This window comes from Deinococcus deserti VCD115 (genome assembly GCF_000020685.1).
Classification (GTDB): Bacteria; Deinococcota; Deinococci; order Deinococcales; family Deinococcaceae; genus Deinococcus; species Deinococcus deserti.
On sequence record NC_012526.1, the window covers coordinates 591637 to 649307 of the forward strand.

The window sequence follows — 57671 nt, forward strand, 5'->3', positions numbered from 1 at the left end:
AGCTGATGGCCTACGAGAGTGGCAATGACCCGGAAGGTGGGGGCGTGGGCACCGGTCAGCGCTGGCCCGTGCACTTCTACCTCGTGGCCATGCTGTTCATCGTTTTCGACATCGAGACTGCGTTTTTCTATCCGCTGGCGGTGGCCTACCAGAAGCTGATTCCCTTTGCATTTTTCGAGGCGCTCACTTTTGTGCTGCTGCTGCTGGTCGGGTACTACTACGTGCTGAAAAAGCGGGTTCTGGAATGGTCCTGAGAGCAAGTACTCCGACGTTGCATGCGGCAAGAAAGCTGAGGGGCCGCCCCCGAAGCGCCTGCTACCTGAGAGCAAGTACTCCGACGTTGCATGCGGCAAGAAAGCTGAGGGGCTGCCCCCGAAGCGCCGCCGCTGAGCTGGGTTCCCGGAAGGCAGGTTTGTCATTTCATCTTGCAGGGGCTGCGTGCCCGCCGCCTCTCACCTACATCGGCCTGCCCTGCGACGGTCGGGCCGGGAGAGCACCCTTATGGCACTGAAGGAACTGTTTGACCGCGACTGGCAGGAACTCGAATCTGAAGGCATCCTGTTTTCCAACCTGGAAAAGCTGGTGGCCTGGGGCCGCAGCAACTCGCTGTGGCCAGCAACCTTCGGGCTGGCGTGCTGCGCCATCGAGATGATGAGCAGCACCAACGCCCGCAACGACATGGCCCGCTTCGGCAGCGAGGTGTTCCGCGCCTCGCCCCGGCAGGCGGACGTGATGATCGTGGCCGGGCGCCTGAGCAAGAAGATGGCCCCGGTGATGCGCCGGGTCTATGACCAGATGCCCGACCCCAAGTGGGTGATCGCCATGGGCGCGTGCGCCAGCAGCGGGGGGATGTTCAACAACTACGCCATCGTGCAGAACGTCGACAGCGTGGTGCCGGTGGACATTTACGTTCCGGGCTGCCCGCCTCGCCCTGAAGCGCTGATCTACGCCGTGATGCAGCTGCAGAAGAAAGTGCGGGGCGAGGCTTTTGACCAGCTGGGTCATCAGCTGCCGATGGTGGACGCATGGACCCGCTGACTCCGGCTGTGACGACACCTTCGGCCGTAACCGACTCGACCCGTGACGTCACGGCGCTGCTGAGAGAACTGGGCCTGACCGAGGAGCACGCTGCCGAGCCCACCGCTGTAGTGCCGGCAGCTGATCTGCGGCAGGTGGCCCAGGCCCTCAAGGACCGCGGCTTCATGCTGATCGACACCGTGGGCATCGACTACCTGAAGTACCCCGAGGCCCGCCCGGCCCGCTTCTGTGTGCTGCACAACGTCTACCATCCATACGACCACCGCCGCGTGTTCCTGCGCGTGTGGCTGGATGACGGGCAGCCGCTGGATAGCCTGTACCCGGTGTGGCGCGCAGCCAACTACCTGGAGCGCGAGGTGTACGACCTGGTGGGCGTGGAGTTCACCGGGCATCCGGACCTGCGCAAGGTGCTGACGCCTGACGACCTCGAAGGCAACCCGCTACGCAAGGACTTTCCGCTGGGTGAGACACCCACGCTGTTCCGCGAGGGGCGCTTTCTGGACCCGGCGACGTTCCGCGCGGGCCTCAACGGGCAGCAGGGCGGCCTGACCGGCTACCGCGGCGAGTACCGCCGTGGCCAGAGCGGCGACCGCGAGCCGCCGGTGATGCCGGCAGGAGGGCCGAAATGACGAGCGTGCCCGCACGTCCCCAGGAGTCCGGCCCCGGCACCACCGGCAGTTCGGGCGGCACGCTGATGCACACCGAGGTGATGTCACTCAACGTCGGGCCGCAGCATCCCTCGACCCACGGGGTGCTGCGTCTGGTGGTGGACATGGACGGCGAGTACGTCCGGAAGGTCGTTCCCCACATGGGCTACCTGCACACCGGCTTCGAGAAGACCTTCGAGCACCGCACCTACCAGCAGGGCGTAACGTACGCGCCGCGCACGGATTACCTGCACTGCTTCGGGCATGAGCTGGCATACGTGCTGAGCGTGGAGAAGCTCATGCAGGCGCAGGTGCCCGACCGTGCCAGCATGATCCGCGTGATTCTGCACGAACTGGGCCGGATCCACAGCCATCTGGTCTTCGTGGGCACCGGCCTGCTTGACCTTGGTGCCCTGACTCCCTTCTTCTACGCCTTCCGCGAGAAGGAGTCGTGCGTGGACCTTTTTGAGGAGGCCACCGGCTACCGCATGAACCAGGGGTTCTTCCGGGTCGGCGGCCTGTCGCGCGACGTGCCCGAGGACTGGCCGGGGCACGTCGCTCAATTTCTCGATCAGATGGAGCGCGGGGTCGACGAGTACACCAACCTGTTTGCCAACAACCCCATCTTCCTGGACCGGGCGCGCGGCGTGGGCGTCATTCCCACCGACGTGGCGCTGGACCTGGGCCTGACCGGCCCGAACCTGCGCGCCAGCGGCGTGCCGCTCGATGTCCGCAAGGCCCATCCGTACTGCGGGTATGAGGCCTACGACTTCAACGTGATCAGCAGCACGGACGGCGACTCGCTGGCGCGCTTCACCATGCGGCTGCTGGAGTTCAGCGAAAGCATCAAAATTATCCGCCAGGCTCTCGCGCGCCTGAAGCCGGGTCTGATCAAGGATCCCAACCGAAAGATCAGCCTGCCGCCGCGCCACGAGCTGGAGACCAGCATGGAAGCGGTCATCCACCACTTCAAGCTGGTCACCGAGGGCTTTCATCCACCGACCGGCGAGGTCTACGTGCCGGTGGAAGGCGCACGTGGCGAGGTCGGGTATTACATCGTCTCGGACGGGGGCAGCGTGCCGTACCGCGTCAAGATCCGTGCGCCCAGCTTCGTCAATCTGCAGGCCCTGGAATACGCCTGTGTCGGCGCGCAGTTTGCCGATCTGATCACCATTCTCGCCACCATCGACCCTGTTCTGGGGGACGTGGACCGGTAAGGGAGCGTCACTTGAGTTATTTCGCAGACAAACAGGGCCTGGTCGCGGACATCATTCGCCGCTACCCGGATTCACCCCAGGGCCGCCGCTCGGCGCTGATGCCGCTGCTGCGTGAAGTCCAGAACGCCGAGGGCTTCATCAGTGAGGCGCGCATGGCCGAGATCGGCGCCTTGTGCGGCACCACCGCCACGGAAGTGCGCTCGGTCCTGAGCTTCTATTCCACCTACCACACGGTTCCCACCGGCCGGCACCACCTGCAGGTGTGCTCCACGCTGATGTGCGCGCTGGCCGGCAGCGACGAACTGTGGGATTACCTGGTCTCGGAGCTTGACGTGCAGCCCGGTGAGGTCACGCCCGACGGCGCGTTCAGCGTGCAGAAGGTCGAGTGCCTGGGTTCGTGCGGCACCGCGCCGATGATGCAGGTCAATGATCTGGGCTACTACGAGAACGTGACCCGGACCAAGTGTGACCGCCTGCTCTCGGCCATGCGCGCCGGGCAGACGCCCACGCCCGACAACCCGGTTCCCGTGACCGTGAATGCCGAAGGCCGCCAGGTTCTGGCTGGCGGTGACGCGGTGGGGACCAGCATCACCGGGCTGGCCAAGCTGCCCGGAGCCGATGGCCAGGGAGGACGCGCATGACTGTGGCTGAGCCGGCTCCCAAACCCATCACCAGTGCCAAAGACCCCCGCTTTGCGCCCACGCTGTATGCGCACGTGGGCCAGCCGGACAGCTGGACTCTGGCGTACTACCGCGACAACGGCGGTTACGAGGCAGTGCGCCGGGCCTTTGAGATGGGCCCCGACGCTGTCATCGACGAAGTCAAGAAGTCAGGCCTGCGCGGCCGCGGCGGCGCAGGGTTCGCGACCGGCCTGAAATGGTCGTTCATGCCGCTGAACGACGGCCGTAAGCACTACGTCATCTGCAATGCCGACGAGTCCGAGCCCGGTTCCTTCAAGGACCGCTACCTGCTGTCCGAGGATCCTCACCAGCTGATCGAGGGCATGCTCATCGCCGGGTACGCGATGCGTGCCACGGTCGGCTACATCTATATCCGCGGGGAATACGTGCATGCGGCCGAGCGTGTCTGGCAGGCCATTCACGAGGCGCGCGCGGCGGGTCTGCTGGGCCGCAACGTGCTGGGCAGCGGCTTCGACTTTGATCTGCAAGTGCACCGCGGCGCCGGAGCTTACATCTGCGGCGAGGAAACCGCACTCATGAACTCCCTGGAAGGTCTGCGCGCCAATCCACGGCTCAAGCCGCCATTTCCAGCCGCCGCCGGTCTGTACGGTCTGCCCACCACCATCAACAATGTGGAAACCTTCTGCGCCGCCACCCAGATCCTGAAGTTCGGGTCCGAGTGGCACGCGGGGATGGGCACCGAACGCAGCAAGGGCATGAAGCTGTTCCAGATTTCGGGCCCTGTAGCGCGGCCCGGGGTGTACGAGCTGCCACTGGGTACCACCTTCCGCGAGCTGATCTACGACTGGGCCGGCGGACCGCTGGAAGAGATGAAGGCCATCATCCCCGGTGGGTCCAGCTGCCCCATGCTGCCCTGGAGCGACAGGATCCTGGACACGCCCATGGATTACGAGGCCATCGCGGCGGCCGGCAGCATGCTCGGGACCGGGGGCGTGACCCTGATCCCGCGCGCCGACTGCATCGTGAATGCCACCTGGAACCTGGTGCGGTTCTACGCGCATGAGTCCTGCGGCAAGTGCACACCCTGCCGCGAGGGCATTTCGGGGTGGATGGTCAAGATGTACGAGAAGCTCGTGCGCGGCCACGGGCAGCCAGGCGACGTGCAGCTGATCCTGGACATGAGCGAGAACATCGGCGGGCGCAGTTTCTGCGCGCTGGCCGACGCCTGCCTGGGCCCGGTGCTGAGCTCGATCAGTCTTTTCCGTGACGAGTACGACCAGCTGGCCACCACGGGTCAGCCGGTGTACCCGGCAAGAAGCAGGTGGAAAGCCGAATGAAAGTGACTGTAGACGGAATCGAACTCGACCTCCCGGCTGGAACCAGCGCCATCGACGCGGTGTTTCAGGCCGGGCGGGATGTGCCGTACTTCTGTGCGCACAGCTACCTCTCGCCGGTCGGTGCGTGCCGCATGTGTCTGGTCGAGGCCGGAACGCCTCGCAAGAACCCCGACGGCAACTGGGCCTTGGACGAGGCCACCGGCCAGCCGAAAATCTTCTGGCTGCCCAAGCCCATGGCCTCGTGCACCATGCAGGCCACCGAGGGCATGCACGTGCGCACCGCCCGGACCTCCGAGGTGGTGGCCAAGGCGCAGGCCGGCATGATGGAATTCACGCTGCTCAACCACCCCCTCGACTGCCCCACCTGCGACAAGGGCGGCGCCTGCGAACTGCAGGACCGCGCCTTTGAGTACGGGTACGGGGCCAGCCGCTATGGTTTTGACCGGCGTCACGCCGAGAAGCATTACCCGCTGTCGGATTTCGTGGTGCTGGATCAGGAGCGCTGCATTCACTGCAAACGCTGCGTGCGCTACTTCGAGGAAGTGCCGGGCCAGGAAGTGCTGGACTTTATCGAGCGCGGTGGCCACACCTTCATCGACACCGAGGAAGGCGGGCTGCCGGTGGGTTTCCAGGGCAACATCACCGATATCTGCCCGGTGGGCGCGCTGCTGGACAACGTGGCGCGTTTCCGCGGGCGCAACTGGGAGTACGACCATACGCCGACCACCTGCACGCTGTGCCCGGTGGGCTGCTCGATCACGGTGGACGCCCGCAACGGGCGCATCGAGCGCATCGTGGCCGGCGAGAACCGCGAAGTGAACGAGATGTGGATCTGCGACGCGGGCCGTTTCGGGCACGTTTCAGCCTCCGACGGTCGCCTGTACACCCCGCTGGTCCGCGGTGACGACGGGCAGCTGAGGAACGCGACCTGGGACGAGGCCATCGAGCGGATGAACCGCGGCTTTGCCGCTGTGAACCTGGCTGAACTGGGCCTGTACCTCAGTGCCGACAGCACCCTGGAAGAAGGCGTGGCCCTGGAGGCCCTGGCCGGCACCCTGGGTGCGCGCAGTGTGGACCACTGGCCCCGCCAGCCCAGTGTCGGCGGCGCTCCCAGCCTGACGGAAGTCGCCACTGCCGACGCGGTCGTGATCGTGGGCGCGGACCTGATGAAGGAAGCGCCGGTCGTGCAGCTGCGGGTTCTGGAGATGCTGCGCGGCGGTCTGATTCCCCCCGAGTTCGCGCATGGCACCGCCATTGCCGATCTGCGTCTGGTCGAGCGCCCCGGCCGCAAGCCTGAAAAGCTCGCGGTCATTGGTGCCCAGGACACCGACCTGGCCCGGCAGGCGCGCATCAATTCGCCTACCCCCGGTCCGGAAGCCTTGCGTGGCCTGATTGGCCTGGAGTCCCCCCGCGACCCGCTGCTGGTTGCGGCCACCAACCTGCTGGCTGGAGCCGGAGCCAAAGGCATCCTGATTCTGGGTGCCGAAGCCCTGGCCGACATGGACGCGCCACTCCTGGCTGCTGTTCAGGCGTTCGCAGCCAGCCTGGGGACCCGGGTCCTGGCCCTGCCCGCCGGGCCCAACAGCCTGGGGCTGGGCGCACTGGGGCTCGTACCCCGCGATGGAGGCCGCAGCTACGCGCAGCTGGCCGAGGCTCCGGCGGCGTTCATCAGCCGTCTGGACCCGGCGGCCCAGGGACTGCCGGCCCGCGCACGCGGCTTCACCGTGGTGCACGACACCCACCTGACTGCCACCGCCCGTCAGGCAGACGTGGTGCTGCCGGCCGTGACCAACTACGAGAAGCGCGGCACCACCGTCAACCTCGAAGGTCGCCTGCTGCCACTGCACCAGGCTGCCGTGAGCAGCGGCGAGGCCGCCGACCTGATCCGCGCCCTGACGGCGCTGGCCGAAGCCCTGCGTGTCCGGACCACCGTGCGTGGCCAGCGCAGCGCCCAGGCACTGGTCGCGCAGCGGCTCGGTCAGCCGGTGGACAGCCTGCCACAGGGCGGCACGGTAGTGGCTGACCTGCCACGCGCGGCTGCCCCGGCGTCAGGACTGACTCATACGCCGAGGCTGTGGGAGATTCCTCTGACCCACCGTGAAAGCACCTCCGACTGGGCCGAGCACATTACTTCGCTGGTGGACAACCGCTGGGAGCTGCCCATGCACGGAACAAGCTCATCGGCCCCCAGAGCTGGAGGTGACGACTGATGCCCGACTGGCTTCTGACCCTGCTGATTACCGTGGTCAAGGCAGTGGCGGTCATCCTGGCGCTGCTGACCACCTTTGCGTATATGACCCTGGTGGAGCGCAAGCTGCTGGGCCGCTTTCAGATCCGGGTCGGCCCCAACCGGGTAGGTCCGATGGGGCTGCTGCAGCCCGCGGCCGACGCCATCAAGAGCATCTTCAAGGAAGACCTGCAGGTCACGCTGGCCGACAAGCTGGTCTACACCCTGGCACCAATCATTGCCATCGGTATGGCGCTGACCGCGTTCGGCGGCATTCCTGCCGGACCGGAAGGCAGCCTGTTCGGGGAAAACCCCTGGGTCTATAACCTGGACGCCGGGGTGCTGGCCCTGCTGGCACTGACCAGCATGGGGGTGTACGGCATCTTTCTGGGCGGCTGGGCCTCGGGCAGCAAATACCCCATGCTGGGCGGCCTGAGAAGCAGCGCCCAGATGATCAGCTATGAGCTGGGCATGGGCCTGAGCATCCTGGGCCTGCTGATGCTGGTGGGCAGCACGCGCTTTACCGACATTGTCCTGTGGCAGGGCGCCAACGGCTGGATGATCCTGTTCCAGTCGCTGGGCTTCGCGCTGTTTCTGATCAGCTCCTTTGCCGAGACCAACCGCACCCCCTTTGACCTGGTGGAAGCCGAGCAGGAACTGGTAGCCGGTTACCTGACCGAGTACTCCGCCATCAAGTGGGCGCTGTTCCAGATGGCGGAGTACGTCAACATGATCACCGCCTCAGCCCTGATGAGCACGCTGTTTTTCGGCGGTTGGCGCGGCCCGGGATTCCTGAACGGAATTATTCCCGGCATTGCCGACATTCCGATTCTGTGGCTGGTGGTCAAGATCGGCTTTTTCCTGTTCGTGTTTATCTGGGTGCGCGCCACGCTGCCCCGTCTCCGTTACGACCAGCTGATGCGTTTCGGCTGGAAGCTGCTGCTGCCGCTGGCCCTGTTCAATACCATGCTGGTGGCCGGCTACATCGCGTTTTTCAGTTCATGGGGCTGGTGGCCGCTGGCGCTGCTCAGCCTGCTGGGGTTGACGGCACTGCTGGCGCTGAGCGACACCGTCCGGCAGCTGTGGAACGCGCCCATGACCCGGCGTGAGACCGAACTTCCCCCCGTTCCCACCCGCTCTGCTGGAGGCGACTGATGCGCCTTCCTTTCAGCTCCGCACAAGGAGGCCCCCATGGGTGTGCTTGAAATCGCCAAGGGCATGGGCCTGACCCTCGGCAAGCTGTTCCAGAAGCCCGTCACCGTCAGTTATCCGGAAGAACGCGCCACGCTGAAGCCACGCTTTCGTGGGCGGCACGTCCTGACCCGGCACCCCGGCACCGGGCTCGAAAAATGCATCGGCTGTTCGCTGTGCGCTGCGGCCTGCCCGGCCTACGCGATCTACGTGGAGGCCGGCGAGAACGACCCCCATGATCCCGTGAGCCCCGGCGAGCGTTACGCCAAGGTGTACGAGATCAACATGCTGCGCTGCATCTTCTGCGGCATGTGCGAAGAAGCCTGCCCCACCGGAGCGGTGGTGCTGGGTAACGAGTTCGAGATGGCCGACTACCGCTACAACGACATCATCTACGGCAAGGAAGACATGCTGGTGGGTGTGGAGGGCAGCCGCGCGCAGCGGCGCGACGCGGCCAATGCCGGCAAACCCGTCCGGGTGGGCTTCCGGGTGGACGGCGGCGCCCGCGACGAACTGGAGGGGGTGACGTACCCGCAATGATGCTGGCCTTCATTCTGCTGGGCGCACTGGCCCTGGTGGGCGGCGTGATTACCATCGCCGCACGCAACGCGGTGCACGCTTCCCTTGGCCTGGTCGGCACGCTGCTGTGCGTCGCCGGGTTGTTCGCCACCATGAACGCCTCGTTTCTGGCGGCCATTCAGGTCATCGTGTACGCCGGCGCGATCATGGTGCTGTTCTTGTTCGTGATCATGATGCTCAACGCCAACGCGCCGGTCACCGGCCGCGACCCCGTGCCTTTCGTGCGGGAACTCGCCAGCATTGGCGGGGTGCTGCTGGCAGGCGCTTTCGTGGTGCTGGCCTTTACCTACCGTGACCCACGTCCCCTCGCCGAAGGCGCCGAAGCGCTGCGCGGCGGGGGCGCCGGGCCGGTGGGGGAGACCCTGCTGACCCGCTTCCTGCTGCCGTTCGAGGCGGTGAGCATTCTGCTGCTGGTGGCCATCGTCGGGGCTGTCGCTCTGGTGCAGCGGCCTGAGCCCCAGACGGACGGCCTGCCCGACAGCGACGCCGAGACCCTGCCGGTCACCCCGCAGCCTCATTCGCAGGCCCAGTCACAGACCCAGGAGGTGCGTGCCTGATGGTTCCAACCACCTATTACCTGGCGCTCTCGGGGCTGCTGTTCGCCCTGGGCATGATCGGCGTCCTCACGAGGCGCACCGCGATCATGGTGTTTCTCAGTGTGGAGCTGATGCTGAATGCCGCGAACCTCAGCCTGGTGGCCTTCGCCCGTGCGTGGGGCGACCTGACCGGGCAGACGGCCGTGTTCATCGTTATGACGCTGGCTGCCGCCGAGGTTGCAATCGGCCTGGCCATCATCGTCGCCATCTTCCGCAAGCGCGAGACCACCAACGTGGATGATCTCGCGGGACTGAAAGGCTGAGTGGCTTCCCTGATGCCCCTGTATCTGCTTCCGTTGTTTCCGCTGATCGGCTTTGCCGCGCTGATGCTCTTCCCCCGCGCCTTCCCCGGCAAGACCGGTGGGTGGGTCGCGTCCGGCGCCGTGCTGGCCTCGTTCCTGGTGGCGGTACTCCGCTTTCTGGGACAGACCGACACGCCCTCCCACGAAGTGCTCTGGACCTGGCTGCCCAACATGGCCCTCAATGCCAACCTGGCAGTGGGCTTCTGGTTTGACCAGCTCTCCGCCCTGATGGCTCTGATCATTACCGGCGTGGGCTTCCTGATTCACCTGTATTCCATCTCGTACATGGGCCACGACCGGCAGTTCACGCGCTTTTTCGCGTTCTTGAACTTCTTCGTGGCCATGATGCTGATCCTGGTGCTGGCCGACTCCTACCCGCTGATGTTCGTGGGCTGGGAGGGCGTGGGCATGGCCTCGTATCTGCTGATCGGCTTCTGGTTCTCCGGACGCAACAGCGAAGCCGATGATCAGGACCTGCGTGAGGCCGGCCACCGCGAGGGCGTGTCCAACAGCAACGCCGCGCGCAAAGCCTTCATCATGAACCGCATCGGGGACCTGGGCTTCATGCTGGGCATGTTCCTGCTGTACAAGCTTTACGGCACCCTGTCCATTCCTGAGCTGGCCGAGCGGGTCGAGGGCGCGAATGTTGCGCGCGCCGGCATCGAACTGGCCTGCCTGTTCCTGCTGGTGGGCGCCGTGGGCAAGAGCGGCCAGCTGCCGCTGACCACCTGGTTGCCCGACGCCATGGCCGGCCCCACTCCGGTCTCGGCGCTCATTCACGCGGCCACCATGGTCACGGCCGGCGTGTATCTGGTGGCGCGCAGCCACTTCCTGTACGACCTGGCGCCCAGCGCCAGCCTGTGGGTCGCCTGGGTGGGCGGCCTGACTGCGCTGTACGGCGCGCTGTCAGCCCTGAACCAGCACGACATTAAGAAGATCCTGGCGTACTCCACGGTCTCGCAGCTGGGGTACATGTTCATGGCCGTGGGCCTGCACGCCTACTCGGCTGGTGTGTTCCACCTGCTGACCCACGCGTTTTTCAAGGCCCTGCTGTTCCTTTCGGCCGGGGCTGTCATCCACGCCCTGCACGAAGAGCAGGATGTGCGGGCCATGGGAGGCATGCGCCGCTTCATGCCCTTTACCCACATCGTGGCGCTGATGGGCGTGCTGGCCATTGCCGGCATTCCGATCTGGAGCGGGTTTTTCTCCAAAGACGCCATTCTGGCTTCCGCTTACGAGGCCAACCCCCTGCTGTACGTGATCGGGCTGGGCGTCGCGCTGCTGACGGCCTTCTACATGGGCCGCTGGTACTTCCTGGTGTGGCGCGGCGAGTACCGTGGCCACGCCTCGCACCCGCATGAGGCCGACACCCTGATGAAAGTGCCGCTGGGCATCCTGGCAGCCCTGGCCACACTGGGCGGCCTGCTCAACATTCCCACCTTCCTGGGTGGTTCGCACGCCTTCGATACGTACCTGGGCCGCGCGGTGCCGGTTCACGCGCACCACATCGCGCATTCGACCGAGATTCTGCTGACGGTCCTGGCGGTCGCGGCCGGACTGGGCGGCCTGGCCTGGGCCTGGGCGGAGCACAAACGCCGCAGCCTGTTCGACGGGCCTCTGGGAGAGGCGAGCACCCGCGCCCTGTACCTGGATGACGTTTACAACAGCGTGGTCGGTACGCCAAGCCGCGTGCTGGCGGCCAGCCTGGACACAGTAGACCGCGGTGTGGACAGCACCATCGGTGGCGTCGCCAGCACGGCCAGTTCGCCGGGCAGCCTCTTTAGCTGGTGGCAGAGCGGCTTCGTACGCTCCTACGCGGTCAGCATGCTGCTGGGCACCGCGCTGATCATCGGGTACTGGGCCATCAAGACCATCGGCATGGGAGGCGGCGCGTGAGACAGCTTCCATCTGTTCCGTCCTCCACTCGGCACAGCACCGGAAGGAGTGCTCCACGACCGGAAGCTGACTTTCTCCTTCTCCTTTCAGCCGGATTGCAAGGCATGTGCCATGCCTTTTCATCGGAGCTTCCATGATTCACCTGATGATTTTCCTTCCGGTGCTGGGCTCGCTGCTGCTGATGGCCACACCCCGGCGCTGGCGCGAGGAGGTCGCGGGGTTCATCGCGGCCCTCACGCTGGGCCTGGGCCTGCTGATCTGGCGCGCGGGCGGCACCGAACTGTTCAGCATTCCCTGGATCGATGCGCTGGGGGTCACCTACAGCGTCCAGCTGGACGGCGTGAGTCTCGCCCTGGCGCTGGTCACAGCGTTCATGTCCTTCATTGCCTGCCTGTACACGGCGCGGCGCATTCCGAACCCCGGCACCATGCTGGCGCTGATTCTGGGTATGGAGACCGGCCTGCTGGGTATCTTTGCCGCGCGGGACCTGATCCTGTTCTACGTCTTCTTCGAAGACGCCCTGATTCCGGCCCTGCTGATGCTGGCCATCTACGGCAAGGACCGCCGCATGAAGGCCCTGGTCAAGTTCGCGGCCTATACGCTGTTTGGCAGTCTGCTGATGCTGGTCAGCTTTATCGGCATCAAGTACCTGGGTGGCAGCCCCACCTTCGCCCTGGCCGATCTGCGCGCCAATCCGGTTCAGGGCGCCATGCAGACCTGGCTGTACATCGGCTTCCTGCTGGCCATGGCGGTCAAGCTTCCGCTGTGGCCGCTGCACGCGTGGCTGCCCGACTTCCACGAGCAGAACCACGAGAGCGGCATTCCCGATGTCATGGGCACCCTGTACAAGGTCGGCGGGTACGGCATCTTCCAGTTCGGTATCACCCTGTTTCCCGACGCCAGCCTGGAACTGCGGCCCATCCTGATGGGACTGGCAGCGTTTACTGCGCTGTATGCCGCCTGGATCGCCTTTCACCAGACCGACTGGAAACGCCTGCTGGCCTACGCGGGGCTCTCGCACATGGGTTTCGTGGCCCTGGGTGTCTTTTCCCTGAACGAAACAGCCGTGATCGGCGCCATGTATCTGCTGGCCTTCCAGAACCTGTATACCGGCGCGCTGTTCCTGTCGGTGGGCATGCTGCAGGAGCGCATCGGCAGCCTCGACACCCGGGTGGGCGGTGTGATGACCCAGGCAGGCGCCCTGGGTGGGCTCACCATGGCCCTGTGGTTTGCCAGCATCGCGGTGCCGGGGATGGCCGGCTTTATCGGTGAGTTCAGCATCCTGCTGGGTGCGTACCAGATCTCGCCGTGGCTGACCTTTATTGCCGGAATCACGACTATCGCTGCTGCCGCTTATGCCCTGACCGCCTTCCAGACCACCTTCTGGCAGGCCCGGCCGCTGGGAGGCGTGCGGGTGGCTGACCTGCAGCACGTCGAGTGGCTGGTGCTGGGATTGCCGCTGGCTGTGGCGATCTTCTTCGGCATCTACAGCGCTCCGGCCCTCAACCTCATGCAGCCGGCGGTCAAGGCCGTGCTGAGTGCCCTGGGAGGCCAATAAATGCTCCCCACCCCTGAAGTCGCCCTGGCGCCGATCCTGCCAATCCTGATTGTTCTGGCGGGCGCCCTGGCCAGCACCATCCTGGGGTTTCACCTGCCCCGGCGGAACCTGACCATTATCAATCTCGTGCTGGTGGTGCTCTCGGGCATCAGCATGGGCACGCTGTGGAACAGCGGCGCACGCTCCTTCAACGGCGGGCTACAGGCTGACAACGCCGCGCTGCTGTTGGGACTGATCATTCTGGTCGGTACCTTCATGACCCTGCTGGTGTCGCTGGACACGGCCTGGCGCGCCCGGGTGTCGTTTCCCGAACTCGATGCCATGCTGATGTATGCGGTGACCGGCTGCCTGCTGATCGCCTTTTCCGGTGACCTGATCGTCATGCTGATCGGGCTGGAAATCATGAGCCTCGCCGGGTACGTGCTGGCCACCCTGCAGGACTCACGCCGTTCCGAGGAATCCGGCCTGAAGTACTTCCTGCTGGGCTCGGTGGGCAGCGCCATCCTGATCTACGGCATGGCGCTGGTGTACGGCGCGACCGGCAGCTTCAACTACGCCGAGATCGCCCTGCGGGTCGGCACGGTCAGCAACCTCGCGCCGGCCAACGTGGGCATCCTGGTCGGCGGCGCGCTGCTGCTGCTGGCTGGCTTTGCGTTCAAGGTGGCGCTGGCGCCCTTTCATCAGTGGACGCCGGACGTGTACAGTGGCGCGCCCACCAGCATCAGCCTGTTCCTGAGCACCGTGGTGAAAGTCGCAGCTTTTGCCGGCATGCTGCGTGTCTTTGGCGGCGCCCTGGCCGACGCTCCCGGCTGGTCCAGCACCCTGCAGGTCCTGACGGCCGCGACCCTGATCATCGGGAACATGGCCGCGCTGCTGCAGACCAACTTCAAGCGGCTGCTGGCCTACTCTGCTGTGGCCCATACCGGCTTCCTGGCCATGGCCCTGCTGGGAACGCCGCAGATGGGCGGCGCTGCCCTGGGTTACTACCTGCTGATCTATACCCTGACCACTGCCGCTGCGCTGGCCATCGTGGCAGCGCTGCAGCGCAGCGAAGCCGGCATGGAGATCAGTGACCTGCGCGGCCTGTACTACCGGCACCCGGCATATGCCGTCGCGCTGGCAGTGTGTCTGGCGTCGCTGGCGGGCCTGCCTCCCTTTGCCGGTTTCTTTGGAAAATATCTGGCGTTCCAGGCGGCCTTCCAGAACGGCTACATGTGGCTCAGCGTGCTGGCTGCGCTGACCAGTGTGGCCGCCCTGGTGTACTACCTGCGTCCGGCCATGCTGATGTTCATGCCTGACCGCACTCCCGCGCGCGAGTACGCTCATGGTCAGCGTCCCCCCACCACCTTCACGGTGGGGCTGGGCGTGGCCGGCGTGATTCTGCTGGGCATCCTGCCTAACCTGTGGTACGGCTGGGTGGCCAATCCGGCCATCTGGCAGCAGCTCGCGGGTCAATAGTCAGAGCAGGCTTTCAGTCCAGAGCGGGGACCCGGCGACAGCCACGGCGGGTCCCCGCCTCCTTTGTGCAGTAAAGCCGCCTGACACTGGCCCGCTCCGGTCAGGCTGCGGCAACGATGAACACCTTCCATGACCTGCGGGGGTACGGGCTGTGGCTATGGAGCCTGCTGCTGTGTTCAGCAGGGAGCAATGCGAACAGCCTGGGCGGGTTCACACGACCTGCGCTCAACTCCGCCGGTTGTCTGTCAGCCGGGTCCGGTGGCGGTCACGGTGCGCTGCTTCGACCAGCTGCGTTGCCGAGTCCATTTCAGGCGTGCTCAGCGCCGACGCGACACTCACCTGTACGGGAACCTGCCGGTAGGTCAGCCCGCTCAATGCCGTCTGCAGCCGCTCGCGCTGATGCTGGAGTTCCTGCTCGGTTACGTTGTCCAGCAGCACCGCGAATTCTTCAGGACCCCAGCGAAACAGCATGTCGCGGCGGCCCCGGGCCTGCCCGAGACGGCCGCTCACCTCACGCAGCACCTCGTGTCCTGCCTTCCACCCGTACAGATCGTTCACCTGCTGGAGCCCACTGATTTCGAGCAGCACCAGCCCCAGAGGACGCTGCGGCTGCACTTGCCAGCGTTGCTCGGCGGCGCGCATGAAGGCCGCCCGGTTGCCGCAGCCGGTCGATGGATCGCGGAAATCCAGCTGCCGCAGTGTCCAGATGCGCTCTACAGCCACCAGCGCCGCGCCGAGGACTGCACATAGCGACAGCGTGACGGCCGGAAGCAGGACCCCCAGCAGCCACAGCGGCACACTCAGTGCCAGCAGTGCAAAAGCCAGCCCGTACCCCCACAGCCCACGCAGACGTATGGCCGCAACCATCACCAGGACGCCCAGCAACGCCCGCAGCCACCGTGGAAAGGTCACGAAAGGAGCCATGAGCTGGCTGGTGACCAGCCGCGCCTGCATGTGCACGCTGGGAATCAGGAGGTGGTAGGGCCCGCGCACCTCAGGACGGCCGCGGCCGGTCAGGCCGACCAGGACCACGCGGCCTTGCAGTTCCCTGCGCGGCACCTCACCGTTCACGATGTTGCGGAAAGGAATGGCAGGCAGCCGTCCCGGGTCAGGACGTGTCAGCCGGATCAGGCGGCGGGTGGTGTTCAGCGGCACTTCGGCACCCCCCGCCCGTGCCAGTTGCCAGGCGAAGGTGGGCTGCAGGCGGTCGCCGTCCTGGAAGGCTGTCGTGTAGCTGCGCACAATGTCGTCCTGGCTGCGGATCAGCGTGCCAACCCCTGTGTTGACCTGCCCGGCCGACGCGACCGGTTCACCGGGTGCAGTGGCCAGTACGACCTTCTCCCGTCCATGCGCGGCACGGAGCAGCGCAGGAGCGGCTGCCGGATCATTGAACGGCAGATCGAGGCCTATCGCCCGCGCTCCAGCTGCTTCAAGCGTATTCAGTGCCTGGGAGAACAGGCCCGGGGGCCAGCTGCTGACAGGACCGTAATCGGCCAGCGACGCGTCATCGATGCCGACCACCACCACCTGCTGCCTTGCAGATGTGGGCAGGGTGCGGTTCAGCGCGTCCCACAACCGGCCATTGCCCAGCGGAGGAAGCAGCAGCGAGACCACCAGGGCCAGGACGATTCCTGCAGGCAGCGTGAACGACTGTGGCGTTCGTCCGGATCGCCAGCTACTGAGCGTCATGTGCCTCGCGGGCAACGGGGGCCGAGGAGCGACATCGTGAACGCACGGGGATGCCCGGGACCTGATCCAGCCTCAGGCGAGGAACGCCGGGCGAGCGAACTACCATGCTGTCAGTGTATGGCCAGGATATGAAAGACCGTACCGGTATTCTGGCCGGAGGCACCCTATACTGCGGGGCGTGCTTGTTGCCGTTCAGGACGCCATCAAAGATTACGGCCCGCTGACGGTGCTGAGTGACGTGACCTTCGCCGTGCAGCCGGGCGACCGCGTGGGTCTGGTAGGCCGCAACGGGGCCGGGAAAAGCACGCTGCTGAAGCTGCTGACCGGTGAGATCGTGCCGGATGGCGGCGTGGTCAAGCGGGGTCCAGGTGTGCGGGTGCGGAACCTGCAGCAGGACCCGGTGTTTCCCGAAGGGGCCAGCATCGACAGCGTGCTGAATGCAGCCTTCAAGGACCTGGACGAGCTGGAAGCCGAACTGCAGCAGGCTGCCGAGGCCATGGCCAGCGGAACCCCGGAAAGCGTTCTGCGCCATGAGGAAGTCCTGGAACACTACGTTCGCCGGGGCGGATTCGAACGCCGCAGCCGCAAGGATGCGGTATTGCTGGCCTTCGGATTCCGGGGTCGGGAACATGATCTGGCGTCCAGTCTCAGTGGCGGGGAGCGCACTCGTCTGGGTCTGGCCGCGCTGCTGGTTGAAAACCCTGACGTGCTGCTGCTTGATGAGCCGACCAACCACCTGGACATCGTGATGGTCGAATGGCTGGAGAGCTTTCTCAGCCGCTATCCCGGCGCGGTGCTGGTCATCAGTCACGACCGGACCTTCCTGGACAACGTGACGAACGAGACTGCGTATATCCGCGGGGGGACCTTACGCGTCTATGCGGGGAACTACAGCAAGTTCCGTGAACTGCTGGAGCAGGAGCAGGAACAGCAGGCGGCGCGCCACGCCATAGAAAGCAAGCAGATTGCCTCGCTGCAGTCCAGTGCCGACCGCATGAAGATCTGGGGTCTGGGCATGAGCAAGCTCGCCCGCCGGGCCAAGGCCATGCAGGCCCGGGTAGACCGCATGCAGGCCCGTGCTACGGCTGCTCCACCGGCCGAGGAGCGCACCACCCGCATTACCTTCCACGCACCGGAAAGCGGCGAAATTGTGCTGGACGCCCGGCACCTCACCCGCCGCCTGGGAGACCGGACCCTGTTTGCCGACGTCAACGTGCAGGTCCGCCGCGGCGAGCGGATTGCCATCATCGGGCGCAACGGAGCAGGAAAGACCACCCTGCTGCGTACGCTGCTGGGCCTGGACCCCAGTGACGAGGCCCGCGCCCGGGTGCTGACCGGCGCCCGCGTCACGGTGGGCTACTACGATCAGGCGCTGCGCGGGGTCGAACCTCAGCAGACGCTGTACGACGTGGCCCGCGAGTACGTGCAGAAGGACCACGAAGCCCATGACCTGCTGGGCACCTTCATGTTTCCCTACGACCAGCATGACAAGCCTGCCCGCATTCTGTCGGGTGGGGAGCGTGCGCGGCTGGCGCTGCTGAAGCTGGCTCAGGAAGACCACAACCTGCTGGTACTGGACGAACCGACCAACCACCTGGACATGGAGATGGTCGAGGCTCTGGAAGAGGCCCTGACCGCCTTTACCGGTACGCTGATCATGGTCAGTCACGACCGCGCCTTTATCGAGGGTCTGGCAGACCGCATCTGGCTGGTCGAGGACGGGCAGTTCTATGAGTATCCAGGCTGGGCGGACTATCAGGACAAGCATCCGCTCTTCCTGGCAGCGCAGGCCGAACGGAGCGCTCCGAAACCAGAGACCCGCCCGGCACCGGCGCCTGCCCCCAAAGGCAAGGGCCTGTGGCACCTCAAGCGTGAGGTCGAGGCCCTCGAGGCCGATATCGCACGGCTGGAGCAGCAGCTGGAAATGGCCCAGGCCGCTTTAGCCAGCGCAGCTGCCGACGCTGATTTCGTCACGTTGGGTCAGGCTGCTCACGATCTCGAAGTCCAGCTTGAAGAGAAGATGGAAGCGTGGAGCGCCAGACAGGCGGAGGTTGAAGCAAAGGGCGGGTAAGTTCAGCTCCTTCGGCGCTGTCCAGCCATCGCGATCTTCGTCTCGCTGCTCCTGTCCTGGAGACTGTGACGCGCAGGACGGTGCAGCCCTCCAATCACACGCTTGTCCGGCCCACGGGTCTGGACAGCAGGCCGTATGTACTCAGCCGGGAGGTTATCCTGAGCGAGGAAGTCAGGATTATGACGAGCCCCCACATACATTCCCCCATCGGCCACGCGCCCACAGATCTTCACACCCGCTCGCTGCATCTCGCGGCTGAGGCTTACCTTGCGCATATGCATCCCAGAGCGCCCCTGCGTCTGGAGCGTGTGCGCCTGCATGACAACGGCGGTGTGGAGTACCGCTCTGAACCTGAGGCGGCTGCGCTGCGTCTGAACCGCGCGCTGGCTGAAGAAGTGGTGCTGGTGGCCCTGGCAGCGGGGGAGGCGGCACATTTGAGCGCCACGTCTCCACGGCCGCCGCAACGTGACGCCCGGCAGCTGCTGGCAACGGCGCTGAGCGACCCGGATGAACTGGCCACACTTGACGCCTATCTGGATGTTCTGCGTGGGCGGGCCCGCGCCCGCCTTCGCCGCGCCTGGACCGAGGTAGAGGTCCTGGCCGCTGGCCTGCGCGAACATGGCGAACTGGACGCATCGCAGGTCGCGCACCGCGTGGCCTGCGCCCAGGGCATCCGCTCATCCCTGCTGAACTGAACCCTGACAAGGCCGGATGAGTATCGTCTGAGGCCTGGTTGCAGCTCAGGTCACTTGTCTGACTATTTTTATATCGCTCTATGCAGCTTTTCCAGACCATTTCACAGAAATTCGCCTGACTTACTCTGGTTTTGGAGCCTCCGTTTACCTTGGATGCCCGGTCACTATGAGCTTTCAGCGGCGGGTGCAGGCTGCAGGCACGGAGGTTCCTATGAACGATACCGAGCACCAGAGCATGGTTGGACGCTGTGACGCTACGAACTGCCGGTTCAACGACGATATGGAATGCACTGCCGGGCAGATCGAGGTTCAGATGAGTGGGCAGATGGCCCAGTGCATTACTTACACGCCCACTGACGGCATGGGTGAGTCCTACGGGGCGACCGCAGACAACCGCTGAATTCAAGACTGGAAGGCTGGTCACCGGATTAAATTTCGGTGACCAGCCTCTACTTTGGAGGGAAAAAGGCTGCCTAATGTCCATCAAACTCAGCGGAGCACATGGCTGACCGTTGCCATTTTCTGTGGAGAACGGTTTGTCTGACTGTGCGTTGTTCAGGTGAGTGGTGCCAGGTACGGAGCCTCAGGACTGGCCCAAGGACATTTCCCGCAGGGCCTCGTCTTGTACAGGAGAGCCCATCAGCGATCCTGTACTGTCCATCCCATCCATGACAACCCGCAGCACCGGGTGAACTGTCCGGCACACAAACGCCGGTTCAGTTCACCCAGGACCCGACGGCGCAGAATCAGATTTTCAGGTCACCCTGTGCAGTCACGTTGAGGTCCTGTGCCAGCTCACGTGAAGCCTGCTGCCGCTCTCGGTCCAGATAGGTCTGGGCCTGCGAGACCTCCCGGTCAAGCACCTGCATGGTCTCGCGGAAACGGTCGAGCGCCTGCGAGCGGTAGGCGCTGATGGAATCCAGGGCGCTGTATACATCGCGGAAGGCAGCCTGAATAATTTGCGGGTCCACCGTGGCGCTGCCTGCCTGACGCTGGATCTCGGTACTCTGGTGCTTGAGCAGGCTGGCGGTCGAGCCGATCATCTTGCCGGTAGTGTCGTTCAGGGCCGTGACCTGCCTCAGCACAGCCTGCTGGGTGCCCAGGGCCTGCGAGACCATCAGGGCAGTTTTCAGGGCACTCACTGTCGTGGTGGTGGCGCGGTCCACACCCTTGATGAGTTCCAGGTTGTTGCGCCGGACCAGATCCAGCGCCAGGTACCCCTGGATGCTGACGGCCAGCTGCGTCAGCAGATCAGTGACGCGCTGACGGACAGCAAACAGCAGTTCCTCGCTGACCATGCGGGCCTTTTCCGGATCGGTGGTCTGCAGCTCGGCAAGCCGCTCTGTGAGGGCCTGGTCCACCGCCTTGCCCACATGGGCGTACTGGCGCAGTTTCTGCATGGTGTCCCACAGGTGAACCTTCTCGGTCTCGATGGTCGCGTTGTCACGCCGCAGCTCATCCTGGCCCCGGTAGAGTGCTTCCAGAATGCCGTTCAGGTGGCTCTGGGCGCTCTGGTAGCGGTCCAGATGATTCTGCACCTTCTTGGCTCCGGGCAGCATGCCGAACAGCCGCCGGGGCGTCGGGGTGCGGCTGGGGTCCAGGTCCTCTACCGTGCGGCGCAGGTCCGTCAGACCGCGCAGGATATCGCTGCCTTCAGCCAGGGCGCCCGTGCGGGTGGCGCGCAGGGGCCGTTCCAGCATGCGGTTGCTGCTCTGGGCTGCCGCACGTTGCTCGGGCATTCCCAGCTCATGCACGGCGGTCAGCTTGCGCTTGAATTCAGGAGTGTGCGCGCCGGCTTTCAGGACATCCTGCGCAAACGCGCGGGCCATCTCGTCCAGCCGGGCGCGGTCCTCGGGGGACAGCGGCACCATTTCCGGCGCTTCCTGGGCCTGCACCGGGGTCACGGCCTCGGGCGCCTTCAGCAGGGATTCGGGCGGGGTCAGTGGGGCTCGCTCATCGCTCATGCCTTCTATTACGCTTCAGCCTCACGAAGGGTTGCATCCGGCAAAAGGCAGAGGGTGCCTTCAGTCAGGCACCCTCTGCTTGTATAACGCTGCTCAGACCACCGAAAGTTGCCCGGCGGCCGCCTGCGCTGCGCCCCGGCCGGCGTTGACACAGTCTGGCAGGCCCACGCCGGTGTAGCTCGCTCCGGCCACCTGAATGTTGGCCGGCAAAGACGCACGAATCTGCTGCAGGTGCTCCAGGTGTCCAACCTGATACGCCGGATTTTTTCCGCGCCAGTCCGCGCAGAGGTGCCAGAGGGGTTCTCCCTGAGCGCCGAAGAGCCGCTGGACCTCGCGCTGGGCTTCCTCAAGGGCAAAGCCAGGGTCCAGGTCCTTGAAAAACACCCGGAGTAGCACGTGGCCTTCAGGCGCGCGACCATGCAGTTTGGCCGAGTGGACGGTGACGGCCTTCAGGTGGATGCCCTCGGAGGCGTCGACCTGAAGGCCGTGAAGTTGCATGTCTCCCGGAAACTGGTCAGCGCGGTAGGCCAGCACCACGGCCACCGAGCCGTTGGCCTTAAGGGCACCGATCAGGCCGGCTGCCCGCCCGAAGTGCTGCTCGAACATCGGTGCGGCAGACCCCGCCGGAGTTGTGACAATCACGCCACTGCCGCGCAGGTGCTGGCCATCTTCAAGTAGAACTCCGTCTGACTGCACCTGTTGAACCCGGGTATTCAGGCGAACTTCTCCTGTCAGCCGGTCGGCAATCGCCTGTGCCAGGGCGGCCATACCACCCTGGAACGAAGCGAACACCGGACCCGGCGCACGCACGGTGGCGCGGCTGCCAAGAATCACGCTGCCGTATTTCTGTTCCAGGGCCAGAAACTGCGGAAAAGCGGCTTTCATGCTCAGTTCAAAGGGGTTGGCGACATAAATGCCTGCGGCCAGGGGCACGATGAAATTCAGCGCCGCTTCTCCGAACCGCCGGGTAATAAACGCGGCCAGAGACTCGTCCTCGTCCGTGGTAGGTTTCGCAGGGACATTGACCTCATCCAGAAAGCGCCGGGCACCCTCGGGAGAAAGAACACCACTGCGCAGGAAAGCCTCGTCATCCAGCGGAACAAACATTTTCATGTTCTGCGGGAAGTCGATCAGCTGACCTCCTTTCAGGAAGTACAGCCGTTTGGTGTCTTCCCTGGGATGAATGATGTCCGGCTCCAGCCCAACTTCCCGGGCCAGCTGCGCGGCGTAGGGCTTGCCGAGAATAAAGGCGTCGGCGGCATGCTCCACCAGAAAGCCGTCGTCAGTGTGCTCGGTCTGCACCTTGCCGCCCAGGCGGTCACTGGCTTCCAGCAGGACGTAGGGTGCACCGCGCTGCTGCAGTTCCCAGGCGGCGCTCAGGCCCGTGATGCCGCCGCCCACGACAATGACCGGAAGCGCCCCTGAGCTCACAGCGAGGCGACCTTCCGTTCAATCACGCTGGCCAGCGTGCCGATAAACAGCGGGTCGGTGTTCAGGGCCGGCGGTCGCACCAGGGTCATGCCGAGTTCGCGGGCCACTTCCTGCGCCGCAATGTCTATGTCGAACAGAATCTCGACGTGATCGGACACGAAGCCGACCGGTACGCTGACGACCTTTTTGACGCCCTTCTCGGCCAGCGCCTGGAGATGCTCATCGAGTTGTGGTCCCAGCCACGGCTCGGGGCTGCGGCCCGCCGACTGGAAGCTCCAGCTCCACTGCTCCTCGTTCAGGCCAGCCTGTTGCGCCACCAGCCGGGCTGATTCGAGCAGCTGGTCAGCGTACGGGTCACCTTCCCGCGTAATGCGCACCGGCAGGCTGTGCGCGCTGAGCACCACGTGGACGTCGCTCTGCTCGGACTCGGGAAAGCTCTGGATGCCTTCGCGAACCCGCTGTGCCAGAGCCGTGATGTATCCGGGCTCGGTGTGGTACTGGTTGACGAACTCAAAGTCGATGTGGCCGTGATGCATCTCCAGGCCGGCTTTGATCTTCTTCTGGTACTTCGCCACGCTCATGCTCGAAAAGTGCGGTGCCAGCACAATCGCCACGGCTTTCTGAATGCCGTCGTCGAGCATCTGGCGCACCGTGTCCTCAATCCACGGCGTCCAGTGACGCATGCCGATATAGGCCTTCAATGGACGGCCGGTAGCCTCCAGGGCCTGCATGGTCGCGTCCACCTGGGCGCGGGTAAATTCGGGCAGGGGGCTCCGGCCGCCAATCTGCCGGTAGTTGTTGGTGATCTCTTCCAGCACGGCGCTGGGCGTCACACGTCCGGCACGGATGTCTGCGAGGTAGCCGGGCATGTCATCCAGCGTTTCAGGGCCGCCGTAGGCCATGAACAGGACGCCGACCGTATCGGGCGAAACTGTGGGGGTGGTCATCTGCTCTCCTTACAGCTCAGCGCTGGGTCTGCTCATGAACGTAGTCGGTCAGGCGGTGCACCATCGCCTGGGGCGTTTCGGGCAGGATGCCGTGCCCGACATTAAAGACGTGCCCGGGACGCCCGGCGGCCTCGCCCAGAATGCGGTCCGTCTGGTGCCGGAGTTCACGCCAGGGAGCCTGCAGCAGCAGCGGGTCGAGGTTGCCCTGAATTCCCTGTCCGCTTTCAAGGAGATCCCAGGCCTGATCCAGGGGCAGGCGCCAGTCGGCTCCCACAATGTTGGTGCCCAGCGAGGCCATGTCCGGCAGCAGGTGTGTGGTCCCGGTTCCGAAATAGATCACCGGGACCCCCAGCTTCTTCACGCGCTCGATCAGGCGGCTGGTCGCCGGTTTGACGAAGGTCCGGTAGTCGTAGATGCTCAGGGCGCCGACCCACGAATCGAAGATCTGCACGGCGCTTGCTCCGGCCTTGACCTGCTCGGTCAGGTAGTCGGCCAGGATCGCCTCGAACTTGCCCATCAGGCGCTCCCAGGCGGCAGGCTCGGCGTACATGAAGCGTTTGGTGCGCTCGTAGTTGCGTGAGCCTTTGCCTTCGATGGCATAGCTGGCCAGTGTAAAGGGCGCTCCCACAAACCCGATCAGCGGGATGCCGCGTGCGTTCAGTTCCGGGACCAGCAGCCGGATGCTCTCGGCGGTGTAGGGCATCGTTTCGGCAGTTGAGGGCACGCCAAGACGGTCCACGTCTGCTGTGGTGCTTACCGGATTGGCAATCTGCGGGCCCACGCCGCCGACAAAGTCCAGGTCCAGGCCCATGGTCGGAAGCGGCGTCAGGATGTCATTAAACAGAATTGCGGCGTCCAGCGGCATGGCCTTGATGGGCTGCAGGGTAATCTCGGCAGCCAGCTCAGGGGTGCGGATACAGTCCAGCATGGACCGTCCGGCTCGCAGCGCCCGGTACTCGGGCATATAGCGCCCGGCCTGCCGCATAAACCACACCGGTGTATGGGAGGCAGGCTCGCCGCGCAGGGCCTTCAGGAAGGCAGAATCGTGGACAGCAGGATTGATGGGACGTTCGGCGGCAGGGCGGGGGGATTGGGGTTGGGTCACGGCAGCTCCTAGGAAAGAAACAAAAAATCGCTCTTCCGTTACCCTATCGTGCAGACCCGCACCGGAAAGTCCCGTACCGAACGGTAAGAAAGGTGCAGCAAAGTCACACGTCAAAACCAAAAACCGCCCGGTCATGCGGGCGGTGAGGGCAGGCAGATAGCCTTAACGAACGGTGACCTTCAGTTCCTGAGCACGGATCAGCACTGGACCGTCAAACACTGCGCGGATGGTATAGGTGCCTGCAGGAACCGGCTGCCCCTGAGCATTTTTGCCTTCCCACCGAATCTTCTGGACCTCGCGCGTCTGTCCGGGGGCCACGTTGGTTAGGACCAGCTGCATGGTGCAGACCGTGTCTTTAGGATCGGGACGCACGATTTCGCCAGCAGCATTCAAAACCTCGAAGCGCACGTCACAGGCCCCATGCTGCAGGTTGATGGCCTGTGTGCCGGTGTTGGTCAGGTTGAACGACCAGGTGTTGGGCTGACCAGCAGTGACGCTGGCTGGTCCGGTCAGGACGGCGCGGTGCGGCAGGCTCAGCGGCCGGGCCCGGGCTGGCAGTGTCGAAACACTGGGCCGTGCTGGGGTGGCGACTGGAGGAGTGGCAGGGGAGGCCGGGGCTGTCGGCGTCTGAGTGGTGGGAGGTTGGGTTACCGTACCAGTGCTTCCGCCACCCGGAGCACTCCCGGAGGCCGAGGTGGTAAAGGTCACGACACCCGCAGGCAGGCCCGCGATTCGCAGCCGCCGGAGCAGCTCCAGGCGGTCAACGGCATTGAGCCCGCTGACTACAACCCGGCCCTGCTGCTCGTCAATTCGGCTTCCCTGCAGAGTGGTCAGGCCCTGAAGCAGCGGCTCAACCGCCTGCAACTGCGAAAGTCGATATCCAGAGACAAAAAGCCGGTCAGTGGTCGCGGGCGCGGTCGTCCCTGGTGGGAGGGCCGGGATATTGGTCTGCGCAGAGCCCAGTCCTGCTCCTAGAAGGGCAGCGGTCAGGAACAGTCGTTTTGTCATACCCCTAGCCTGAAGCGCCGCAGCTGACGACGGGTGAGGACAGTTAAAGTCACTGTCATTTACGCATACGTCTAGATCAGCTTCTGATCAGATGCGCCGTAATGATTACGTCAGACTGAGTTTTACTTAATAAGTTCGGGGGGCCGATACCACATTAACCTCGCGTGAGTGCAATCTGGCATTCAAGCAGAGACAATGACCAGCACAAGTGCGCGAGTGTTACGCATTTGGAACCAAACACAACTTGGTAGGCTAAGAAACTCGTCCTGTAACAGGTCACCTGGGGCGAGTAGAGCTAGTGGTGATTCTACCCCAGGTTAAGGAGAGCTTCATGCGTCGGGTCGTCTATTTTCACCACCTTTTATTTTCCTCTGAGCTTCAGGAAATACCCTGCTGTACCGCTCAGTTGTTCATGTGCGCCTGGCAGGGGCACTGCAGCCGGAGGCAGCGATGATGGTTGCGCTGACCGTGGTGATTGTCCTGCTGCTGACCAAGGCTGTCCTAACGGTAACAATCGCGGTGGCTCACCGGAGCCGGATCCGGCGGCAGCATCGCGAACTGCCTGCTACGCCCCTAGGGGTTACGGTCATGATTGCGGCCTACAACGAAGAAATAGGGATCGGCGGCACGCTGACCTCGGTGCTTTCAGAACCGCTCGAAGAGTTGCAGGTGGTGGTCGTCGACGATGGTTCCAGCGATGGCACCGCTGCAGCTGTCGAACGCTTTGCTCAGCTTGACCCCCGGGTTCAGCTGATCCGGCAGGAGAATACCGGCAAGGCGGGCGCGCTGAATCACGCCCTGAAATATGTGCGTTACCCCGTGGCCGTCAGCGTGGACGCCGACTCGGCCATTTCGCCAGGCACCCTGGCTGCCCTGGCCCGCCATTTTCATGATCCCCGGGTGGGAGCTGTGGCCGGTGACGTGCGCGTAGCGGGGGAAGCCAAGTTACTCACGCATATGCAGGACATGGAGTACACCATCGGGCAGCACATGGAAAAGCGAGCGCAGTGCTTCTTGGGCACAGTATCGGTGGTCCCTGGGGCGGCTGGAGCCTATCGTACGGAGCTTCTGAGGGAACTGGGCGGCTACAGCCATGACACCCTGACCGAAGACATGGACCTGACCATCGCCGTTGCTGCAGCCGGCTATCGGGTGCGTTTTGAACCCCTGGCGCTGAGCTTCACTGAGCCGCCACAGATGCTGAAGCACCTCTGGCGTCAGCGACTGCGCTGGATGTACGGCACGTTCCAGGTGATGGGTAAATATCGCCACCTGATCTTCAACCCTCGCGCCGGGAGGCTTGGTCTGCTGACTCTGCCCTATGTACTGCTCTACGGTCTGGTGCTGGGTGGTCTGAGCCCCCTGATCGAGATCCTCGCCATAACCATTCTGGTGCAATATACGGTCGTCGAGAACCTGTGGCCGATCCTCATGCAAATTCTGGCGGAGGTTGTGGTGATCGGCGCTGCTCTGGCACTTGGCGGAGCCTCATGGCGCATGCTGCTCTATACCCCAACCCAGCGCTTCTTTCTGCGTCCCTTTGTCTCTATTGTAGTGCTGATGACCTGCTGGACCTTTCTGCGTCGCCGTAACGTGCATTGGAATAAACTGCCGCGCGTGGGTCTGAATATGGCTATGACCAACCCGGCCTCCAGAACCCCTGCTGCGGCCCCAGTGCCTGTTCCTGCAACCGTACCGCTGCCTATGCCTATCAGTGGCAGCACTGAAGAGCGCGCGTCTTGATCGGGAGTCAGGTTTGAGGTGGAAACGATTCTGCGCCACGCTGGGAGTCGGGGCCCTGGTCGGCACGGCGCAGGCAGCTTCCTGCGGCATGTTCGGCCTGACGGTAAATACTCCGTTCGTGCTGGGCGCTGTGGAAAAGAAAGTAGGCTGCAGCTTTACTGCCACCCGCTGGTTTGTTGACTGGAAACGGCCCTTTCCAGCCTATGCAGCGCTACAGTTCTTCAAAACGCCTGGCCGTCAGCTTGAGCTGTCCTGGCAGCCACGGATTCGTCTGGGAGACGAGAAATACAAGGGCGTGACCTACCGCTCCATTGCAGGAGGGAACCACGACGCTTATATCCGTGCGTTCGCGCGCAGTGTCCGGGCGACCGGACGCACAGTATCTATTACCTTCGCTCCTGAAATGAACGGCGACTGGGGCGAATATCAGCTGAGTGCGAAGAACACACCAAAGGACTTTAAGCGTGCCTGGGTGCATCTACACCGCATTTTCCGCGAGGAGAAAGCCAGAGTGCGCTGGGTCTGGAGTCCAAACATTATTTACCCCACCATGAAGTCGAGCTACCGGGAACTGTATCCGGGTGACGCCTATGTCGATGAGGTCGGTCTGGATGGATACAACTGGGGCACGACCAATCCCTGGAACCGTTGGAAAACCTTCGCCCAGACGTTTGACCAGTCCTACCGCGAGGTCAAGAAGATCACCGGTAAGCCGATGCAGCTGGGCGAACTGTCCAGCGTAGAAAAAGGCGGTAACAAGGCGGCCTGGATCCGCGATATGTGCCGGCTTCTGCCCAAATACTCCCGGATACGCAGGGTATTCTGGTTTCATATCACTGACCGCAATGTAGACTGGCGCCTTACGACGAGCCAGGGTGCCCTGGACGCCTTCAAGGACTGTGTCCGCAAACGATCCTGAGAATTGGAAAGTTCTCATGACCGCCTTTAATGACGGTTTTTTACTTGGTGCCTGTGATTTGCAATCAGTCGGAAACGGGTGGCACCACATTCGGTGGCCAGCAATTTCCTGTCAAGAAGAAATCACCGGGTTGCCTGTGACACTGCTGAGATTCATTCAGCTCTCCAGACCTGAAGCCGTAGGCTGAAAGTGACGTCCACTACGGAGGTAGCTCTGGGTCTACAGTGCCAGTCTCGCGTTGTTAGGCTGCCGCAGGGTGATCTCGAAGTATATGAGGCATGTGACGGCCCGCCTCCCGCATTTCTGCGTGGCGCTTTTACCGACTACACGGTCTGGGCCATCACGTCGGCCCCTCTGGTGCCTCTTGGATACCGCGGTGTGGTTCCTGCCCTTCCGCTCGGTTCACACCGGCTGCCGATGCCAAGGCGCGCCGATCTTTCGCCTCCTGGTCTGAGGGATCTGGTGGCAGAGCTGATCATGGCGCTGGAACTGGCACCGGCGACCATTGTCAGCAACGACACGGGAACAGCAATCATGCAGCTTGTACTGACGCGGCGCCCCGACACGGTTGCTGCTGCAGTGCTGACCAGTGGCGACGCGTATGAGCACTTTCTGCTGCCCACCCTGGCCACCCTCAAGGCGCTGCCTTACATCCCTGGAGGATTGCAGATTCTGAGCCGGGTAATGCGCCACCCCACATGAGGGCGTCAGCGCTGGGCCTTCGGACGCCTGAGTCCCACTGGCATCAGCAGAGAGCAGGTTGAACACTGGAGCGCCGGCCTGATCGGGGACCGGGGGGGCGCCGCGGCGTCCGCACCATGATCAGGGGCTTTCACCGCCGTCATACCCTGGGGGCTGCAGCGCTGTTCGGCACAGTCGACGTGCCGGTTCGAATTGTCTGGGGACGTGATGATCAGATTTTTCCCGTCAGGCAGGTCCTGCTTCAATCGCGACCCCAGCCTCACGCTGACCTGCACATACTGAATTACCCCAGAACCTGTCTCCAGCTGGACGCCGCTCCGGGACTTTCGGAGCTGATTCATCCGTTTGTCCAGGAGGTTGACCGGCCCACGCTGCCGCAAGCGGTTGTCAACGCCTGAGCGCCTCTTACCCGCAGGTTTCGGCAGGCCCTAAAACCTGTGCGCAGCACAGCCCTATACTCCGGGGCATGATTGACGCGGCCCAGTTGGACCACCTCGCGCAGCTTGCGCGGCTGCACCTCAAACCAGAAGAGCGCGAGGCGATGACCGCCGACCTGAACAGCATCCTGGGATACTTCGAACAACTTCGGGAAGTGAATACTGACGGCGTTGAGGAGATGCAGCGTCCGGTGAACCTGGTGAATGTCCTGCGTGACGACGTGCCCGGTGAGGTGTTTGCGCCGGAAGTGGTCGAGGCCCTGGCACCTGAGATGCATGGCGGGCAGATTCGCGTGCCGCGCACAGTCGAGGCCGACTGATGCTTGATCTGCGCTTTATCCGTGAAAATGCAGGCGTCGTCCGCCGCGCCATTGAGGTCAAGGGCGTGAATCTGGACCTGGACGAGCTGCTGGCCCTGGACCGCGAACTGACCGCCCAGAAGCAGCGGGTCGAGGCCATGCAGGCCGAACGCAATGCCAATGCCAAGCTGGTGCCTAAAGCCACTCCCGCAGAGCGCCCTGCCCTGATTCAGAAGGGCAAGGACCTGGGCGATGAGCTGAAGGCCCAGGAGCCGGCCCTGCGCGCTCAGGAGGAGCAGCTGCGTCAGCTGCTGCTGCGCGTGCCGAATATTCCTCACCCCGGCGTGCCGGTCGGGAAGGACGACACCGACAACGTGGAACTGCGCCGCGAAGGTCAGGTGCCGGTCTTCAGCACTCCACCGCTCGATCACGTCGAGCTGCTGGAAAAGCAGGGCTGGAGCGACCCCGAGCGCGTCGCGCGGGTTTCGGGCAGCCGCAGCTACCTGTTGAAAGGGGAGGCGGTCATGCTGGAAATGGCCGTGCTCACCTTTGCGCTGGACTTCCTGAGTGCGCGCGGCTTTACGCCCCTGTCCACGACGGCTCTGGCACGCCCGGAGACCTTTGTCGGCAGTGGCCACTTCCCGGGTGGGGAAGATCAGGTGTACAAGATCGACGGTGACGAGCTGATGCTGGCAGGCACGGCCGAGGTGCCGGTCAACAGCCTGTATGCCGGAGAGCAGCTGCCTCTGGACGCTCTGCCGGTGACCTACGCCGCCATCAGCGCCGCCTTCCGTAGCGAGGCGGGCAGTGCCGGGCGCGATGTTCGCGGGCTGATCCGTGTCCACGAGTTCCGCAAGGTCGAGCAGTACGTGATGTGCCGCGCAGACGAAGCCGAAGCGCTGCAGTGGTTCGAAACCCTGCTGGCCAATGCCGAGGGTCTGCTGCAGGCGCTGGAACTGCCCTACCGCGTGGTCCAGAACTGCACTGGTGACATGGGCGCCGGTAAGGTTCTTATGTACGACATCGAAACCTGGGTCCCCAGTGAGGAGAAATACCGCGAAACACACTCCTGCTCGTATCTGGGTGACTGGCAGGCCCGCCGCACCGGCCTGCGCTACCGCGACGAGGAGGGCCGGCTGGTGTACGCCCACACCCTGAACAACACGGGAATTGCTGCCCCGCGCATTCTGGTGCCGCTGCTCGAAAACCATCAGCTGGCTGACGGCCGTATCCGGATTCCGCAGGCGCTGCGCCCCTACCTGGGGGGCAAAGAGGTGATCGGTCAAGCGGTGCGCTGAGCCGGGCCGGCACCCTCAGTTCTCTGTTGCGCTGGACACTGAGACAGAGAGCTGAAGCTGGCTGGTATCACGCGGGCCAGGGTCAACTGATCCTGGCCTTTCGCTGATCATCTGGATACGGAAGACAACCCCGTCCGGGCAGGAACGGGGTGCTTCTGCCTCTGCCGGGTACCGCGTACACTGCCGTTATGACCCAATCCCTGCAAGACCCGGCGGTGCTGTTGGCTATGGGCCGCACCCCCGATGAGGTGCGCGCACGCCTGGCAGCTGAACTGGACGCCTTCGAGAATGAACTGCGTGCCCGGCAGGCCGATTGGTCGCGTCCTCAGGCGGGGCGCGAATGGAGTCCGGCCCAGGAGGCCGAACACGTTCTGCTGATCAACGAGGGCATTACCCGTCTGGTGGGCCTGCTGATGTCTGAGCGGGAACTGCGGCCCCTGCCCCAGACGCCCGGCGTCCTGAAAGACGGCAAGCGCCAGGCACCAGCCCACACCTTGCCCAGTGCCGAGGGACTGGCCTGGGATGAACTCGATAGCCGCTGGACACAGCACCGCACGCGCCTGGAAGCAGCGGCGGCGCAGGTCAGGGATGTCCCGGAGCGCACCATGTGGCATCCCTTTTACGGTGAACTCGACGCCCTGAACTGGCTGCGGATGGTGGCCGGCCACCTGGACAGCCACCGCCGACTGCTGAAACGGAGTGCGGGAGCGTGACCCGTCCGGACGAGGGACCCGCGCAGACCAGAACCGACAAAGGTGTGCGCGGCTTCGAGCTCGACGTGCACGTGACCTTCACCCGGCCACTGCCTGAAGCCGAAGCCCTGTCTGCCCTGCTGGCCCTCGAAGGCTTCCGGGTTGATCTGTACCGTCCGCATCCGGCCCCCACGCGCCCGGCCCACGAGGCTCCACCCGTACAGGTACCTGCCGCCCAGATCCCTTCGGCCCGGCTGAACGGCCCGCTCCGAGACCCTGAAGCGGTCCGGGCCGGGCTCACAGCGCTGCTTCAGGGCCCAGCCCGGTATATCGAGGTTGGTGTCCGGGGATTCCTGCGCAGTGCCACCGGACACACCGAATGGATGCCGTGGCGGCGCAATGCCGTGCTGTCACGCACCATGGTTGCGCAGGTCACTTTTGAAGAAGGCGTGCGCTTCGTCCTGGAGTAAAGCGCTGTCCAGGTGGCACTCAGGCATGTGTGCCCAGGAGCTTCCTGGCTGACAGCCCAGGATCACCACCTGAACCGACGCTTCTGGGTGCAGCAGGTAGCACAAGAATTCCCCGTGAAGAGCGCGCAGGGCATGTGGCGCCTGCCCGCAGGGGGCGTCCCGCAGCACCAGCAATGCCTGCTGACCCGAATGGTCGGCCCATACGTCGGTGGTCGCGAGCTGGTCGCGTCCCTGACTGTTGCGGTATTCAAACCGGTGGGCCTGCCTGAGCACCTGCATACCTGACCTCCTCAACCAGACCGTATGAAGCGTCTTCCAACCCACGGCGGGTTGATCGCCGGGGTGGCTGTCGCCTGCTGACGTTCTGGCCACAGTTCCATGCCTGTGTTAAACCGGCGTGAACAGTACTGCAGAGCGAATTACAATTCCGGCATGGCTTTGGAATGGTGGACAGCGCTGGCCCGGACGTTGTTGCCGCGCTCCTGCCCGGGATGCGGGCAGCAACTGGGCCCGGAAGCCGGACTGTGTTCCGGGTGTCGCGCCGCCCTGAAACCTCAGGTTCAGTCTCATAGCCCCCTTAGCAGCCGCGCCGAGCCGCATCTGGTCACGCTGGGGGCCTACCGGGGCCCGCTGCGACGGTCGGTGAGGGCGCTCAAGTACAGTGGCGCCCGCGATCTGGCGGGCATACTCGGGGGTGCACTGGCACGGGGCGTGCCACCAGAGTGGCGAGTGGAGGCGGTAATTCCGGTCCCCTTACACGTGTCACGGCAGCGTGAGCGGGGCTTTAACCAGTCCGAGCTGCTGGCCTGCAGGCTGGCACATGAACTGGGTGCGGTCTGTGTCCCCAAAGCGCTCATGCGCGGCCGTCAGGGCCTGTCTCAGGCGCGTCAGCAGGGAGCGCAGCGGCAGAACCTTCACGGGCACTTTCAGGCCGATCTCCGGAACCTGCCTTCAGGCCCGGTTCTGCTGCTTGATGACGTGCTGACAAGTGGGCGCACTCTACTGGCCTGCCGTGACGCTCTGCAGGAAGCTGGAGTGGGTGAGCTGTACTACGCCGTGGTGGCGCGCTGAGGGATCAGGCGGCAGGCGTGGGCAGCTTTTCCCCGGCCCGGACAGCTTCAGGCAGCACGTTCTCCTGGGGAGGCAACGGGCAGGTCCAGCCGTCGCCATAGGCGCAGTAGGGATGGTAGGCCAGATTGAAGTCCACGTTGACCAGCAGACCACCCTCAGCGCTGCGGGCTACAGGGGCGTCCAGATAGCGGCCTGCCCCATACGTTTCCTGGCCGCTGGTGGCATCCCGGAACGGAATAAAGACCCGGGCCGGGGTCTCCTCGCCCAGGGGTGTGAACACGCTGAGGCTGTGCTCGCCGCCTGGAAGCGGCACCCGGACGCGGCCGTAACGGGCCATGGTCCGGGGTTCACCGGTATTGGTCTGCAGGACGAACTCTGCGCTCGCGTCTTGCGGGAGGGTTTCGAGAAGCACGGTGAAAGTCCACGCGGCATCGGGCGCGTAATACGACAGACCGGAGAACTCCGCCAGCACGTCCGCCGACAGCGGACCCTGTCCGGCTTTGAAGTGGGCGTCCTTGCGGCGGCGGAACTCCTGCACCGCCTGGCTGTACGGGTCGGCGTTGGTGCTCACCAGTCCACCTTCAGGCGGTGTCCGGCATATTCCACGATGTCTCCGCGGCGAAGCTTCTTGCGGCGGCGGGTCTCGACTTCACCGTTCAGCCGGACCTCGCCGCCCTGGACGCGGAATTTTGCTTCGCCCCCGGTCTCGACCAGCCCGCGCAATTTCAGGAAGTCCTGAAGGTCTATGGTGTCCTGAGTACGGTTGTCGGTCATGCGGGCAGTTTACGCCCCTGATCCGGAGGCGGTAAGCCCGGCACCAGGTCAGGGGCGGTTCAGGAGCAGCCGCCCGGGGTCAGCTGCTCACGGACGGTACTGGCTGCTGAAGAGCCTCAGGTCGGCGTCATCCACCTTGCGGTCCTGGTTCAGATCTCCAACGGTGGTATCGGTCTTGCCATAGTTGTTCATCAGCAGGGCCAGATCAGTCAGGTCAATTTTGCCGTCGCCGTTGAGATCCGCTCCGCTCAGGCGGGTCCGGGCCGCAGCGGAGGTCCACTCGGTCAGGCCCAGCTCGCGGGTCAATTCTGCCCGCAGCGCATCGGCCAGCGGCAGGGGTCCCTGAGGATTGAACTCGATCCGCCGGTCACTGCCCACCACCACGACCCGCGCTGCGACATCAGGATTAAATGGGGCCGAAGTGCTGCCCAGGGTCAGAATGGGGCCACTGGCGGTGTCCAGCGTGACGGGCAGGTCCTTGGTGTTCAGCGTGGCGACCGCTGCCTGGAGCAGCCGAAGCATCTCGGCCCCCTGCGGACGGAATTTGAGGGTCGCCGCGTTCGCCGGAGCAGAGGCGCACAGCAGCGTTGCAAGCAGCATCAGCCGGCGCCCGGCTGGACCCACCGGTTTCACTGGCCCTCCCGCGCAGCCCGGATAGCGTCCCGCAGTTTCACGGGATCGGTGATGTCCCCAGCGTTGACCTTGCCGTCGGTCACGGCATAGAGCCCCTGGTTAAAGCCCACCAGAGGACTGTCGAGACGGCGGGCATACAGCAGCGCGATCACCTCCTGGCCGGTTTTGAGCGCCGGCAGGTCCTGCAGGCCCTGCAAAAACATGAGCGCCGGGCGGCCCTCATGTTGCGGTAGCCGCGCGGCGTCGCCCAGGACCGTTTCCGTGATGTTCAGCGGATAGGCGATATACGTGACCTCTCCGTCGTTGACGGTCACAGGCGCTCCCAGCGTGGCGCGCACGATGACCTCGGCTTTTTTGGCCTGCTGGGCCAGGGTCAGGGTCGGGGCAGTGGTGGCTGCCGCCAGGCCCCCGGTCAGCAGGAGACTGGCCAGACACAGGTATGGCAACGTGAATCTCATCGTGTTCCTCCGGTGCCTGGAGTGGTTGGCGGAGTCGGATTGGTGGGTGACGCCGGCTCAGGCGGGGTCGTGGGTTGTGTGGGAGCAGGTGGGGTCGGCGCAGGTACGGAAGGAGACACGGGGGCCGGGGCAGACGCGGGGGTCTGGGGCCGCGCAGGATCCGTGGTCTGAGGGGCAGCCGGAGTGGTGGAGTCTTTGGGGGCGCCTGCCGGAGCAGTGGCAGGCGCCTCAGTTGCGGGTGCGGGGGTCAGGAGTTTGCCCTGGCCGTCGCGGGCCTCGTAGGTCATCTTGGCTTCCAGCGCCACTGCGCGGGCTGGTTTGACCGTGATCAGCGCCACCCGGGCGCCGTTGCGTGGAATGGTCTTGAACCCGACATCCACGGTGACGGTCTGACCCTGCACGCGCCAGAACAGTACGCCGCCGGTCTCCATCGGCTGCACGCCGGTCACGGCTGCGCCTGCTGGCAGGGTCCAGTTCAGCCGGACTGCACGCACCGAGCGCGGCGCCGTGATGGTCACCGGAATCCGGGTCTCCCCCCGGATCTGTCCGGCGGGCAGCACCGGCTGCAACGACAGAGGCGGCAGCTGGTTGACATTCAGGGTGTATTCCTTGGTCTTGGTGCTCAGGGTGGAGTCCGTGACTTCCACAGTGAACTTGTAGGTGCCGGTTTTGGTGGGGGTGCCGCTCAGTGTCTGACCGCTGAGTTTGAGGCCGGGAGGCAGGGTCCCGCTGGCGACCCGTAGGGTGTAGGGGCCTGCGCCGCCAAGGACCGTGAGGTTGCCCGTGTAGGCCTCGTTGGCGTAGATCGGGGGCAGACCGGCAGCGCTGTCGGCAAAGTACAGGGCGTCCCGCCCCGAGGTGGTCGAGGTACCGGTGACCTCCTGCCCGCAGCCGATGAGCGCTACTGCGCCCAACAGTGCAAGAGACAGAAAGGCTGCCCGCGCCGGACGGCGGTCGCTGGGTTTGCTTGACATGCTCTGAAGTGTACCCGCCGCCCTTCACCTGACGGTGAGCGACGCATGATTCGTGCCTGTGGACAGGGAATTCCTGGCGCTTCACGCTAGACTTCAGGGCGTGACCACAAACACACTGCCTGCCCAGCTGGCCGCCGGGGACCGGCTTGGCCAATATCTCGTGGAACGTGTCGAAGCTCTGCCGGAGATGCAGGGCCAGCTGATCCTGTTGCGTCATGACAACGGCGCGCGGCATGCCCATGTGGTTCGGGATGACGACAACGCCGCCTTCGGCGTGACCTTTCCTACCGTCCCGAAGGACAGCACCGGCGTGGCGCACATCCTGGAGCACATCGTGCTGATGGGCAGCCAGCGCTACCCGGTGCCGGACCCCTTTTTCAGCATGCTGCCGCGCAGCCTGAACACGTTCATGAACGCCATGACCAGCAACGACTGGACAACCTACCCCTTTTCCACCCGCAATGAAAAGGATTTTTTCAACCTGCTGGGTGTCTACCTGGACGCGACCTTCTTCCCGCTGATGCGTTACGAGAGCTTCCGCCAGGACGGTCACCGTTTCGAGTTCGCGACGCCTGACGACCCCACCAGCGAACTGAAGTTGCAGGGCGTGGTGTACAACGAGATGAAAGGGGCCATGGCCTCGCCGGGATCGGTGATCTGGCGGGCTTTTGGTAAGGCGCTGTTCCCGGACCTGACCTATGCCAACAACAGTGGCGGCTCTCCCGAGAACATCCCGAGCCTGACCTATGAGAACCTGCGGGCCTTCCATGCCGCGCATTACCACCCCAGCAACGCTTTTTTCTTTACCTACGGCAAGCTGCCGCTCGAGCGCATTCTGGAGGTCATCGAGGAACACGTCATGTCGCACTTCACGCGGCAGGACCTCGACGTCAGCATCCCGGACCAGACGCCGTTTCCCGAGCCCCGCACCGAGCGGGTCACCTATCCGGGCAGTGACGTGGAGCGCGGCGCACAGGTTCTGGTGGGCTGGAAGCTGGGCCTGACCAGTCACGCCGACAGCAATCTGCGCTGGAGCGTGCTGAGCGACGTGCTGCTGGGTAACCCGGCCGCGCCGCTGACCCGCCCGCTGATCGACTCCGGCCTGGGCAGCGCCCTGGCAGACCTGAGCGGCTACCGCGATTCGTTCCGCGAAGGCGCCTTTGCCGCTGGCCTCAAGGGGCTGCCCGCCGGTAAGGCTCAGGAGGTCGAGACCCTGGTCCTGGACACCCTGCGCGGCATCGTGAACGATGGCATCGACCCGGAGCTGATTGAGAGCAGCCTGCACCAGTTCGAGATCGGGCAGAAGGAGGTCAGCAATGCGGGCTACCCCTACGGCCTGCAGGTGATGTTCCGGCTGCTGGGCCCCTGGCTGTACGGCGGTGATCCCGTGACCGGGCTGCGCCTGGACGCCGAACTCGAGCGCCTGCGTGGGGACCTGCAGCGTGGCCGGGTGTTCGAGCCCATGATCGAAGAGCAACTGCTGAACAATCCCCACCGGGTCACGCTGGAGGTGGCCCCTGATCCGGAACTGGCGACCCGCGCCGAGGCTGACGAACAAGCCCTGGTCCAGCGCCTGAGCGCCGGCTTTACCGACGAGGACCGCCAGCGCGTGGTGGCCGAGAGCCTGCGCCTCAAAGAAGTGCAGGCCCTGGAAAGCGACCCTACGATCCTGCCGACGCTGGCCCTGAGCGACGTGCCGACCGAGGTGCCTCGCGTCACGTACCGCGTGGAGGAAGCGGGAAGCGCCACCGTGGGCCGCGTGCCGCTTCCGACGGGAGGGCTCAGCTACCTGGACGTCCAGGTGCGTCTGCCTGATGTTCCCGAAGACCTGCTGGATACGCTGCCGCTGTACGCCTTTGCCGTCACGCGCAGCGGCGCGGCCGGACAGGATTATCTGGCGCTGTCCCGCCGGCTGGAAGCGGTCACCGGCGGCGTCACGGCCAGCGTGAACGTCGGCAGCCGTCCCGACAACCTCGAAGCGCTGCGGCTGACCCTCAGCTTCAGTGGCAAGGCCCTGTCGCGCAATGCCCCAGCACTGGTAGAAATCATGCGCGATCTGCTCGTGGCTCCTGAATTTACCCAGGACCGCCTGGAGCAGCTGCTCAAGCAGCGCCTTGCAGGCATGAAAGCCAGTGTGGTCCAGAGCGGCAACATGTATGCCGAGCGGCTGGCACTGGCCCAGGTCAGCCGGGCCGGGGTGCTGCATGAGCGCTTCAGCGGACTGTCGGCCCTGGCGGCTCTGAAGACCATCGTGGAGGAGGGCGGGCTCGACGAGCTGCTGGCCCGCTTTGAACGGATCCGGGAACTGTTGACCCGCGGTACGCCGCTGCTGTGCCTGACGGCCACGCCGGATGAAATCGGTCTGGACCTCAGCCCATTGACCGGCACCTTTGGAACACCGGACCCGGTGGGTCACCCTGCACCGGCCCTCTTTGCTGGTGGTCCGCAGGCCCGCGTGACCGATTCGCCGGTGGCCTTCAACGCCGTGGCTTTCCAGACGGTGCCTTTTACTCACGCCGACAGCCCGGCGCTGCTGGTGCTGTCGCGGCTGCTGCGCAGCGAGTACCTGCTTTCAGAGATCCGCGAGAAAGGCGGCGCCTACGGTGGTGGCGCAAGCTTTGAGCCGCAGCAGGGTCTGTTTTCCATGAGCAGCTACCGCGACCCGCATATCTCACGCACCCTGCAGGTGTTCCGCGACGCCCGCGCGTTTCTGGACACCGAACTGGGCGAACGTGAACTGACCGAGGCGATCCTGGCCTCCAGCAAGCTGCTTGATCCCCTGACGAGCCCGGACACGGCCGGTCGCCTGCGCTTTTTCGGTGATCAGGCCGGCTACACGCCTGAGGTGCAGGAAGCCTACAAGGACCGCCTGCTGCAGGTGGCGCTCGCTGACCTGAGAAGGGTTATGGACACCTACCTGACGCCCGAACGAGCGGCCTACGGTCTGGTTGCCGGCCGCGATCCGAACGAGGATGTAAAGGAACTGGGCCTGAGCTTCACCGTGCAGACCATCTGAAGATTTACCTGAGCAGGACGTGGGGAGAGGCAGCGCTGCCTCTCCCCATCTTGTTGTGCAGTTCCCAATTTTGTGTCGTTTTCAGACGGTTCGGCTCAGCAGAGGAAGCACGCCGGTCAGTACGACAGCCAGCGGTGCCCAGGGCGTGGCGCCCAGATGGACACACAGAAAGCCCGAGAGGCGCTGGCCGGAGACTCAGATGCAGGGGAGGGTGCCACGCCACCACAGTGAGGCGAACAGACCATGGTCGCGCAGGCGGAGATCCCACATGATGGCTTCGCCGTTGCCTGTGTCGTTATTTACCTACGCAGAAATTCCGGAAAACCGCGTCCACCACGTCTTCCTGGACATCCCGCCCGGTCAGGTCCGACAGGGCACGCAGCGCTTCTTCCAGTTCCCAGCTCGCAAGGTCATCGGGCAGAGTACGGGCGGCCTGGACATGACCCAGCGCGCGCCGGGCGGCGTCCGCCTGACGTTCTGTGGTCAGCCAGGCCTCACTGCGGGCCGCGTCTCCCAGCAGCGCCGCATGAATAGCTTCACGCAGCTCGGGCAGACCCTCTCCGGTGACGGCACTCACGCGCAGGGCCCCGGGGTCGTTCCAGGCAGGTTCCAGGTCGGCTTTGGTCTGCACCCGGATCACCCGCGCGCCTTCCGGCAGTTCAGTGGGTAAGGGTTCACGGGGCTGCTGTCCATCTTCGAGAGCCAGCACCAGATCCGCCGCCCCAGCCAGCGCCACGGCCTGCCGCACGCCAGCAGCCTCCACCTGATCGGTGGTGTGCCGGATGCCGGCAGTGTCCACCAGCGTGACCGGCACACCGGCCAGCTCCACGCCAGCTTCCAGATAGTCCCGTGTGGTGCCTGGAATGGGGGTCACGATGCTGCGCTCATACCCCAGCAGGGCATTGAGCAGGCTGCTTTTCCCGACGTTGGGCCGCCCGATCAATGCCAGCCGGGCCCCCCGGGTGGCGACCTGACCGGCGCGGGCACTCTGGACGAGCTCGCTCAAGTCCTGCTCGGCGGCCTGAAGGGGAAGCTCCCGGTCTTCTTCGGGCACGCCCTCTTCGGGGTAGTCGAGCATGGCCTGTACGGCCGCCAGTGTGCGGGTAATGTTGGCACCGATCCTTGCGACGCGCGTGCCAAGCGCGCCGGACAGTCCCAGACTGGCCTGCCGGCGCGCCGCATCGGTCTGCGCCTCGACCAGACCCAGCACGGCCTCAGCCTGAGCCAGGTCCAGGCGCCCTGACAGATAGGCCCGCAGGGTGAACTCGCCGGGCCGCGCCAGGCGCGCTCCCAGTTCCAGGACTCTCGACAGGACCCGCCCAAGTACCGCCGGGCTGCCGTGCGTCTGCAACTCGGCCACATCCTCGCCGGTATAGCTGTGGGGTCTCCGGAAGACCAGACACAGGCCTTCATCCAGGACCTCGCCGTCCGCTGCAATCAGCTGACCAAAGACAAACCGGCCGCCCCGAATCCTTGAGGGCGTGCGCCTTCCTGAAAAGATGCCATCAGCGACGGTCAGGGCTTCCGGGCCACTAACCCGCACGATGCCCACGCCAGCGCTGCCAGGAGCGGTGGCAATAGCGGCAATGGTGTCGGTCAGTCCGGATCGGGTCACGGCCGCAGGGTAGCAGGCCCGCAGCCTGCAGACAGATGTGAAGTTTTATACATCCACTCCTTCCCCTGTAGGATAGACATGAAAAGCAATTGTGACAATTTGAACAAATCCTACCCAGCCGGAGGTTCCTTTGAGACGAACTGCTGTTTTCCCATTTCTGCTCGCTGCCCTGATAGGGAGCCACAGCGAAGCCCGCACGCTCGCGGAGATCCGTAACAGCGGCACTCTGCGCATCGCCACCAGCGCCGATTTCGCTCCCTACAGCTTTATGCAGGCTGGTATGTTCACCGGCTTTGACATCGACCTGGGCAACGAACTGGCCCTGCGCATGGGCCTGCACGTCGAGTGGGTGACGCTGCCGTATGACGGCCTGCTGGGCAAGCTCAACACCAGTGACGAGGTGGATGTCGTCTTTGCCACGGCGAGCACCACGCAGAGCCAGAATGTGGTGGCCTCAGTTCCTTACGGCTGCACCAACACCGTGCTGCTGACCCGCAAGGGTGGCCCTACGTCCCAGAAGGCCCTCTCCGGCAAGACTCTGGGTGCTGAAGAAGGTCGCCCCTACCTGGCCTACCTCAAGAAGATGCCCTTCCAGAAGATCGTGCAGGTCTACCCCAGTTCTACCGATGCCATCCTGGCGGCAGCCACTGGGCGGGTAGCCGCGGTGGCCACTGACCAGCACGCGGCCCTCAGCGCCATGAAAACCTACCCGAAAGCCGGCCTCGTCATAGGGGAGACTCTGGCACGTGAGCAGCTTGTCCTGGCGGTGGGCCGCAAGAACACGGCCCTGCGTGACGCCCTCAACGCTGCTCTGAAAGACATGCAGCGCGAAGGCAGCATCAACGCGCTGGGGCAGTCCTACTTCGGCAGGAAGATCAGCTGCTGATCCTAGCCCGGAAGCTGAAAGTGGAAGGCCGCGGCCTTAGATTCGGACGTCACGATGACCAGATTTATCGGCGCAGAGCTGATCAGGCCACGGTGCGCGTGATCAGCTCTGCGCCTGGGTGCATCCCTCAACCTCTGCTCTGAAGTCCTGACATGCCGAAACTCAGGCGCTTTTCTTCCACTTGCCCTTGCTGCGGTATCCCACCCGGTTGCCGGCCTGCGCAGTGCGCACGCGGATGCGCTCGTCGTCGTAACGGAGCATCACAGCCAGACGCGCCCGGCTGATGATGTGGTAGGGGTGCTTGGGCACGAAGGCAGTCACGATATCCACATGGCCGTCGCGGTAGTGCTGCACCACCACATGGAGGGGAAGCGATATCCCGCAGGCTTCGAAGGCTCCGCACACCAGCCAGCGCTGGTCATCGGGGTACACCGCACGTACCCGGCCGGACAGCAGCACATTCATGATGTCATGCTCCAGAAAGCCCTCGGCCCGGGCGTGCCCGATGGCGTGCGGACAGACGTGATACCGTCCGTCATACACAGCGTCGCGCAAGCGGGCATGGGCGCGTGACAGGCTGAAATCATCGGTGGCAATCCCGGCGAGTTCTATTTCCCGCTGAGGATTGATCGGGGTTGGGCGTGCCGGACGGGGCGCCGGAGGCGGCGTGGGAGCCCGCCGTGCGGCTTTTTCGGCGCGGGAGAGCTGGGCGCGCAGGGCCAGCAGGTCGGTTCCGGTCTGCAGTGATGCCTGCAGGGAAGCAGGCCGCTGCTCAGTGGGCGCCGACGAGCCCCGGCGTGTTTTGCTGGACGGTTTGGTCACGGCGAAAGCACCTCCCGGAAAAGTCCTCCGCCCGGCTGCTCTTTTCCTGTGCGGGCTGACAGTCAGCCCCAAAATAGAAAAGGCCCCTCAAACACGCGGTGGTGTTCGTGGGGAGGCGGCTGACGTACCCTGATTCAGGGCATGCGCGAAGAATAGCACGCCGGTACCTGTTCGCGGCGTGACGTGGTAGGCAGACACAGGAGGAGCCCTCCTCCTACCCTGAAGGCACACTGGTTCACCGCTTTATTTCTTGCTTTCGCTGGAGGTTCACCCATGATCCGTCCGATGCAGGCCACCGACGCTCCAGACGTTCTCGCCCTCCTGAACTGGATGGACGACGCCCCGGAACGCGAGGTGTTCGCCCCGGACTCCCGCGACGCCCGCGAACTTCAGCTTGAATGCGAGGACAACACCTGTTTTGTGCTTGACGGCGAAGAGGGCGTGGTTGCCTACTGCGCCATTGGACCGTTTCGTGACGGCATGGTGCTTGAAGGCCCTATCAGCGAACCGGAAGCGGCGGGTGCCTTAACGACTCTGGTAACCCGCGCCATTGAGGAAGCCGAGGGCCTGCCCGTGTATGCCTTCTGCGCCCGCGACAATCTGGCAGTACGTGACGCGCTTGAACGGGCCGGTCTGAACCCGCTGCACACCACCGACTTTTACTCTGCGCCGCTGGAAAAACTGACCTCCCGAGCCCGGGTGCCGGATGGTCACTCCCTGGCCCGCCGCCTGCCTATCGAGGAATACCGCGCGCTGTACCGCGACTCGGAGGACGCCTGGGCTGGCCGGCTGGACTGGGGCCCTGAGCAGTACGACGCCCACTTTGCGCGGGACGATGTGCGCCTGGTGGTGTTGCGCCGGGAGGACCGTACCATCGGCTTTGCAGAACTTGAACTGCATCCTGATGATGCGCGGGCCGACCTGACCTATCTGGCGGTTCATCCGGCCGAGCGTGGCCAGGGCTACGGGCGGGTGCTGCTGGCCCTGGCCGCTGCAGAAGCCGACACACATCCGGAGATCCGTACCATGCGGGTGCGCGCCCATGACCACATGCGCGCCGCGCGTGCACTGTACGCCCACGCGGGCCTGACCCACTGCCGCTCGGTGATGACCTACCTGAAAGAGGGCGACGAGGAAGCCTAGCCGGCAATCCGTTCCGGCAGCCCGTTCGGGGCACAGTTGCCTGGCGGCCGGCACGCTACCGTCCTCCACATGGGCAAGAAAGACCGCCACACGCCCCGCACCGCCTTCGTGACGCTGCGTGATCTGCCCGGAACCCGCGTAATGTTCTGGCTGGTGACCGACTGTCCTTACTGCGGGGGTCAGCACCTGCATCCGGCGGGCAACCTGCGGAGTGCTGATCCCGGTGACACGCTCGGAGAACACGCGGCTTCCTGCAACCCGGAGAGGCGCTATGTGCTGACGCTGCCCCCACGGCCATCACGAAAACGGGGCAAGGAGGCCCGGCGTAAGGAGCGCCGGGCCGGACGGATGTCAGATCTGGACGAGTGAAGCCGCGCTGCCAGCAGCCTTCAGTGCTGATGCCCGGATGGAGCTTGATCTGTCCTGGGTTCAGGTGGGGCCTGGGTTCCACGGGCGCGGAGCATGTCTGCCATGACCTTGATCTCTGCGGCCTGAGTCGCCTGAATCTGCCGGGCCAGGGCCTGCACCTCGGGCCGGATGCTCTTCTTCAGGGCAGGCTCGACCATGGCCAGGGCACCGTCGTGGTGTCGGATCATCAGGGTCAGAAAGTGCCTGTCGGCCTGCTGAGGGGGCAGCGTGTCCAGCGCCGCCACCTGGGCTGGGGTGGCCATTCCCATCATCCGGGCGTGTTCGGCGCTCATGCCGGCTCCACCCCACGGCCGCCCCCACAGGGTCAGCCAGCCATGCATCTGCCCGATCTGTTCCTGTTGCGACAGCAGGATGTCCAGTGCCAGGGAGCGCACGGTGCGGTCCTGACTGCGCTCGCGCACGCGAATGGACATATCCACAGCCTGCGTGTGGTGCTGAATCATCTCGCGGACGAACCGGACTTCGGTGCTGGACTCGCCCGGCATACGTGGCCAGAGTCCGTAGCCCAGGGCAGCTCCGATCAGGGTCAGCAGAAGCGGCACGACAAATCGGGAGCGGGCAAAGCGAAGCATCCACGGCAGTGTAGGGGCTTCCTATACTGCCCGGCGTGACCACGGCGCCGCGCATCACCCCAACGAAGCTCCGTTCCGTGCTGAAAGGAGCCGCTCTGGGCTGTGCGCTGGGCATCCTGGCCGCTTTTCTGGGCGAGGTGCGAAGTCCGGCGGCTCTGGTGCTGCTGCTGATTATCGCCGGCGCAGTGGCCGCGTGGTTCCCGCTGACCCGCCGCGTGATGCAGGCAGGCTGTGTGGTGCTTGCTGGGGTGCTGGCCGTATGCCTGCTGACTCCGGTGCTGCGCGCCCCCCTTCAGGCCCTGACCCTGGCCGGGTCGCCGGTGCCGGCAGACGTGATCGTGGTGCTGGGCGGGGGCGTGCAGTGTGGCACGCGCGCCCAGGCACCCAGCAGCGCTGCGCGTCTGGTTCGCGGTCTGGAGCTGTGGCGTGCCGGATACGCACCGGCCATGACGGTGTCCGAACCCTCAGGCCTGATCGGGCCGGCAGACTGCCCCAGGCTCAGTGTGTTGCAACGCGGTCAGATCACGTCCCTGTACCCACGCGGCGGTCCAGAAGTCCTGACGTTGTCCCGCGTCACCACCACCCGTGACGAGGCGGCCCGCGTGCGGCAGCTGGCCCAGTCACGCGGCTGGGAACAGGTACTGCTGGTGACGTCCCCCAGCCACTCGCGCCGGGCTGCCCGTCTGTTCCAGGCCTATGGCCTGAGCGTGGTCAGCGTGCCCGCGGATGAAACGCTGTTCGACACCACGCTGCCCCTGCCCTCAGACCGGCTGTATGCCGTGCGGGTGCTGCTGTACGAGGGGCTTTCGCGGGTTAAGGCCAGCCTTGGTGGGACCCCGGAACGCTGAGACCACAAACCGGGAGACGGCCTTCGCCTACACTGGCTGTCTGATGAGTGGGACGGACGCAGCAATTACGGTAATCGGAGCGGGGCTGGCAGGGTCGGAGGCGGCGCTGGCGGCCGCCAGATTGGGCGTCCGGGTCCGCCTGCACGAGATGCGCCCCACGCGCATGACCCCGGCGCACCGCAGCGCCAACTTTGCGGAGCTGGTGTGCAGCAACTCGCTGGGCGGTGAAGGGGAAAAGCAGAGTAAGGGCCTGCTCCAGGCTGAACTGCGCAGCGTGGGTGGCGCGGTGGTCACGGCCGCCGACGCCTCACGCCTGCCGGCAGGCAACGCGCTTGCCGTGGAACGCGACGAGTTCAGCGCCCGGGTGACCCGCACCATTCGCGAGCACCCCCTGATCGAAGTGATTGAAGGCGAGGTCGCAGCTGTTCCCGCAGGCATCGCCGTGATCGCCTCAGGACCACTGACCTCCGACGCTCTGGCGGCCGACGTTGCGCGGCTGACCGGCAGTGACCGCCTGAGCTTTTACGACGCTGCTGCCCCTGTGATCGACGCCTCGACCATCAACATGGACGTTGCCTGGCGTGCCGGACGCTACGACCAGAGCGCTGATTACCTCAACTGCCCATTTACGAAAGAGGAGTATCTGGCGTTTTTTGAGGCGCTGGAACAGGCCCGCTCGCATACCCCACACGACTGGGAAAAGCTGGAATTCTTCGAGGGGTGCATGCCTATTGAAGAGATTGCCCGGCGGGGCGTAGACACGCCGCGCTTCGGACCCATGTCGCCCAAGGGCCTGGACAACCCACGCACCGGGCGCTGGCCGTACGCAGTCGCCCAGTTGCGCCAGGAGGACAGGGAAGGGCGTCTGTGGTCGTTGGTCGGCTTCCAGACGGGCCTGAAATGGGGTGACCAGAAAGCTGTCGTGAGCCTCATCCCAGGGCTGGAGAACGCCGAGATCGTCCGCTACGGCGTGATGCACCGCAACACCTACCTCAATGCTCCTGAAGTCCTGAACGCGACCCTTCAGCTGCGTGCTGACCCCACCAAGCTGGTGGCGGGCGTTCTGGCCGGCACTGAGGGTTACCTGGAAAGCGCGGGGACCGGCTGGCTGGCCGGCACCAACGCGGCCCGGCTGGCGCTGGGTCTGGCGCCGCTGATCCCACCGGCTGAGAGCATGCTGGGCGGCCTGACCCGCTACCTGGCCAGCGCCAATCCCAAGGGCTTCCAGCCCATGAACGTCAACTGGGCACTGGTGCCCGAACTGCCCGTTCCGGAAGGGAAACGCAAATGGGGCAAGCATGAAAAGCGTCCCATCCTGTTCCGCCGTGGCCTGGACGCCTTCATGACCTGGGCACGCGACGAGGCCGGGTTGCAGGTGACCCCGCCCCCGGTGCCAGCCGCCGAGCCGGAAGCCGTGACCTGCGCCCGCTGAATCCCTGACTCGGCCTTGACTGCCGAACCTTGATGGCCCTTTTCAGAGGGTTCTGCACAGGCACTCTGACACTGGACCAGACACTTTTCCCTGAATAGGAAATTACCCCTGTAATTCCATATCGAAAGATGCACTGACTCCAAGCGCAGCGCACTTAGCTGTGTAAGCCAGCAATCCCTTATGGTGTGCGTGTGAACGCAGTGGGCGGGATGTTGATCTACGGTCTGGGACGCAGTGGACGGGGTGTGATGCGCTTCCTGGCGCGCGAGGGGGTCAGTGCCGAATGGGTGGATGCCCGCCCTACCTCCGACGATGAAGCGCTGGCGGCGGAACTGGGGTTCGGGCGTGGTGACGTGAGCCGCACCTACCAGACGGTGGTGGCTGCCCCCGGTGTGCCCATAGATCATCCGGACCTGCTGACCTTGCGGGCCAAGGGCGCCGAGGTGATCGGCGAGGTGGTGCTGGCAGCCCGTTCCCGCCCGCACCTGCCGATGGTTGGGGTCACCGGCACAGCCGGCAAAGGCAGCACCACCGTCCTGATTGCCCAGTTGCTGCGCGAATGCGGGTTGAATGCCCAGGAGGGCGGCAACATCGACCCGCCCCTGCTGGACGTGGTGGATCACGCTGAGGTCGCTGTGGTGGAACTGTCGAGCTTCCAGCTGGAGCGTGTTCCTGGACTGCGCCTGCCGGTCGCCGTGATCACGAACCTGGGCGTGGACCACCTGGACCGGCACCGGACCGTCGAGGCTTATCATGATGCCAAACGGCACATCACGGCCGGGCAGCAGCCTGAAGATGTGCTGGTGCTTCCAGCAGGCATGGAACTGCCCACCCGGGCGGAGGTCCGCAGCTTTACCGCGGGTCACCTGGGCCTGCGCAGCGGAGCAGAGGTGCTGCCCATCAGTGAGCTGCCCGAAGGGATCCACCCGGCAAACGCCGCCGCCGCACTGCTGGCGACCGAGGCCCTTCTGGACCACCTGGGGCGCCAGGTGGATGTCAGCGTGCTGGCCGCAGGACTGCGCCGCGCCCGTCCGGTCGGCGGTCGCTTTGAAACGGTGGCCCGGTTGGGAGAAGTCCGCTTTATTGAAGACAGCATCGCCACGCGCACGCTCGCTGTACAGGCCGCGCTCGAACGTGCCCAGCCGCCGATTGCCTGGCTGGTCGGCGGGCGTGACAAGGGCGCTGAACTTGAACCCCTGCGTGCCGCTGCGGCCGGCCGGGTGACCCGCGTGATTGCCTTTGGTGAGGACGGCGAGGCGCTGGCCCGGGGCCTGGGCCTGCCCTACGACACGGTGGTGGGTCATGACGGCGACGATGTGATGCTTCGTGCGGCGCAGGCAGGCTTGCAGGCCCTGAACGGTGAAGGAACGGTGCTGCTGGCTCCTATCGGCACCAGCTTCGACCTGTTCCGCGATTACAAGGCGCGGGGTGAGAGTTTTGCCCGCGCGGCTCGCCAGCTGGTCCAGCAGAACCATGAGGTCAAGGCGTGAGCATTCAACTGGTGCTGGCACAGCTGATTCTGCTGGCCCTGGGTCTGCTGGCAGTGTCCACGGTGCGTCCGGACCTGATTGTCGACCACGGCATCAAGGCGCTGCTGGGCCTGATGCTCACCTTTGCAGTGGCCCGGCTGCGGCCCCGAGCCTTTCTCAGGATGGCCACTCCAGTGTGGCTGGTCACGCTGGTTCTGCTGGCGCTGGTTCTGTTTATTGGCGTAGGCACCGAAACCAGCAGCGGCACCAAACGCTGGCTGGACTTTGGCCCGGTGCGCTTTCAGCCCAGTGAGCTGGCCAAGCTGGGGCTGGTGCTGCAACTGGCCTCGTTCTTCTCCCGGCGGGGCGTAGAACACAAGCTGATCAGCGCCACCGGCATGATTGTCGTCACCACCGCGCTGGTGATTCTTGAACCTGACCTGGGCACCAGCGTCCTGACCTTTGGCCTGGGGATCATCCTGATGTACGCCGCCGGAGTCCGGATCAGTAACATCGCCGGGTTCATGCTGGCGCTGGGGCTGGTGTCTATTCCGTTCGTGGGGGTTTACCTCAACAAGAACCAGTACATCCGTGAGCGCATCGCCGGCCACCAGAACCGTGACGCTGAACTGAGTGTGGGTCTCGACCAGATTGGCTTCGCACACCGCGACCTGAACAATGGTGGCCTGTGGGGCCTGGGCCCGGATGGACCGCGCTACTGGTACTTCGCTGCCCACACGGACATGATCGTGGCCAGCGTGGGCTTTACCAGCGGGCTGCTGGGCGTGGCCATGCTGCTGTTTGCCTACTGGCTGATCGTCTCGACAGCCCTGCAGGTCAGTCAGCTGGCTGCCCGGGTGCGCCCCATGACCCCCGAGATTCATGGGGCCAGCACCATGGCCACCGGCGCCATGTTCATGATCGTGGGGCAGGCCTTCGTGAACCTGGCGGTGGCGGCCGGCATGTTCCCCGTGACCGGCGTACCGTTGCCGCTGGTCAGCTACGGCTTTTCCAGCCTCCTCACCATGAGTCTGGCCCTGGCAGTTATTCACAGTGCCATGCGCGAGGTACGGGCGCATCTGCCGGCCGAGCATTTCGACGAGCTGCCTATCGGGAACACCGAACCCAGCGCCAGCGATTGAGCCGCGGGGCAGTTCGTCACTGCTGACTCTATCGACCGTGTAGAGAAGAAGCGCTCCTTGCCGCAGAACCACAAACAGGCTCCCGATATCCTCAGAAGGAACCGGGAGCCTGTTTACGATGCCGTCGTATAAAACACGAAGCTGGAAGTGAGACTTCTTGCGGGGCGGCGGATACGGCACGCCAAGGCTCGCCCGGCGGTTGCCATCAACTCAGATGGCACGCCGGCCGAGCGCGGTCACATGTTGTGCAGTACGTTCATGATGTCGCCGTCTTTCATGACGTACTCCTTGCCTTCGGTGCGGACCCAGCCCTTGGCCTTGGCGGGGGCCCAGCCTCCGGCCTCGACCATCTTGTCCCACTCGATCACTTCGGCGCGGATAAAGCCGCGTTCCAGGTCGCTGTGGATCTCGCCGGCTGCTTCAGGGGCCTTCTCGCCGCGCCGGATGGTCCAGGCGCGCACTTCCTTCTCGCCGCTGGTAATAAAGGTAATCAGGCCCAGTGTCTCGTAGCCCACTTTGACCAGCTGATCCAGGCCGCTTTCCTGCACGCCCAGGTCCGCCAGGAACTCGCGGGCCTCGTCTTCTGGCATCTCGGCCAGCTCGCCTTCGATCTGAGCGCTGATCTTCACGACCTGCGCGCCTTCCCTGGCCGCGTAGTCCCGCACCAGACGGACATATTCATTGTCCTCGGTCAGGTCGTTCTCGCCCACGTTGGCCACGTAGATGACCGGCTTGGTGGTGATCAGGCCAAATTCCTTGGGAATAGGCGCGTCGTACTGTCCAGCCCGGGCGGGTTTGCCCTCGCCCAGTACGGCAATGATCTGCTCGGCCAGTTCAGCCTGCTCGCGGGCTTCTTTGTCGTTGCCCTTGGCTTTTTTCTGTAGGTTCTGCAGCCGTTTTTCCAGACCCGACAGGTCGGCCAGGATCAGCTCGGTGTTGATGGTCTCGATATCGTCCAGCGGATCGACCTTGCCGGCCACGTGCACGACATTGCCGTCCTCAAAGCAGCGGACCACGTGCGCGATGGCATCTACCTCGCGGATGTTGGCCAGGAACTGGTTGCCCAGTCCTTCGCCCTGGCTGGCACCCTTCACCAGACCGGCGATATCCACGAATTCCACGAAAGTCGGGATAATCGGCGGCACACGCTCGCCTTTGGTGAAGACCTTGCTCAGGGCGCTGAGACGCTCGTCCGGCACCATGACCCGGCCCACGTTGGGTTCAATGGTTGCAAACGGGTAGTTGGCGGCCAGTGCCCCGGCCCGAGTGATGGCGTTAAACAGCGTGCTTTTTCCGACGTTCGGCAGTCCGACGATTCCAATTCCAAGTCCCATAGTAGTGCTCCTCCGGTATTCGTGCCGGTGCTGACGCTTTTGCCCGCGTCAAGAGGGCAACCGAGCAAGTATACCGGAGGGCTTTCGCCTGAGGAAATGCTTCAGACATATCAGGCCCGGTTTCAGGCTACGAAGGCATGGTGCCAGGGTTCTATCCCGGCACCATGCCTTCCGGTGCGTTCCGGCCGCTCGAGGTTTCCGGATGCCAGCGGCCCCTGACTCAGTTGAGCGGGCGGGTTCCGGCAGGCAGAGTTCCACCGGCCAGCAGCGCGGCTGCGGCATCCTGCAGGGCCGTCAGTGCGACGCGCTGGGTGAACGGACCGGTCGAAACGCGCGCGACTCCAAGTTCCTGCAGTTCACTGACCGGCAGACTCACGCCCGGGACGCTGATCACCGTGAGCTTGCGGGGTCCAAACGCCTGGGCAACCGTCTGGATCTCGTCACGGGCCACGAGGCCAGGGACGAACACGACCGGGGCGCCTGCCTCCAGGAAGGCGCGACCGCGGCGGATTGCCTCGTCAATGGTCTGCGCTCGTGGGGCGCCCTTGTCTGCCCGCAACACGGCGTCGGTGCGGGCGTTGAGGACAAACTCGATCCCTGCCTCGCGTCCGGCCGCCATGACCGCCTCGACAGCCGCGACCGCCTGATCAAGTGGCTTCATCTGGTCTTCGAGGTTCCCGCCGACAACGCCAATCTCGATGGCTCGCCGCGCCGTTTCGCCCGGGTTACCGTAGCCCGCCTCGAAGTCCATGCTGACGGGCAGGTCCACCGCCTGCACAATGCGGCGCACCATGTCGAGGTGCAATTCCAGCGGAATATTCTCGCCGTCGGCGTACCCGAAGCTGGAGGCGATGGAATGGCTGGCGGTGGCCAGGGCGCGCGCTCCTGTGTCTGCGACAACCTGAGCAGACACGACGTCCCACACGTTGGCGAGCGTAAGAATCTCCGGCGCTTCATGCAGGTCGAGCAGAGTGCGGGCGCGGGCAGCGAGATCAGGGTTGGCAAGCTGGGTCATGGTGAACTCCTCAGGGGGTATGGCTGGTAAAACGGCGTGCAGAACATCTACTTGAGGCGATAGCTCTGGATAGGTGTCGAGTCGGGCTGACTTGAATGGCAGTCGTGAATGCTGTCGTTGTGGGCCGATGTCCATGCTGCTGGCCCCAGGGTCCCTGGCAGGAATGCTGGCCCCCAGCATGAGTCTGGGGATCAGATCTCTCAGACATAGAAGGATTATCTACTTACATGTAGGTAAAAATCAAGAGCCCGTGACAGGTACTCTGAAGCAAGTATTTATGGGCGACAGGTGTTGCTGCAGGCGGGCGTATTGTTTCTTCTGTGAGCAAGACACTGGATCGGCCGTACGGCTTCGGCGCCTTCAGCGCCCGTTTCCGGAAAGCCAAACCCATCCCCTCTGGGGTGAAGCTCAGATGGGCAAGAATACCTGCGGGCTCGTCAGTCCCCTGAGCATTGTCCGGCTCGACCGGCAGCACAACGAGACCTTAAATGTGGCGAACAGGCCATGGGGCGCGCCCAGGCAGGTGAGTCATTAAACACATATGGGCTTTGCATAGAAGAAAGCCGCCAGACAGGAGAATCAGATGACGGACCTTACAGGAAAAACAGCCATTGTAACGGGTGCAGGCAAGGGAATCGGCAAAGCCATCGCCCTGGCCTTTGCTCAGGAAGGAGTTCACGTTGGCCTGATTGCGCGTGACCGCAAGGGGCTGGAAGCCTTGGCTGAAGAGATTTCCGGGCAGTACAAGGTAAAAGTAGGCGTAGCGCCCGTGGACGTGTCGGACCGTGCAGGCGTAGAAGCGGCGGTTGCCCAACTGGCCGGGGAACTGGGCTCGGTTGACATCCTGGTCAACAACGCCGGGACGGCGCAATTCGGCAGCGTTCTTGATATGGAGCCTGCTGAATGGGAGCGCATGATTCAGGTGAATCTGCTGGGCACGTACTACGCCACGCGGGCCGCTCTGCCTTACATGGTGCGTCAGGGTAGCGGGAACATTATCAATATCGCCTCCACAGCAGGGGAGAAGGGCGCCGCGACAGCCTCTGCGTATGCGGCCTCAAAGGCCGGTGTCATCGCATTCACGGAAGCCCTCATGCCTGAAGTGCGCAAGCACAACGTCCGCGTCATCCTGATGAACCCGAGCACTGTCAACACGGACCTTGCGACGAGCCTTGGCCTGAAGATCGGCGAGGAAGACCGTATGTTGCAGGCGGAAGATGTTGCTCAGGTGCTTGTCGCGGCACTCAAGCTGCCCCAGAGGGCCCTGGTGCGCAACCTCTCGCTTCTGACCACCAATCCGCAGTAAGCACCGGGCGGTGCAGGCGGGCAGAACGTGTCCTGCATGGTCACGGCGTTTCCGGAAGCGCACTGCGCATGTCATTCCACATGTCTTCCTGAGCGTCCGGCGCAGTCACCAAGCGGCGCAAAGGTAATTTCTGGCAACCGTCACAAGTGGCCAGGCCATGAGTGACGCCTTTGGCGGGCTGGGTGTGGACGGCAAAATGATGATCCTGGGGATCGCTGACGGGCCGGTCGAAATCAATAGTGTGCAGGCCATTATGGGGCACCGGTCAGTGATGGGGTGGCCATCTCGGGTCGCGGCAGACTCACAGGACACCCTGGCGTTGAGTGCCCGAAGCGGCGGTGCGGCCACGGATCAAGGTTTATCCGCATGAACAGGCCTGGGAGGCGTATGCCCGGATGATGAGCGGCCAGGCCCGCTTCCGCGTGGTGCTGCGGCCCTGAGACCCTGCTGTCTGGACGACTCCTGGCATATGAATAGGCAGTTTTGAGGACTGGCGCCAGAGAAGTGCACGCTTCAGAGGCGGCATGCGTACTGAAGCCTACCCAGCGGCAGATCGTCAATGCAGGGGCAGTGGTAGGCTCCGCGTTGTGCTGCAGCCCGCGCCCCTGATCTTCCTGACCCGCCTCCAGCCGGCCGGACAGTACGCCCTCTTATTGCTGGGCCTGGGCCTTTATGGTCTGAGCCTGCGCATGATGCTCAATGCCGGAGTCGGCGTGGCGCCCTGGGACGTCTTTCATGTGGGCGTCACCCATTGGCTGCCGCTGACGGTCGGACAGGTCAGCATGGCCAGCGGTCTGCTGCTGGTGCTGTACACCTCGCTGAACCTGCGCGAGCGCTTTGGCCCCGGCACCCTGCTGAACGTCGTGCTGATCGGGCTGGTGATGGACCTGCTGGGCGGCGTGATTCCTTACCCGCAGCAACCGCTGTGGCAGTGGGCGCAGTTCCTGCTGGGCGTGCTGCTGGTCGGGCTGGCCACCGGGGCGTATGTGGGTGCTGGCCTGGGCGCCGGTCCCCGCGACAGCCTGATGCTGGGGCTGCACCGTCAGCGCGGCTGGTCGGTGGCGCGTATTCGAACCGGCGTGGAACTGGTGGTGCTGGCCGCTGGTCTGCTGCTGGGGGGCCCCTTCGGGTGGGGCACCCTGGTCTATGCGCTGGCGGCTGGCCCCAGCGTCAGTTTCGGCCTGGGTCTGTTTGGGCTTAAAGGCAAAAAGCAGGCCACGAGCAAGGAAAGGGCTTCCGAGCTCAGCCAGTAACCCAATAAGGTGCGGGTGACGGAGAAACCTCCGTCGCCCGCACTTCTGTACCTTGACTCCCTGCCTGAATCAGCCGTTAGAGCCTGCCCGCAGGCCGCTTTATTCCCACTCGATGGTGGCCGGCGGCTTGCCGGTGATGTCGTAGACCACGCGGTTGACCTCGTGCACCTGATTCACGATGCGGTTGCTCATGGTCGCCAGGAACTCGTAAGGCAGCCGGGCCCATTCGGCGGTCATGTAATCGTCGGTCGTCACGGCCCGCAGGGCAACCGTATAGCTGTAGGTGCGCTCGTCGCCCATCACGCCGACCGACTGAATGGGCGTCAGAACCGCCAGCGCCTGCGAGCAGCCGTCATACAGCCCGAACTCGCGCAGCCCGGAGATAAAGATGTCGTCCACCCGCTTGAGAATCTCGAGCTTTTCCTCGGTGACCTCACCCAGGCAGCGGATCGCCAGACCTGGCCCCGGGAAAGGATGACGCATGCGGATGTGGTCCGGTAATCCCAGCAGCTGGGCAATTTCACGCACCTCGTCCTTGAACAGGGTGCGGAACGGTTCGACCAGCTTGAATTTCAGGTCCTCGGGCAGGCCGCCGACATTGTGGTGACTCTTGATGTTGGCCGCGCCCGACTTGTCTCCGTGATGCCCGCCGGCCGACTCGATGACGTCGGGGTACAGCGTGCCCTGCGCCAGGAAGTCGAAGTCGCCCAGTTTGGCAGTCTCGCGCTCGAACGCCCGGATAAATTCACGGCCGATAATCTTGCGTTTCTGTTCAGGATCACTCACGCCGCGCAGCGAACCCAGGAACTCCTCGCGCGCATCCACGGTGACCAGATTGACGCCCAGCGGACGAAGCGCTGCTTCTACCTGCTCGCGTTCGCCCAGGCGCAGCAGGCCATGATCGATAAATACGGCTGTCAGGCGCTCACCCACAGCGCGGGCCAGCAACAGGGCCAGGGTGGAGCTGTCCACGCCGCCGCTGATGCCCAGCAGCACACGGCCACTGTCGCCCACCTGGTGCTGCACGTCCGCAATCAGCTCCTCGACGATGTGTGCCGCAGTCCAGTCGCGCTTGACGTCACAGATCTTCAGAAAGTTGGCCAGCAGCTGACCGCCCTTGGGTGTGTGTACGACCTCGGGGTGAAACTGCACACCGTAGCGCCGGGATACCGGGTTCTCGATCGCCGTGACAGGAGTGTCCTCGGTTTCGGCGACCACCTCGTAGCCCGCCGGCAGCTGAGTAACGCTGTCGCTGTGGCTCATCCAGGCAACAAATTCGCCCTGAATGCCCTCGAACAGCTGACCACCGTACCGGGTCAGGTCAGCCTTGCCGTACTCGCGCTTCCCGGCCCGTTTGACGTCGCCGCCCGCCTCATGGGCCAGAAACTGCATGCCGTAGCACACACCCAGAATAGGCACGTCCAACTCCAGCACTCCTGGGGCGGGTCTGGGCGCACGCTCGTCATACACACTGCTGGGACCACCGGAAAGTACGATGCCCTGGGGATTTTCCTGTCCGATGCGTTCCAGGGACGCAGTGCCGGGCAGGATGACCGAGTACGCGCCCAGTTCGCGAAACCGCCGCGCGATCAGGCGCGTGAATTGACTACCGAAATCCAGAATGACGACGCTCACACGTGTGATTGTCTCATGTCCTGCCGAAGTGGGCGTCCAAGCCGGACAGACGACCTCTGGCAGAAACAGATCAAAGCAGATCAGGTGGACTGACTCAACCTACTGGCCCAGGGCGATGTTGACCGGCGAGGTGCGCGGCACCGTCAGGTTGAGGGTCGCCGGGCTGTACCCGTCAGCCACAACCCGCAGGCGATACTGCCCGCGCACCGGAAAACGCACCACTCCCGGCGCTTTGCCCAGATCCTGTCCGGGGGTCAGATTGGCGTCTTCCGGCGCATTCACCACGAACAGCTCGGCCCCCTTTCCTGAGCCGCCCTGGACAGCGAAGCGCACATCACAGCACTTCGCAGCTGCGCTTGCTGGCGGCTGAGTTCTGGCCTGCACCGAATCGGCCCGGCCAGCCACGACCCGGGCTGCCCACACGGCTGCCACGATCAGCAGCAGCGCAGCCACCAGCGGCAGCAGCCAGCGCGGTGATCGCAGCGGGGTGCCGCCGGGTTCAGGTTCAGGCTCGCGGACCACGCGCCAGGATTCATCCTCGTCCCAACCAATCCGGATCGGCTCACGGGCCACCCGCCGTCCTGGCAGGCGCCCTGGTTCGGTGGGCTGAAGCCAGTCCTGGGGTTCCTGGCTGATTCCAGGTTCGGGCGCTGCTTCCAGCTCTGCCGTCTCCGGGACCACGGGCTCCGGAACCCGGCGTAGCGAGGCCGGCAGCCGCTCCACGGCCTGCATCTGCAACCGGGGGGCCGGGGGGCTGCCGTCGCCGGCTCCGGGCTCTGGAGTCCATTCGGGAAGGTCAGCGTCAGAAGAAGCCGCACCTTCTGTAAATCCGATCCGGATCGGCTCCGGCACCGCCGCGCGCTGCTCCTCGGCCTGGGCGCGCAGACGCTCGGCTTTGCGGCGGGCACCTGCCTGGGCGTCCTGGATAGCCTGGGCCCGCCGGGCTTCGTTTTCCCTGCGGCGGCGTTCCTGGGGAGTCTCATGGCCTGCCGGACTGGCAGGAATGGCAGGAGCCGAAGGAGGACTGGCCGCGATGACGATGGTCTCTACGGCGGGAGCTGTCTCTGCGGCCATCGTGTCGCGGCTTTGGGGGTGCGGCTCCGGCGCAGGAAGGTCAGGCTCACCCAGCACGATTGGCGAACCGTCGTGCAGCCGTGGTTCTGCTGGCGGGCCGGTGTCTGGGAGCTGCGCTGTGGGTGCCGGCTTGGTGCGCAGTGCTGCGGGGCGCACCTCTTTGGCAGGTTGCCTCAGGCGGTCCAGGGCGTCCCGGGCGCTTAGTGTCCCGGGGGCGTCTCTTAAAGGAGCCAGCCGGGCAGGCAGGCCGCCCAGTGTGTCCAGAGTCTGGACCAGATCGCGCAGATCAGTCTGGGCACTTGCCTGACCTGCATGCCAGGGAAGACCGGCTCCAGCCAGAACAACCTCACCGTCAACGCTCCACAGTTGCGATGGACCCACCCCGCCGTGGACCAGGCCGGCGCTATGGAGCGCATCAAGGGCCAGAAGGGCACCTCGCGCGGCCAGCAGGGGATCAGAAGCTGGCTGAGCGTGCAGCGGCAATTCAGAGACCAGATAGGCCTGCCCGCTGTATACGCCGTGGTCGCTGAACGGCAGCAGCGCCGGGTGGTCCGGGAGTTCCGGAACCGCTAGAGGACCGGGCAGCAGGTGCAGCAGGACCGGCATACCCGTC

Annotated in this window: 55 protein-coding genes (2 of these 55 only partly in view); 37 read left to right on the forward strand and 18 right to left on the reverse strand. The window is 64.6% G+C overall.

Going from position 1 to position 57671, the window contains the following annotated elements:
- The 14 genes from DEIDE_RS02915 to DEIDE_RS02980 form a co-directional block, all read left to right on the forward strand.
- Positions 1-254, forward strand: partial view of an NADH-quinone oxidoreductase subunit A gene (locus tag DEIDE_RS02915; RefSeq protein WP_012692468.1) — the 3' portion only. Its footprint begins 82 nt before the window's first position; 254 of the gene's 336 nt are visible here — the last part of the coding sequence; its start codon lies beyond the left edge, outside the window; it ends in the stop codon at positions 252-254.
- Positions 255-501: 247 nt separating this feature from the next.
- Complete coding sequence (locus tag DEIDE_RS02920) at positions 502-1038, forward strand: NuoB/complex I 20 kDa subunit family protein (protein ID WP_012692469.1); 537 nt, start codon at positions 502-504, stop codon at positions 1036-1038.
- Complete coding sequence (locus tag DEIDE_RS02925; RefSeq protein WP_012692470.1) at positions 1026-1667, forward strand: NADH-quinone oxidoreductase subunit C; 642 nt, start codon at positions 1026-1028, stop codon at positions 1665-1667. Before DEIDE_RS02920 ends, DEIDE_RS02925 begins: the two co-directional genes overlap by 13 nt.
- A complete protein-coding gene (nuoD, locus tag DEIDE_RS02930; RefSeq protein WP_012692471.1) occupies positions 1664-2902 on the forward strand; it encodes an NADH dehydrogenase (quinone) subunit D in 1239 nt (412 codons plus the stop codon). Before DEIDE_RS02925 ends, nuoD begins: the two co-directional genes overlap by 4 nt.
- An 11-nt stretch (positions 2903-2913) precedes the next feature.
- A complete protein-coding gene (gene nuoE / locus DEIDE_RS02935) occupies positions 2914-3543 on the forward strand; it encodes an NADH-quinone oxidoreductase subunit NuoE (RefSeq protein ID WP_012692472.1) in 630 nt (209 codons plus the stop codon).
- On the forward strand, positions 3540-4880 hold the full coding sequence (gene nuoF, locus DEIDE_RS02940) for an NADH-quinone oxidoreductase subunit NuoF (protein ID WP_012692473.1): 1341 nt from the start codon (positions 3540-3542) through the stop codon (positions 4878-4880). The genes nuoE and nuoF overlap by 4 nt, the downstream gene beginning before the upstream one ends.
- Positions 4877-7090 carry an NADH-quinone oxidoreductase subunit NuoG gene (nuoG, locus tag DEIDE_RS02945; protein ID WP_012692474.1) on the forward strand — a complete coding sequence of 738 codons (2214 nt, stop codon included), beginning with the start codon at positions 4877-4879 and terminating at the stop codon, positions 7088-7090. Before nuoF ends, nuoG begins: the two co-directional genes overlap by 4 nt.
- Entirely contained in the window at positions 7090-8262 is a 1173-nt protein-coding gene (nuoH, locus tag DEIDE_RS02950) for an NADH-quinone oxidoreductase subunit NuoH (protein WP_012692475.1), read from the forward strand. Before nuoG ends, nuoH begins: the two co-directional genes overlap by 1 nt.
- Before the next feature lie 36 nt (positions 8263-8298).
- Positions 8299-8838 (forward strand): NADH-quinone oxidoreductase subunit NuoI, encoded by a 540-nt coding sequence (gene nuoI / locus DEIDE_RS02955; RefSeq protein WP_012692476.1) that lies wholly within the window; start codon positions 8299-8301, stop codon positions 8836-8838.
- Entirely contained in the window at positions 8835-9434 is a 600-nt protein-coding gene (locus DEIDE_RS02960; RefSeq protein WP_012692477.1) for an NADH-quinone oxidoreductase subunit J, read from the forward strand. The genes nuoI and DEIDE_RS02960 overlap by 4 nt, the downstream gene beginning before the upstream one ends.
- Positions 9434-9736, forward strand: coding sequence for an NADH-quinone oxidoreductase subunit NuoK (nuoK, locus tag DEIDE_RS02965; RefSeq protein ID WP_012692478.1), 303 nt, complete (start codon positions 9434-9436; stop codon positions 9734-9736). Before DEIDE_RS02960 ends, nuoK begins: the two co-directional genes overlap by 1 nt.
- A gap of 12 nt (positions 9737-9748) precedes the next feature.
- Entirely contained in the window at positions 9749-11671 is a 1923-nt protein-coding gene (gene nuoL / locus DEIDE_RS02970) for an NADH-quinone oxidoreductase subunit L (protein WP_012692479.1), read from the forward strand.
- Between the two features lie 133 nt (positions 11672-11804).
- On the forward strand, positions 11805-13229 hold the full coding sequence (locus DEIDE_RS02975; protein ID WP_012692480.1) for an NADH-quinone oxidoreductase subunit M: 1425 nt from the start codon (positions 11805-11807) through the stop codon (positions 13227-13229).
- Positions 13230-14687, forward strand: a complete 1458-nt coding sequence (locus DEIDE_RS02980; RefSeq protein ID WP_012692481.1) for an NADH-quinone oxidoreductase subunit N — start codon at positions 13230-13232, stop codon at positions 14685-14687.
- Positions 14688-14912: 225 nt separating this feature from the next.
- Here DEIDE_RS02980 and DEIDE_RS02985 read toward each other — a convergent pair whose 3' ends face one another.
- A complete protein-coding gene (locus tag DEIDE_RS02985; protein WP_012692482.1) occupies positions 14913-16376 on the reverse strand; it encodes a CHASE2 domain-containing protein in 1464 nt (487 codons plus the stop codon).
- Positions 16377-16554: 178 nt separating this feature from the next.
- On the opposite strand from DEIDE_RS02985, the gene abc-f reads away from it, so the two are divergent.
- The 3 genes from abc-f to DEIDE_RS03000 all read left to right on the forward strand — a co-directional run bounded on the left by abc-f (position 16555) and on the right by DEIDE_RS03000 (position 19542).
- Positions 16555-18447, forward strand: a complete 1893-nt coding sequence (gene abc-f / locus DEIDE_RS02990; RefSeq protein ID WP_012692483.1) for a ribosomal protection-like ABC-F family protein — start codon at positions 16555-16557, stop codon at positions 18445-18447.
- A gap of 179 nt (positions 18448-18626) precedes the next feature.
- Positions 18627-19142, forward strand: a complete 516-nt coding sequence (locus DEIDE_RS02995) for a hypothetical protein (protein ID WP_012692484.1) — start codon at positions 18627-18629, stop codon at positions 19140-19142.
- A gap of 211 nt (positions 19143-19353) precedes the next feature.
- On the forward strand, positions 19354-19542 hold the full coding sequence (locus tag DEIDE_RS03000) for a DUF1540 domain-containing protein (RefSeq protein ID WP_012692485.1): 189 nt from the start codon (positions 19354-19356) through the stop codon (positions 19540-19542).
- Between the two features lie 346 nt (positions 19543-19888).
- On the opposite strand, the gene DEIDE_RS03005 is transcribed toward DEIDE_RS03000, so the two are convergent.
- The 5 genes from DEIDE_RS03005 to DEIDE_RS03025 form a co-directional block, all read right to left on the reverse strand.
- Positions 19889-21106 (reverse strand): toxic anion resistance protein, encoded by a 1218-nt coding sequence (locus tag DEIDE_RS03005; RefSeq protein WP_012692486.1) that lies wholly within the window; start codon positions 21104-21106, stop codon positions 19889-19891.
- Positions 21107-21199: 93 nt separating this feature from the next.
- Positions 21200-22537, reverse strand: coding sequence for a protoporphyrinogen oxidase (hemG, locus tag DEIDE_RS03010; RefSeq protein WP_012692487.1), 1338 nt, complete (start codon positions 22535-22537; stop codon positions 21200-21202).
- Positions 22534-23484 carry a ferrochelatase gene (gene hemH / locus DEIDE_RS03015; RefSeq protein WP_012692488.1) on the reverse strand — a complete coding sequence of 317 codons (951 nt, stop codon included), beginning with the start codon at positions 23482-23484 and terminating at the stop codon, positions 22534-22536. Before hemH ends, hemG begins: the two co-directional genes overlap by 4 nt.
- A gap of 16 nt (positions 23485-23500) precedes the next feature.
- Positions 23501-24589 carry a uroporphyrinogen decarboxylase gene (hemE, locus tag DEIDE_RS03020; RefSeq protein ID WP_012692489.1) on the reverse strand — a complete coding sequence of 363 codons (1089 nt, stop codon included), beginning with the start codon at positions 24587-24589 and terminating at the stop codon, positions 23501-23503.
- 162 nt (positions 24590-24751) lie between these two features.
- The gene (locus tag DEIDE_RS03025; protein WP_012692490.1) at positions 24752-25597 is read right to left on the reverse strand and encodes a flagellar hook assembly protein FlgD; all 846 of its coding nucleotides are present in this window, start codon (positions 25595-25597) and stop codon (positions 24752-24754) included.
- 450 nt (positions 25598-26047) lie between these two features.
- Between DEIDE_RS03025 and DEIDE_RS03030 the strand changes: the two genes are divergently transcribed.
- The 9 genes from DEIDE_RS03030 (at position 26048) to DEIDE_RS03075 (ending at position 33228) form a co-directional block, all read left to right on the forward strand.
- The gene (locus DEIDE_RS03030) at positions 26048-27340 is read left to right on the forward strand and encodes a glycosyltransferase family 2 protein (protein ID WP_012692491.1); all 1293 of its coding nucleotides are present in this window, start codon (positions 26048-26050) and stop codon (positions 27338-27340) included.
- 13 nt (positions 27341-27353) lie between these two features.
- The gene (locus DEIDE_RS03035) at positions 27354-28259 is read left to right on the forward strand and encodes a glycoside hydrolase family 26 protein (RefSeq protein ID WP_012692492.1); all 906 of its coding nucleotides are present in this window, start codon (positions 27354-27356) and stop codon (positions 28257-28259) included.
- A 462-nt stretch (positions 28260-28721) separates the two neighbouring features.
- Positions 28722-28961: a hypothetical protein gene (locus DEIDE_RS03040; RefSeq protein ID WP_041227012.1), complete on the forward strand. Its 240-nt coding sequence runs from the start codon at positions 28722-28724 to the stop codon at positions 28959-28961.
- Between the two features lie 466 nt (positions 28962-29427).
- Entirely contained in the window at positions 29428-29718 is a 291-nt protein-coding gene (gene gatC, locus DEIDE_RS03050; RefSeq protein ID WP_012692494.1) for an Asp-tRNA(Asn)/Glu-tRNA(Gln) amidotransferase subunit GatC, read from the forward strand.
- Entirely contained in the window at positions 29718-30995 is a 1278-nt protein-coding gene (serS, locus tag DEIDE_RS03055) for a serine--tRNA ligase (RefSeq protein WP_012692495.1), read from the forward strand. Before gatC ends, serS begins: the two co-directional genes overlap by 1 nt.
- 188 nt (positions 30996-31183) lie before the next feature.
- On the forward strand, positions 31184-31708 hold the full coding sequence (locus DEIDE_RS03060; RefSeq protein WP_012692496.1) for a DinB family protein: 525 nt from the start codon (positions 31184-31186) through the stop codon (positions 31706-31708).
- A complete protein-coding gene (locus DEIDE_RS03065) occupies positions 31705-32157 on the forward strand; it encodes a hypothetical protein (protein WP_012692497.1) in 453 nt (150 codons plus the stop codon). Before DEIDE_RS03060 ends, DEIDE_RS03065 begins: the two co-directional genes overlap by 4 nt.
- A gap of 114 nt (positions 32158-32271) precedes the next feature.
- A complete protein-coding gene (locus DEIDE_RS03070) occupies positions 32272-32442 on the forward strand; it encodes a hypothetical protein (RefSeq protein WP_162485388.1) in 171 nt (56 codons plus the stop codon).
- 147 nt (positions 32443-32589) lie between these two features.
- A complete protein-coding gene (locus DEIDE_RS03075; RefSeq protein ID WP_049760433.1) occupies positions 32590-33228 on the forward strand; it encodes a ComF family protein in 639 nt (212 codons plus the stop codon).
- A gap of 4 nt (positions 33229-33232) precedes the next feature.
- Here DEIDE_RS03075 and DEIDE_RS03080 read toward each other — a convergent pair whose 3' ends face one another.
- The 5 genes from DEIDE_RS03080 to DEIDE_RS03100 all read right to left on the reverse strand — a co-directional run bounded on the left by DEIDE_RS03080 (position 33233) and on the right by DEIDE_RS03100 (position 36067).
- Entirely contained in the window at positions 33233-33799 is a 567-nt protein-coding gene (locus DEIDE_RS03080; RefSeq protein ID WP_012692499.1) for a DUF1684 domain-containing protein, read from the reverse strand.
- Positions 33796-34002, reverse strand: a complete 207-nt coding sequence (locus tag DEIDE_RS03085) for an RNA-binding S4 domain-containing protein (RefSeq protein ID WP_012692500.1) — start codon at positions 34000-34002, stop codon at positions 33796-33798. Before DEIDE_RS03085 ends, DEIDE_RS03080 begins: the two co-directional genes overlap by 4 nt.
- Positions 34003-34089: 87 nt before the next feature.
- Entirely contained in the window at positions 34090-34635 is a 546-nt protein-coding gene (locus DEIDE_RS03090) for a hypothetical protein (protein ID WP_012692501.1), read from the reverse strand.
- A complete protein-coding gene (locus DEIDE_RS03095) occupies positions 34632-35093 on the reverse strand; it encodes a hypothetical protein (RefSeq protein WP_012692502.1) in 462 nt (153 codons plus the stop codon). The genes DEIDE_RS03090 and DEIDE_RS03095 overlap by 4 nt, the downstream gene beginning before the upstream one ends.
- Positions 35090-36067, reverse strand: a complete 978-nt coding sequence (locus DEIDE_RS03100; protein ID WP_012692503.1) for an Ig domain-containing protein — start codon at positions 36065-36067, stop codon at positions 35090-35092. Before DEIDE_RS03100 ends, DEIDE_RS03095 begins: the two co-directional genes overlap by 4 nt.
- 100 nt (positions 36068-36167) lie before the next feature.
- Here DEIDE_RS03100 and DEIDE_RS03105 point away from each other — a divergent pair, with 100 nt between their 5' ends.
- On the forward strand, positions 36168-39083 hold the full coding sequence (locus tag DEIDE_RS03105; protein ID WP_012692504.1) for an insulinase family protein: 2916 nt from the start codon (positions 36168-36170) through the stop codon (positions 39081-39083).
- Between the two features lie 295 nt (positions 39084-39378).
- Here DEIDE_RS03105 and mnmE read toward each other — a convergent pair whose 3' ends face one another.
- Positions 39379-40698, reverse strand: coding sequence for a tRNA uridine-5-carboxymethylaminomethyl(34) synthesis GTPase MnmE (gene mnmE / locus DEIDE_RS03110; protein ID WP_012692505.1), 1320 nt, complete (start codon positions 40696-40698; stop codon positions 39379-39381).
- A gap of 130 nt (positions 40699-40828) precedes the next feature.
- On the opposite strand from mnmE, the gene DEIDE_RS03115 reads away from it, so the two are divergent.
- Positions 40829-41584, forward strand: coding sequence for a substrate-binding periplasmic protein (locus DEIDE_RS03115; protein WP_049760434.1), 756 nt, complete (start codon positions 40829-40831; stop codon positions 41582-41584).
- Between the two features lie 162 nt (positions 41585-41746).
- Here the strand turns inward: DEIDE_RS03115 and DEIDE_RS03120 are convergent, their stop codons facing one another.
- On the reverse strand, positions 41747-42328 hold the full coding sequence (locus tag DEIDE_RS03120; protein WP_162485510.1) for a DUF4258 domain-containing protein: 582 nt from the start codon (positions 42326-42328) through the stop codon (positions 41747-41749).
- A gap of 351 nt (positions 42329-42679) precedes the next feature.
- Between DEIDE_RS03120 and DEIDE_RS03125 the strand changes: the two genes are divergently transcribed.
- Positions 42680-43549 (forward strand): GNAT family N-acetyltransferase, encoded by an 870-nt coding sequence (locus DEIDE_RS03125; RefSeq protein ID WP_012692508.1) that lies wholly within the window; start codon positions 42680-42682, stop codon positions 43547-43549.
- A gap of 69 nt (positions 43550-43618) precedes the next feature.
- Positions 43619-43918 (forward strand): hypothetical protein, encoded by a 300-nt coding sequence (locus tag DEIDE_RS03130; protein WP_012692509.1) that lies wholly within the window; start codon positions 43619-43621, stop codon positions 43916-43918.
- A 20-nt stretch (positions 43919-43938) separates the two neighbouring features.
- Here the strand turns inward: DEIDE_RS03130 and DEIDE_RS03135 are convergent, their stop codons facing one another.
- On the reverse strand, positions 43939-44550 hold the full coding sequence (locus DEIDE_RS03135; protein WP_012692510.1) for a DUF305 domain-containing protein: 612 nt from the start codon (positions 44548-44550) through the stop codon (positions 43939-43941).
- A gap of 35 nt (positions 44551-44585) precedes the next feature.
- Between DEIDE_RS03135 and DEIDE_RS03140 the strand changes: the two genes are divergently transcribed.
- From DEIDE_RS03140 to DEIDE_RS03155, 4 genes are all read left to right on the forward strand, one after another.
- A complete protein-coding gene (locus DEIDE_RS03140; RefSeq protein ID WP_242402945.1) occupies positions 44586-45398 on the forward strand; it encodes a YdcF family protein in 813 nt (270 codons plus the stop codon).
- On the forward strand, positions 45325-46830 hold the full coding sequence (gene trmFO / locus DEIDE_RS03145) for a methylenetetrahydrofolate--tRNA-(uracil(54)-C(5))-methyltransferase (FADH(2)-oxidizing) TrmFO (RefSeq protein ID WP_338032126.1): 1506 nt from the start codon (positions 45325-45327) through the stop codon (positions 46828-46830). Before DEIDE_RS03140 ends, trmFO begins: the two co-directional genes overlap by 74 nt.
- Before the next feature lie 209 nt (positions 46831-47039).
- Entirely contained in the window at positions 47040-48320 is a 1281-nt protein-coding gene (murD, locus tag DEIDE_RS03150) for a UDP-N-acetylmuramoyl-L-alanine--D-glutamate ligase (protein ID WP_049760500.1), read from the forward strand.
- On the forward strand, positions 48317-49441 hold the full coding sequence (locus tag DEIDE_RS03155) for an FtsW/RodA/SpoVE family cell cycle protein (protein WP_012692514.1): 1125 nt from the start codon (positions 48317-48319) through the stop codon (positions 49439-49441). The genes murD and DEIDE_RS03155 overlap by 4 nt, the downstream gene beginning before the upstream one ends.
- 236 nt (positions 49442-49677) lie before the next feature.
- On the opposite strand, the gene ychF is transcribed toward DEIDE_RS03155, so the two are convergent.
- Entirely contained in the window at positions 49678-50775 is a 1098-nt protein-coding gene (ychF, locus tag DEIDE_RS03160; RefSeq protein WP_012692515.1) for a redox-regulated ATPase YchF, read from the reverse strand.
- 220 nt (positions 50776-50995) lie between these two features.
- Positions 50996-51790 (reverse strand): isocitrate lyase/PEP mutase family protein, encoded by a 795-nt coding sequence (locus DEIDE_RS03165; protein ID WP_012692516.1) that lies wholly within the window; start codon positions 51788-51790, stop codon positions 50996-50998.
- Between the two features lie 583 nt (positions 51791-52373).
- On the opposite strand from DEIDE_RS03165, the gene DEIDE_RS03170 reads away from it, so the two are divergent.
- From DEIDE_RS03170 to DEIDE_RS03175, 3 genes are all read left to right on the forward strand, one after another.
- Positions 52374-53096 (forward strand): 3-ketoacyl-ACP reductase, encoded by a 723-nt coding sequence (locus tag DEIDE_RS03170; RefSeq protein WP_012692517.1) that lies wholly within the window; start codon positions 52374-52376, stop codon positions 53094-53096.
- A 157-nt stretch (positions 53097-53253) separates the two neighbouring features.
- Positions 53254-53466, forward strand: coding sequence for a hypothetical protein (locus DEIDE_RS18345; RefSeq protein WP_193589557.1), 213 nt, complete (start codon positions 53254-53256; stop codon positions 53464-53466).
- Positions 53467-53683: 217 nt separating this feature from the next.
- On the forward strand, positions 53684-54349 hold the full coding sequence (locus DEIDE_RS03175) for a YczE/YyaS/YitT family protein (protein WP_012692518.1): 666 nt from the start codon (positions 53684-53686) through the stop codon (positions 54347-54349).
- 99 nt (positions 54350-54448) lie between these two features.
- Here DEIDE_RS03175 and guaA read toward each other — a convergent pair whose 3' ends face one another.
- Together guaA and DEIDE_RS17910 are read right to left on the reverse strand one after the other, a co-directional pair.
- Positions 54449-55984, reverse strand: a complete 1536-nt coding sequence (guaA, locus tag DEIDE_RS03180; protein ID WP_012692519.1) for a glutamine-hydrolyzing GMP synthase — start codon at positions 55982-55984, stop codon at positions 54449-54451.
- 99 nt (positions 55985-56083) lie between these two features.
- Positions 56084-57671, reverse strand: partial view of a hypothetical protein gene (locus tag DEIDE_RS17910; RefSeq protein WP_012692520.1) — the 3' portion only. Its footprint extends 86 nt past the window's final position; 1588 of the gene's 1674 nt are visible here — the last part of the coding sequence; its start codon lies off the right edge, out of view; the stop codon is at positions 56084-56086.

Coding starts and splice junctions, on each gene's coding strand:
- DEIDE_RS02920 (WP_012692469.1), top strand. CDS start 502: ATGGCACTGAAGGAACTGTTTGACCGCGACTGGCAGGAACTCGAATCT.
- DEIDE_RS02925 (WP_012692470.1), top strand. CDS start 1,026: ATGGACCCGCTGACTCCGGCTGTGACGACACCTTCGGCCGTAACCGAC.
- nuoD (WP_012692471.1), top strand. CDS start 1,664: ATGACGAGCGTGCCCGCACGTCCCCAGGAGTCCGGCCCCGGCACCACC.
- nuoF (WP_012692473.1), top strand. CDS start 3,540: ATGACTGTGGCTGAGCCGGCTCCCAAACCCATCACCAGTGCCAAAGAC.
- nuoG (WP_012692474.1), top strand. CDS start 4,877: ATGAAAGTGACTGTAGACGGAATCGAACTCGACCTCCCGGCTGGAACC.
- nuoH (WP_012692475.1), top strand. CDS start 7,090: ATGCCCGACTGGCTTCTGACCCTGCTGATTACCGTGGTCAAGGCAGTG.
- nuoI (WP_012692476.1), top strand. CDS start 8,299: ATGGGTGTGCTTGAAATCGCCAAGGGCATGGGCCTGACCCTCGGCAAG.
- DEIDE_RS02960 (WP_012692477.1), top strand. CDS start 8,835: ATGATGCTGGCCTTCATTCTGCTGGGCGCACTGGCCCTGGTGGGCGGC.
- nuoK (WP_012692478.1), top strand. CDS start 9,434: ATGGTTCCAACCACCTATTACCTGGCGCTCTCGGGGCTGCTGTTCGCC.
- nuoL (WP_012692479.1), top strand. CDS start 9,749: ATGCCCCTGTATCTGCTTCCGTTGTTTCCGCTGATCGGCTTTGCCGCG.
- DEIDE_RS02975 (WP_012692480.1), top strand. CDS start 11,805: ATGATTCACCTGATGATTTTCCTTCCGGTGCTGGGCTCGCTGCTGCTG.
- DEIDE_RS02980 (WP_012692481.1), top strand. CDS start 13,230: ATGCTCCCCACCCCTGAAGTCGCCCTGGCGCCGATCCTGCCAATCCTG.
- DEIDE_RS02985 (WP_012692482.1), bottom strand. CDS start 16,376: ATGACGCTCAGTAGCTGGCGATCCGGACGAACGCCACAGTCGTTCACG.
- DEIDE_RS02995 (WP_012692484.1), top strand. CDS start 18,627: ATGACGAGCCCCCACATACATTCCCCCATCGGCCACGCGCCCACAGAT.
- DEIDE_RS03000 (WP_012692485.1), top strand. CDS start 19,354: ATGAACGATACCGAGCACCAGAGCATGGTTGGACGCTGTGACGCTACG.
- DEIDE_RS03005 (WP_012692486.1), bottom strand. CDS start 21,106: ATGAGCGATGAGCGAGCCCCACTGACCCCGCCCGAATCCCTGCTGAAG.
- hemH (WP_012692488.1), bottom strand. CDS start 23,484: ATGACCACCCCCACAGTTTCGCCCGATACGGTCGGCGTCCTGTTCATG.
- DEIDE_RS03025 (WP_012692490.1), bottom strand. CDS start 25,597: ATGACAAAACGACTGTTCCTGACCGCTGCCCTTCTAGGAGCAGGACTG.
- DEIDE_RS03030 (WP_012692491.1), top strand. CDS start 26,048: ATGATGGTTGCGCTGACCGTGGTGATTGTCCTGCTGCTGACCAAGGCT.
- gatC (WP_012692494.1), top strand. CDS start 29,428: ATGATTGACGCGGCCCAGTTGGACCACCTCGCGCAGCTTGCGCGGCTG.
- serS (WP_012692495.1), top strand. CDS start 29,718: ATGCTTGATCTGCGCTTTATCCGTGAAAATGCAGGCGTCGTCCGCCGC.
- DEIDE_RS03060 (WP_012692496.1), top strand. CDS start 31,184: ATGACCCAATCCCTGCAAGACCCGGCGGTGCTGTTGGCTATGGGCCGC.
- DEIDE_RS03075 (WP_049760433.1), top strand. CDS start 32,590: ATGGCTTTGGAATGGTGGACAGCGCTGGCCCGGACGTTGTTGCCGCGC.
- DEIDE_RS03085 (WP_012692500.1), bottom strand. CDS start 34,002: ATGACCGACAACCGTACTCAGGACACCATAGACCTTCAGGACTTCCTG.
- DEIDE_RS03095 (WP_012692502.1), bottom strand. CDS start 35,093: ATGAGATTCACGTTGCCATACCTGTGTCTGGCCAGTCTCCTGCTGACC.
- DEIDE_RS03100 (WP_012692503.1), bottom strand. CDS start 36,067: ATGTCAAGCAAACCCAGCGACCGCCGTCCGGCGCGGGCAGCCTTTCTG.
- DEIDE_RS03125 (WP_012692508.1), top strand. CDS start 42,680: ATGATCCGTCCGATGCAGGCCACCGACGCTCCAGACGTTCTCGCCCTC.
- DEIDE_RS03130 (WP_012692509.1), top strand. CDS start 43,619: ATGGGCAAGAAAGACCGCCACACGCCCCGCACCGCCTTCGTGACGCTG.
- DEIDE_RS03135 (WP_012692510.1), bottom strand. CDS start 44,550: ATGCTTCGCTTTGCCCGCTCCCGATTTGTCGTGCCGCTTCTGCTGACC.
- trmFO (WP_338032126.1), top strand. CDS start 45,325: ATGCCGTGCGGGTGCTGCTGTACGAGGGGCTTTCGCGGGTTAAGGCCA.
- murD (WP_049760500.1), top strand. CDS start 47,040: ATGTTGATCTACGGTCTGGGACGCAGTGGACGGGGTGTGATGCGCTTC.
- ychF (WP_012692515.1), bottom strand. CDS start 50,775: ATGGGACTTGGAATTGGAATCGTCGGACTGCCGAACGTCGGAAAAAGC.
- DEIDE_RS03165 (WP_012692516.1), bottom strand. CDS start 51,790: ATGACCCAGCTTGCCAACCCTGATCTCGCTGCCCGCGCCCGCACTCTG.
- DEIDE_RS03170 (WP_012692517.1), top strand. CDS start 52,374: ATGACGGACCTTACAGGAAAAACAGCCATTGTAACGGGTGCAGGCAAG.
- DEIDE_RS18345 (WP_193589557.1), top strand. CDS start 53,254: ATGAGTGACGCCTTTGGCGGGCTGGGTGTGGACGGCAAAATGATGATC.